Here is a 52,739-nt window from a genome sequence, read left to right on the forward strand (position 1 = left end):
GTAATTTATCATTTGGAATGGTAATCAATGAATCCACATGCTTGGACAGTTCAGTGATCCCTTGTTCCGCGAAGGCCATACGTTTTTTGCCTTCAAAATTAAATGGCTTAGTGACAACAGCAACAGTCAGAATGCCGAGTTCTTTAGCAATTTCGGCCACAACAGGGGCCGCCCCTGTTCCTGTACCACCACCCATGCCTGCGGCGATGAATACCATGTCAGCACCTTCCAGTGCGGTACGCAATGATTCGCGATCTTCTTCCGCAGCAGTACGGCCAACCTCAGGGTTTGCTCCAGCACCCAATCCTTTTGTAATGCCGTTGCCAATCTGGATAGTCTGACCAACAGCCGTCTTACGCAGCGCCTGAGCATCAGTGTTAATCGCAAAGAAGTCTACACCTTCAATACGCTCACGCACCATGTGCTCTACAGCATTACCGCCGCCGCCGCCGACGCCGATGACTTTAATCACCGCGTCGTTGGTTAATTCCAGTGGTTCAAACATAATTTCTCTCCGTTTTGTGCCTTTATATCAAGGCCGGCGACATTGTCGTAGCCTCTGTATAAAAAATCAAAATTCTTTTCTCAGCCAGTGACTGACTTTCTTAAACCAGCCGCTCACTGACGTTCTTTTATCGGCATCAGAATCTCCCCCAAGGTGAGACTCTTTGCCATAATGCAGAAGCCCAACTGCTGTTGAGTAGCAAGGCTCCTGCACATAATCTGTCAACCCGGTGATGTTCAGGGGACGACCAATGCGCACTTGGGTATGGAATACCCGCTGAGCACAATCGGCAAGACCATCAATCTGGGCTCCTCCGCCTGTCAGGACAATCCCCGCTGCCAGGTGGTGTTTTACGCCCTGCTGACGCAATTGATCCTGCAATCGCAAAATTTCATCGTTTACTAAATTCAGCAGTTCGGTATAACGAGGCTCTATCACCTCAGCCAATGTCTGACGCTGCAAACTGCGAGGAGGACGACCTCCCACGCTCGGGACTTCTACACTCTCATCCTTGCTGACTATTGAGCCCAATGCGCAGCCATGGCGAACCTTGATGGTTTCCGCATCACTTGGGGGAGTACCAAACGCATAGGCGATATCACTGGTCACCACATTGCCTGCGTAAGGAATAACCTTGGTATGACGCAACGCGCCGCCAGTGTATACAGCGATATCCATCGTGCCGCCGCCAATATCAACGACACACACTCCCAATTCACGCTCATCTTCCGTTAGCACAGCATAACTTGCTGCCAGTCCGGCAAAAATAAGTTGGTCAACTTTCAGACCACAACGTTCAACAGCTTTTACGATATTCTTCGCCATGTCGTTATGGCAGGTAATCAAGTGGACTTTTGCCTGCATACGCACACCGGACAGCCCGACTGGATTTTTGATCCCTTCCTGATAGTCAATCGCATATTCCTGTGGTATCACATGCAGAATACGGTGTTCATCACGAACACGAACCGATTTGGCCGTATGGACAACGCTGTCCACATCATCCTGTGTAACTTCTTCATCCGAAATCGGCACCATGCCAATTTCGTTCTGGCAACTGATATGTTTGCCGGAAAGCGCCAGATAGACTGAAGAGATTTGGCAATCTGCCATAAGTTCAGCCTGATCAATGGCTCGCTGTACGCATTTAACGACCGACTCAAGATCGTTGACACCGCCTTTATCCATGCCGCGAGATGGGCAACTTCCTACTCCGATAATATTAACCATACCATCGGGCAGAATTTCACCAACCAGGGCAGATACTTTTGCTGTCCCGATTTCAAGGCCAACTACCAATTTTCTGTCCGTTGATTTGATCATCGTTATTCTGCCTGTTTCTGTATTATTACCAGTCACTGTTTGTTTTCTTGCCCGTTCATTGAAACCGGCGTATCAGTTAATAAAGGAGCCCAACCTACCGCAGCACCGCTGTCATAACGTAAGTCAACATAGTCCACGCGCTTTTCCGTGTTTTTCAGCAATACAGGATAAAGTTCAACAAAACGTTTCATTCGCTCCATTTTATCTCGATTTCCTAACTCCAATCGGATACCGTTATCCAATATCAACTGCCAGGAGTTGCGCGCTGTCATGATCACCGTTTTCAATTTAATTTGGTGTCCTTCAAGCAAAGACGCCATTATACGGTACTCATCCAATACGTCTTTTTCTCTGCCTTCTGGCCCCTGTAGCATCGGGTATTGCCCGTTTGCACTGCGTTCCGTCGGCAAGCTGAATACCCGGCCTTCTGCATCCAGCATTTGGGTGTCATTCCAGCGCGCATAAGGAACGTATTCTACCAGATGTATTTTCAGTTCATCAGGCCATTGTTTACGTACAGTGACCTGCCGAATCCATGGCAGTTGCTCAATCTTTTCTTGAATGACGTTGACATCCTGAGTCATAAATGTTTTGGGTGCCCCCAAAGACAAAATAGCCTGTCTGACATCATCATTCGTGGTGTAATGGCGTTCACCAGTCAACACCAGTTTTGAGAGCGGTAATCTGTTCGAATCCTTCATCCAGTCCAAGGTCATCCAGCCTCCCCATGTGATGATACCAATCACCATCAGGAAGAAAATAATCCCTACCAGATAATAACCATTACTGGGACGAGCTCCCTGAGCTTCGCTCTCCCGCTCCCGGAAATTCCGGGCTGCCTGTGACATATCAATCAGCCAATTCCAAAATTCTCGCTACGAGTTGAGAAAAATTGAGCCCTGCCTGACGTGCAGCAATGGGCACCAGACTATGGCTGGTCATGCCCGGGGAAGTATTCACTTCCAACAGGTAAAAGTTACCATTGCCATCGTCCATAATATCGACTCGTCCCCAACCACTACATCCCAGCGCCTTGTAAGCCCTTGATGCGATCTCCATCATTTCCTGCTCTTTTTCTGCACTTAAACCGCTTGGGCAGAAGTATTGTGTTTCGTTGGAAATATATTTCGCATCGTAGTCATAAAACACATCCGGAGCTTGGATACGGATTGAAGGAAGCGCCTCATCCCCCAAAAAACCCACGGTATATTCAGGGCCAAACAACCATTTCTCAACCAACACATTAGTGTCGTACTGGAATGCCAATTCCAATGCGCCGCGCAATTCGGAATAGTCATTCACTTTAGTCATCCCTACACTGGAACCTTCCAGATTGGGTTTAACCATTAATGGCAAGCCTAATTCTTGAACATACTCTTTGAGTTGAAAATCATTAACTTGTTCAAATTTTTGAACATTAATTGCGACATAAGGAGAAACCGGCAGTTTTGCTCCTTGCCATAGATGTTTTGTGCGCAATTTGTCCATTGACAAGGCTGAGGCCATAACACCACTGCCGGTATAAGGAAGTTGTAAAAATTCCAACAAACCTTGCACAGTGCCATCTTCACCGCCACGGCCATGTAGCGCGATAAAAACTTTACTGAATCCTTCTTCCTTGAGTTTAGTCACATCAAAGTCTTTTGTATCAACTGAGTGGGCATCAATGCCGGCTTCTTTCAGCCCTGCCACAACAGCTTGTCCTGACAGCAGTGATACCTCACGTTCAGCGGATGTTCCACCTAACAGAACGGCGACTTTATCAACCATGATGTTCTCCCTCATTAAAAGATGGCTGTAATTTTGTTTCAGCCAGATTGCGCGCTATTTTACCGATATTACCGGCACCCTGTACCAATACTAAGTCATTGTTTTCTATTACTTGTGACAGTATGACTGAAATTTGCTCAGGCTCTGACACGAAAATCGGATCCAATTTTCCACGGCTACGGATAGTACGGCATAACGAACGGCTATCCGCTCCAGGAATAGGGGTTTCACCTGCTGCATATACATCCAGCATCAATAAAACATCTACCTGATTCAGAACATTGGCAAAATCATCATATAAATCACGCGTTCTTGAATAACGGTGCGGCTGGAATACCATCACTATACGTTTATCCGTCCAACCAGCCCGTGCAGCTTTAATCGTAGCGTCAACTTCAGTTGGATGATGACCATAATCATCTACCAACATCACACTGCCTTCTTTCTCATTGATATGCCTGAGGGAAAACTCACCCAGAAAATCAAATCGACGCCCGGTTCCCTGAAATTCTGCCAGTGACGCCAAAATAGCAGCATCATTGATGCCCTCTTCTGTCGCTACAGCCACAGCAGCCGTCGCATTCAACGCGTTGTGACGCCCCGGTGCATTTAACACCACATGCAGTTCTGGCAAATCATGCCGGCTAATAGTGAAGAATCCCTGTGCGCCCTTCTGCTCATAGTGAGTAATACGAACGTCCGCTTCCTCGCTAAAACCGTAGGTTGTGATATAACGCCCAATCCGGGGAATGAGTTCTTTCACAACAGGATCATCAATGCACATCACAGCCCGACCATAAAACGGCAGGTTATGCAGGAAATTAACGAACGTCTGTTTCAGATTTTCGAAGTCTCCCTGATAGGTATCCATATGGTCTGCTTCAATATTGGTAACCACTGCCATCATGGGTTGCAAATGTAAAAATGACGCATCACTTTCATCAGCTTCCGCAATCAGGTAACGACTGCTACCTAAACGGGCATGTGTGCCTGCGGCCTTCACTAGCCCACCATTAACAAAGGTTGGATCGAGACCCGCTTGCGCATAAATACCGGCAATCATGGCTGTTGTAGTCGTTTTTCCATGCGTTCCTGCAATGGCAATGCCATGACGGTAACGCATAAGCTCTGCCAGCATTTCTGCACGGCGAATCACTGGAATGCGCGCTTCACGAGCCGCAATAATTTCTGGGTTATCCGCAGGAATAGCTGTGGATGCAACCACTACACTGGCATCCCGCACATTTTCCGGGCGGTGATTAAAATAAATAGTTACGCCCAGTGCAATCAGTTGTTGTGTGACAGGATTGGGCGCCAGATCAGAACCACTTATCTGATAACCTTCATTAGCCAACACCTCGGCGATACCACCCATGCCAGCACCACCTATGCCGACAAAGTGGATATGCCTGACTTTTCTCATTTCAGGCACTGAAGCTCTTAATTTCGCCAATTGTTGTGTATTCACGTTTTAATCTTCACTCGTTATGTTTACTTCACCGTTCTATTTAGAACGGCCTGAATGATTTTCAACAGCATCGATCAGTGCTGCTGACACCCGCTCGGTTGCGTTAATGATAGCCACTGAGCGCGCTTTTTCTGCCATTTCCAGTAATTGAGGGCGTTGCCACTGAGTTAACAATTCTGCCACCGCTTCGACCGTAAACTCAGGCTGTTCGAGTATCTTTGCAGCCCCTACTTTCTCCAATGGCAAGGCATTCCAATATTGCTGGCGATCTTTATGCTGAAATGGAACAAAAATGGCAGGTAAGCCCGCAGCAGAGACTTCACTGACCGTCAACGCACCAGAACGACACACCACAACATCTGCCCACACATAAGCCTGTGCCATATCATCAATAAATTCAGTCACTTTGAATTCAGATTTGACCAAATTTTCATATTTTTTCTGTGTTTCTTCCTGAGCGCCCTTACCGGCCTGATGCCATAATGTGATTTTATCGCCCAAGCGAGCGGCGATTTCTGGCATAGTCTGGTTCAGAATTCTTGCTCCCTGGCTACCACCAACAATCAGCACCCGAACAGGGCCTTCACGCCCAACCAAACGCTGTGCAGGCAGGGGTAATGCCAATACATCTTCCCGTACAGGGTTACCAACAACCGGTGCTTTAGGAAATGCTCCCGGAAATGCCTGTAAAACCGTTTTGGCAATTTTAGCCAACCAACGGTTAGTCAGCCCTGCGATGCCGTTTTGTTCATGCAGAACAACGGGAATGCCACATAACCATGCAGCTATTCCACCAGGGCCAGAGACATAGCCTCCCATCCCCAGTACAACGTCCGGCTGGTAACGACGCATAATCGCTTTTGCCTGCCGAATCGCTTTAAAAATTCTAATGGGGGCCGCCAGTAGTGCTTTGATTCCCTTGCCCCGCAATCCTGAAATCTGAATAAACTCAATATCAATGCCATGTTTTGGAACCAAATCAGCTTCCATGCGATCAGCCGTTCCCAACCAGCGAATATCCCACCCTTGCTCTTTTAAATGGTGGGCAACAGCCAGTCCCGGAAACACATGACCGCCTGTACCACCTGCCATCACCATTAAACGCCGGTTTTTGCCACTCATTTAGGGCTCCTTACGAACGCCTGTGCTTTTGTCAGGCGCACTTCATAATCAATTCGCAATAACAAGACGATGGCTGTTGACATCACAATCAGGCTCGAACCACCGTAACTGACCAGAGGTAATGTTAATCCTTTCGTTGGCAACATACCTGCCGCTGCACCAACATTGATGAAGGCCTGAAAGCTGAACCATACGCCGATTGCACAAGCCAAAAAGCCCGAAAACCGTTGATTAAGCTGCAATGCCCTGCGACCAATCATCATTGCGCGGAAAGCGACGAAGAATACCATTGCCAACACTAAAACCACACCGAAATAACCTAATTCTTCGGCCAGAATGGAGAAAATAAAGTCAGTATGGGCTTCTGGCAGGTATTCTAATTTTTGGACTGAATTTCCCAGTCCTTGCCCGAAGAAACTACCACGACCAAATGCCATGAGTGACTGGGTTAACTGATAACCACTGCCGAACGGATCATCCCACGGGTTCAGAAAAGAGGTCACCCTGCGAATACGATAAGGTTCAGCAACAATCAGTACGCATACGGCAAATATTCCACAGCCAATAATGGCAAGAAACTGCCATAATTTTGCCCCTGCCAGAAACAGCAGTGCTAATGTTGTAACAAACAACACAACCACTGTGCCTAAGTCCGGCTGTGCCAACAGCAAAATCGCCAATGCAATCATGACGCCCATTGGCTTGCAGAACCCCCAGAAATTGTTTCTTACTTCCTCAACCTTTCTGACCAGATAACTGGAAAGGTAGCAAAAGAGCGATAATTTCGACAATTCGGCAGGTTGAATACGCAGCGGGCCAAACGCCACCCAACGTGACGCACCATTGACCGAGCTACCGACAAATAGCACCACAACCAACATCATAATTGTGCACAACAACATGACATTGCTGTAACGCAGCCAGAAATCCATCGGAATGCGCAGCGTGACCAGAGATAATACAAAGCACAGTAACAAATAAATCGCATCACGTTGCGCAAAGATAAAGGGATCTTTAGCGAGACGCTGACCAACTGGCATTGAGGCTGATGTCACCATGATAAAGCCGATAACAGCCAGCCCCAATACCATCCAGACCAGGGTACGATCATACATGACGATATCTGTGGTATCTGCTTCCACATTTCCCGCCAACCAATTTTTAAATTTACCAAGGCCTGGAATGGTCATCAGCCTAACTCCTCTGCCAAACGGGCAAATTCATGACCACGATGTTCAAAACCATTGAACTGATCGAAACTCGCGCAAGCGGGTGACAGTAAAACCATATCGCCAACAACTAGCTTAGATGCAATTTCTCTCATCGCCTGTTCCATCGTTTCTGTCAGTATTGAGATTTCAGGACGCAATTGCGCCAGTTGATCCCCATCACGACCAAAACAGTAAAGACGAATATTATTCCCTGCGATATAGGGTTTCAGCGGAGTAAAGTCTGCCGCTTTGCCATCGCCGCCCAATAAAAGATAAAGCGTACCTTCCAGATCCAGACCACTGAGTGCCGCTTGGGTGCTGCCAACATTGGTTGCTTTAGAGTCATTTACCCAACGAACACCATTTCTCATATGAATCACCTGAAAACGGTGGTCTAACCCAGAGTAAGTCCGCAATGCCTGAAGGCTGGCCGCACGAGGAATACCGACAGCATCCGCCAAAGCTAATGCCGCCAGCCCATTCGTGTAGTTATGTTGCCCAGCCAACTGCATTTCACGGGTTGACAACACAGGGGACTGATTGACCACCAATTGTTGATGTTCTCTATCAAGTTGATAATCCCCGCAGCCCACACCAAAGCTGGTACAACGGCTATCTTTGCCCGCCTCTGGCAACGTCAAAACATCCTGTTCATTCACTACACAGACTTTTGCCTGATCGTAAATCCGCAATTTCGCCGCCCGATACTGTGATAACCCTTTTGGATAGCGCACCATATGGTCTTCGGTGACATTCAGTACAGTCGCGGCGGCAGCTGTCAGGCTGTAAGTCGTTTCAAGCTGGAAGCTGGAAAGCTCCAATACATATGACTGACAAGGTTTTTTCAGTAATTCCAGAGCAGGGATACCAATGTTCCCCCCTATCCCAACCAGCCATCCGGCTTCTTTTGCCATCTCACCGACCAGAGTAGTCACCGTGCTTTTTCCGTTTGAGCCCGTAATGGCAACAATCGGTGCCATGGCTTCACGACAAAACAGCTCAATATCTCCAACAATTTCAACGCCAGCATCTGCCGCAGCCTGCAATTCAGGCGTTGCCAGCGCAATTCCCGGACTGGCAACGATCAAGTCAGCATCAAGCAGCCATTGTTTATTTAAACTGCCAGTGTGGCATTCAACATCATCAGGCAGCTTATCGCTGCCCGGTGGTACGATACGGGTATCCATTACACGCGGAGTCACACCCCGCGTGATAAAAAAGTCAACACAGGAAAGACCTGTCAGCCCTAACCCGACAATGACGACTTTTTTACCCCTGTATTCAGTCATGAATAACTTAGCCATGATTAACGTACCTTAAGGGTTGCCAGACCAATCAGCACTAACATCAGGGAAATAATCCAGAAGCGCACGATAACGCGCGGCTCTGGCCAGCCTTTCAATTCATAATGATGGTGAATCGGTGCCATGCGGAAAATGCGCTGTCCACGCAGCTTGAATGAGCCAACCTGCAAAATGACAGAGAGCGTTTCCACTACAAATACGCCCCCCATGATGACCAACAGGAACTCCTGACGCAGCAATACCGCAATAGTGCCCAATGCTCCCCCTAAAGCCAGTGAACCCACATCTCCCATGAATACTTGCGCCGGGTAGGTGTTGAACCACAAGAAGCCCAATCCGGCTCCCACTATCGCGGTACAAACAATCACCAGTTCACCCGCGTGACTTAAATAAGGTATATGCAGATAGTTGGCAAAGTTCACGTTACCCGTTGCCCATGCCACCAAAGCGAAACCGGCGGCAACCAGCACGGTTGGCATGATAGCCAGACCATCCAACCCATCAGTCAGGTTCACCGCATTACTGGTGCCTACTATCACAAAATAGCTCAACAAAATGTAAAGCAATCCCAGTTGTGGCATGACTTCTTTGAAGAATGGCACTACCAATTGTGTTGCTGGCGTATCTTTGCCGATACTGTACATGGCAAACGCCACACCCAAAGCTAAAACGGATTGCCAGAAATATTTCCAACGGGCAATTAACCCTTTGGTATCTTTGCGAACCACTTTGCGATAGTCGTCTACAAACCCAACAATGCCATAGCCCAGTAACACAAACAGTACACACCAGACATAAGGGTTATCCAAACGCGCCCACAACAAAACAGAGAGAGTGATGGAGAACAAAATCAGCAAACCGCCCATTGTTGGTGTTCCGCGTTTACTGAAGTGGGATTCCGGGCCGTCATTACGCACAACCTGACCAATCTGTAACTTTTGCAGATAAGCAATCAGGGTTGGTCCCATCCATAACGCAATGAATAATGCTGTCAGCAAGCCGACGATGGCTCTGAACGTCAGATAAGAAAAGACGTTAAAACCTGAGTGATATTTAACTAAATATTCGGCCAGCCAAACTAACATTGGAAGTTCTCCTTCAGTGAGTTCACTACCTCTTCCATTGCGGCACTGCGTGAACCTTTAATTAATATGGAAATCATTTTGTGTTGTTCCAGTAAAGAAAGCAGCGCTGCAACTAAATCAGCCTTGTTCGCGAAATGCTGCCCTCGACCACTCGCGTCACTAATATGGGTGCTAAGAACCCCTACACTGAATACTTTATTTATATCTGAAGATGCTATGGCTTCTCCCACTTCACGGTGGCACTGAACTGCCTGCTCTCCCAGTTCTCCCATGTCGCCGACAACCATGACCCGATAATCAGGCATTTGCGATAACACATTCGCGGCGGCAATCATTGAACCGGGATTAGCGTTATAGGTGTCATCCAGCACTACTTTCCCCTCTGTGAGATGAATGGGGAATAAACGACCTGAAACTGCTTTTAATCCTGATAGCCCGACACGAATATCCTCCAGAGATGCGCCAACAGAAATGGCGAGAGCACTGGCTGCCAGTGCATTGGCAATATTGTGTTTACCCGGCAATGGCAATGTCAGTTCAGTCTTGCCGATTGGGGTATGAAGGCAAAAATGTGTTGCCAGTAGCTGTTCAGAAATATCTGTTGCGTAAAAGTCAGCCCCTGCCATTGATGAAGCAGAGAAACGCCATACTGTCTGCTGATCACTAATGCAGTGTTGCCAGTTTTCCCAATCATGGCTATCCAGATTGATAATGGCCGTTCCGGTTGGAGCAAGACCTTCAAAGATTTCACCTTTTGCCTTTGCAACCCCTTCCAAAGAACCAAATCCTTCCAGATGAGCAGAAAACAGGTTATTCACCAGAGCACTTTCAGGGCGCGTCATCTCAGTGGTATAGGCTATTTCGCCGGTATGGTTGGCACCCAGTTCAATCACGGCAAATTGGTGTTCATCGGTGAGCCGGAATAAAGTCAATGGCACACCAATGTCATTATTGAAGTTACCCGCCGTATAAAGGGTATTTCCGCATTGTTGCAAAATCGCCGCTGTCATTTCCTTGACGGATGTCTTGCCCGACGAACCTGTCAGGGCTACGACCCGCGCTTTGCTTTGCTGACGAACCCAGCCCGCCAGTTTGCCCATCGCCAAACGCGTGTCTTCGACAATCACCTGAGGACAGTCAATATTAAAGCGACGATTGACCAGCAACGCTCCTACGCCGAGTGGAGCTACATCAGCAACGAAATCATGAGCGTCAAATTTTTCGCCTTTTAAGGCAATGAACAAACCACCGCGTACAACTTTGCGGCTATCAGTTTCCACAGCATGAATCTTGATATCGGCTGCCTGCTGTTCAGTAGCCTGATATAGCATTCCGCCTGTTATTTGTGCCAATTGCCGGAGTGTCAGCGGGATCATGCAATCACCCCCAACAAACGGGCAACGGTCAGGCGATCTGAATAATCCAAACGACGATTGCCGACCAATTGATAATCTTCGTGGCCTTTACCTGCCACGAGAACAACATCTTCTTCAGCCGCTTGCATAATGGCGCTGGTGACAGCTTCAACACGTCCATGAATCGCCATTGCCCGACCCGGATCGATAAACCCGTCCAGAATATCTGCCACAATGGCCTGTGGTTCTTCACTGCGAGGATTGTCATCCGTCACCACCACGCGATCAGCCCCTTGCTCGGCAACACCGCCCATCAGAGGACGTTTGCCTTTATCGCGATCACCACCACAGCCAAAGACGCACCAGAGTTGTCCCTTACAATGCAGGCGAGCTGCCGACAGCGCTTTTTCCAAAGCATCTGGTGTATGGGCATAATCGACAACAACAGTAGGACGACCCGGCGCGGAAAAGACTTCCATACGCCCACAAACAGGTTCCAGACAAGACGCTGCTGCCAGCAATTTTTCCAACGGATATTCCAATGACAGCAGAGTCGCGAGCGCCAGAAGTAAGTTACTGACATTGAATGCGCCCATCAGAGGGCTGTTGAGCGTTCCATTTCCCCAACTTGAAGTAAACGCAATAGAGGCGCCTTTGTCGTGATAATGGACGGCATTGGCCGATAACCAACGCCCCTGCCAATTTTCCGGCAAGCGGCTTTCCATAGTGACTGCAACCGCATCTGGTAAGCGAGACAACCATTTCTGTCCCACATCATCATCTGCATTGATGATTTTCTGTTTCACATTATGGCTGCCGAACAGCATCCATTTAGCATCTTCATAACTTTCCATATCACCATGGTAATCAAGGTGATCACGGCTTAAATTAGTAAAAACGGCTGCCTGGAATGGCAACGCTGCTACTCTTCCCTGAATCAACCCATGTGAAGAAACTTCCATTGCAGCAAACGTGGCGCCCTGATTAATAAGCTGCTGTAAATCAAGCTGAATATCAACGGCAGAACCCGTAGTATTTTCGCTGGGCACAACCATGCCCAACAAACCATTTCCTACCGTCCCCATCACCGCACTGGTTTCTCCGAGCCCTTGGCTCCATTGTGCCAGCAATTGTGTTGTTGTCGTTTTTCCATTGGTTCCGGTAACACCTACCAATGTCAGCTTATTACCGGGATGTTGATAAAACTCGCCGGCCAATTCTGATAATTTATTATTCAAATCATCCAAATAGATAACCGGTACACCGTGCACCGTCTGGATCGTGCCGTTATCCGCTTTTCCCTTCGCTTCTGCAATCACCGCAGCAACGCCTTGAGCGATGGCTTGAGGAATATACTTCCGACCATCTGTTTGATGCCCTTGAATTGCAACAAACAGATCTCCGGCAGCCACTTTACGGCTGTCCAATGTCATTTCACGCAGCGGAAGCTCCGGTGTATCAACACCCCAAGGAGCCAATAAATCGCGTAAATTACGATCTGCCACTTTAATCCTCTTTATTTATTAATCATAAATTCGTTTTTATCGCCTACAGGCAATGCATCTGGTTCAACATTCATGGTACGCAGAACACCACTCATGATGGCGCCGAAAATAGGCGCTGCAACCGCACCACCATAGTATTTACCTGCCTGTGGATCATTGATGATCACAACCAATGAAAACCGTGGATTATTCACAGGCGCAATCCCAGCGGTATAAGAAATATGCTTATCATTGAGGTACTTGCCATCCGGCCCGACTTTTCTTGCCGTACCCGTTTTAATCGCAATACGATAACCTTTTATTGCTGCCCGTACACCGCCGCCGCCTGGTAATGCAACGCTCTCCATCATGTGCACTACTGTTCGCATAATGTGCTCAGGAAATACCCGCGTGCCCGGTACAGGGGGATCAACTCTGGTAATTGACAGGGGGCGATAAATGCCCAAGCTGCCTATCGTTGCATAGACACGCGCTAACTGTAACGGCGTTACCATTAGCCCGTAGCCGAAAGAAAAGGTGGCCCTATCAAGATCTGACCACCGTTGTTTATTGGTTGGAAATAAGCCACTACTTTCTCCGACCAGCCCCAAATTGGTCGGTTTTCCCATCCCAAAGCGTGAGTAAACATTTACCACCTCTGAGGCAGGCATCGCTAACGCCAGCTTGGAAACACCAACGTTACTCGACTTCTGTAAGATCCCAGTGATAGTTAACTCAGGGCGTGGTGCCACATCTCTGATTTCATGACCACGCGAACCATACGTTAATCGGTATGGTCTGGTATCTAACACCGTATTTTCTTTGACAATGCCACTGTTCAGTGCACTCATCACCACCAGTGGTTTCACCGTAGAGCCGGGTTCGAAAATATCGGTGATGGCGCGGTTTCGCATCGCATCTTTCGGCGTTCCGGCCAAATTATTGGGGTTATAAGATGGGCTGTTTGCCATCGCCAAAACTTCGCCGGTATTGACATCAACCAATACGGCTGTACCTGATTCGGCTTTGTTCAGTGCAACCGCTTTCGTCAATTCGCGGTACACCAACGTCTGAAGACGCTCATCTATGCTGAGCGTCAAATCATGGGCTGCCCGGCTATCGGTAGAAGCGACATCTTCAATGACACGGCCTATACGATCTTTACGCACAGTCCTGCTTCCCGGCATGCCTATCAGCCAGTTATCAAAGCTTTTTTCAACGCCTTCAATTCCCGCACCATCAATGTTGGTCACGCCAATAATGTGTGCGGTCACCTGCCCCGCCGGATAATAACGACGGGATTCCTGACGCAAATAGATGCCCGGTAATTTCAATTTCTCAACATAATCACCGATGGAGGTATTTACTTGGCGGGCAAGATAAACAAAGCGCCCATTGGGATACTCACTGATTTTGCTGGTTAATTGTTCAATCGGAATGGATAGTGCATCAGCCAAAGCCTTCCAACGGGTATCATCTGTGATACCGCCTTTCTCAAATACTTCTTTGGGGTCAGCCCAAACAGCATCAACAGGCACACTAACGGCAAGAGGACGCCCATTGCGATCATTTATCATGCCACGGGCGGTCGGGACAGACTGGACGCGCAGGGAGCGCGAATCACCTTCTTTTACCAAACGGTCAGGATTGATTATCTGCAAATAGGCAACACGAATCAAAAGCCCGATTAAAGCGAACCCAATGCCCCCACACAGCAAGGCAAAACGCCAGCTTACAAAACTTGCTTTATCTTCTTGCTTTTTCAACTTTAAAGAGCGTGCAGCTTTCATCGCCTACCTTTTGGTTGTCAACTGGACTCATTGAGTTATCACAATATTTTCTTTACTTGGATCAACATGTTGCATCTGCAATTTTTCAGTCGCAATCCGTTCAACCCGACTGTGATCACCCAGAGCATTCTCTTCAAGGAGCAGGTTACGCCATTCAATATCCTGAGCATCAAGCTGGATCACTTGACGCTCTTTCTCCGCAGTCAATAAGCGGGTTTGATGGGTGACCGTCACAACACTGATGGCGGAAATCACAACCGCCACCAGCAAAATCAGTGGGATTTTGGCATTGCGGAGCATATCCCCGCCAATAACCCCGACTAATCCATGACGCTCACCTGCCATTATTCACTCACCTTTTCAGCAAATCGCAAAACCGAGCTTCGCGCTCTTGGGTTTGTGCCCACTTCATCCTCTGAAGGCTTCATTTTGCCAATGGATTTCAGACTCCGTCCTCCCAACGCTTTTAGTTGCACTTCTGTGAGAGGTAAACCTGCTGGAACCTGTGGCCCCTGGCTATGTTGCCGGATAAAGCTTTTCACTATGCGATCTTCCAGCGAGTGGAAACTGATGACAGATAATCGCCCCTGTGGTGCAAGAACGCGCAATGCACCATTCAATGCACGTTCTATCTCTTCCAGTTCACTGTTAATGTAAATCCTGATAGCCTGAAAGCTGCGTGTTGCCGGATGTTTATGCCGTTCCTTCACTGGGCTTGCCTGAGCAATGAGTTCTGCCAGCTCTCGGGTACGCGTCATCGGTTGTTCCTGATTGCGTGCCACAATGGCTTTTGCGATACGTCTGGCAAAGCGCTCTTCACCAAATGTTTTCAGTACCCATGCGATGTCATCTGCCTCTGCTTTCATCAACCATTGTGCAGCAGACTGCCCCCGCGTAGGGTCCATCCGCATATCCAGTGGCCCGTCACGCATAAATGAAAAACCGCGTTCAGGATCATCCAACTGTGGGGATGAAACCCCTAAGTCCAGCAATACGCCATCAATTTTCCCAACCAGACCCGCTTCTTCTACATAGGTTGCCAATTCAGAAAACGGCCCATGAATGATAGAAAAGCGCGTGTCAGTAATCGCCTTTGACGCTTCAATAGCTTGTGGATCACGATCAATCGCTATTAAACGCCCATTAGGCCCCAGATTTGACAAAATCAGGCGTGAATGCCCTCCACGCCCGAATGTTCCATCTATATAAATTCCATCTTCCTGAAGATTCAATCCATTGACAGCTTCATCCAGTAATACACTGGTATGTTTGAAATGACTGTTTGCCATGTTTATAGTGATAAATCCTGTAGCCTTGCTGATAAAGGTTCTTGTGGAGACTGCTCAGCCGCAATATCATTCTGTACTTGCTGATACCAAACTTGCTCGTCCCACAATTCAAATTTATTAAATTGCCCAACCAGCATGACTTCTTTTGTTAGCCCTGCATGCTGACGCAGTGTATTAGCTAATAAAAGACGCCCTGCACTGTCCATTTGACATTCACTGGCGTGTCCCAATAACAAACGTTGAACGCGACGTTCGGCTGGATTCATGCTGGATAAGCGAGATAACTTTTCTTCGATGATTTCCCATTCGGGTAATGTGTAAAGCAACAGGCACGGCTGATGGAGATCAATGGTACAAACCATTTGACCTGTCGATTCCTCATTCAGCGTTTCCCTATATCGGGCTGGTACAGTGAGCCGCCCTTTACTATCGAGATTAACCAGTGTTGCTCCACGAAACATACTCAGGTTACCCCTTGATGGCCCAAATCTCCACATTATCCCACAAATCACCACAATTAAGAGTTTACGGATGGTATGAAAACCTTGTCAAGCCAGAGCCCGTGCGCTTTAGCTAGATTTACAGAAAGATTTGGAAGAGAAAAAGAAGGATTTTTTAGATTTAGCTATATTAATAATAGATAACACTATGATAATTTTGAATAAATTAATAAAGCTGTAGAGAGTCTGTTTTGGCATGAAGTTTCGGGCAAATACTTACCACTTAAATTAATTTATGCAACTTATATCTCATTGTTGCCCAATTGTTAATCAATGAAAACCTATCAATAATAAAAATATATTTAAGTTATAGTAGCATAAAAAATAATAACTTTATGAAATTCAATATTTCCTAAAGGCGTAAAAACAATTAGATATCAAACAAATAAAAAAAACCATTACAGAACAACAGTAAACCATATAAACTACATGCCTTAAATGGCGAATTATTCACCCGACTATTTTAAATAACATATTATCGTTTTTAGTTGTTATAAAATTATGTTTAGAGGAATTTTAGTCAGAATAGTCTTAAAATTACGAAAAAAGTGTATTTCGATGTTTTTTGTGGGACAAACAGTACCCTCATCTTCAATGAGGGCACTCAATTAGGCTTTTCTGCTCAGCTTGCCGCGACGGCATAAATGACGACGCATTCGGGTTATTCCGGGAACAGGTCGCTGTTTTTCATCTAAACTCGCTAATACCAGCCCCAGAGCGCATTCAGCGACATCACGATGACGCTGTGCCACAGACAAAACAGGGCATTCAAGGAAATCGAGCAACTCATGATCACCAAATGTCGCAATCACTAACTGCTCCGGCAGACGACCGCTACGTTTGAGAATGGTATCCATAACCCCCTGAAGCAAAGCAAACGAAGTGGTATACAGCGCCTGAGGAACTGGATTTGTTTCTAACCATGAAGCAAATACTTCCGCCGCAGCTTCACGCTCATAGCTATTTGCATACAGATAGTTCACTTCCCTTGGGTCATTCTCCCACGCTTCACGAAACCCTTGTTCACGCAAGAAACTTACCGATAATTCAGGCAATGCCCCTAAATAAAGAACAGATTCTGCCGGGAACTGGCGTAACTCCTGCGCCAACATTTTGGCATCTTCAAGGTCATCACCAACAACACTGATAAAATGTTCACTATCCAGCGCACGGTCAAGTGCAATGATCGGCAGTGAGCGATTTGCCCAACGCTGGTAAAAAGGGTGTTCGGGAGGCAAGGCTGTGGAAACAATGATGGCATCAACTTGACGTTGCAAAAGATGCTCAACACAACGCATCTCATTATCAGGCTGATCTTCAGAACATGCGATCAATAGCTGGTATCCGCGCTGCCGAGCCTGACGTTCAAGATAATTGGCAATACGGGTGTAACTCGTATTTTCCAAATCGGGTATGACTAAACCGATTGAACGGGTACGCCCGGCTCTTAAGCCAGCAGCAACAGCATTAGGATGGTAATTGTGTTCCCTGACCACTGCCATCACTTTTTCTACTGTTTTATCACTAACCCGATACTGTTTGGCTTTACCATTGATAACATAACTGGCCGTAGTACGTGAAACACCTGCTAAGCGGGCAATCTCATCCAGTTTCACATTAACCCCTCAGTAATATGATGAAAAAGCCCTACTTTACAATAGGGCTCAATGAATATCTGTATTTTACCCCGCAGATTACGATTTTTCATCGCATAATTTTATCTCCGCGAGAGATGCCAATAATGCCTGAGCGAACCACTTCCACGATCTCAGCCATATCTCTTACTGCATTAAGGAAAGCATCCAGTTTTTCGCCCGTCCCTGCTAACTGGACGGTATAAAGTGTTGATGTAACATCAACGATCTGCCCACGAAAAATATCCGCGCTACGCTTGATCTCTTCCCGTCCATCCCCGCTGGCTTGTAATTTCACCAACATAATTTCACGCTCAACATGAGGCCCTGCTGTCAAATCATTGACCCGCAGCACATCCACCAATTTATGCAGCTGCTTCTCGATTTGTTCCAGTACCTTGGCATCACCTTTGGTCTGAATGGTCATGCGGGACAATGTTGGATCTTCAGTCGGCGCTACTGTCAGGCTTTCAATGTTATAACCCCGTTGAGAAAACAGACCCACCACACGGGATAATGCTCCCGATTCGTTTTCAAGTAATACAGACAAAATCCGGCGCATGATCAGGTCCTCTCTGTTTTGCTTAACCACATTTCATCCATTGCTCCGCCACGGATCTGCATTGGATAAACATGTTCAGTTTCATCAACGGTAACATCCACGAAAACCAGACGTTGATTTTCAGTGACTTCATGCAGAGCCTGAGCCAGTTTCGTTTCCAGTTCATCGTAAGTTTGGATGGAAATGCCAATATGACCATAAGCCTCTGCCAGTTTGACGAAATCAGGCAGGGATTCCATATAGGATTGAGAGTGACGACCTGCGTATATCATGTCCTGCCACTGTTTTACCATTCCCAGAAAACGGTTGTTCAAATTCAGAACCAGCACAGGCAAACCATATTGCAGGGCGGTGGACAATTCCTGAATATTCATCTGAATACTGCCATCCCCTGTCACACACACCACTGTTGCATCAGGTTTTGCCAGCTTCACGCCAAGGGCAGCAGGCAGGCCAAATCCCATTGTCCCTAAGCCCCCTGAATTGATCCAATGCCTCGGCTTATCAAATGGATAATGCAGGGCAGCAAACATCTGATGCTGACCAACATCGGATGCCAGATACGCTTTCCCTTCAGTGAGACGGTAAAGGGCTTCAATCACCGCCTGTGGTTTAATCTTCGCTGTGGTGCGATCGTAATTAAGGCATTTACGGCTACGCCACTGTTCTATAGAAAGCCACCAATCTTTCAGGGCGTCAGGGTCTTGGGTATCTTCAGTGGAATTTAACATCTCCAGCATCTGCCTGAGCACCTGTTTCGCATCCCCAACGATAGGGATATCTGCCGTCACCGTTTTCGAAATTGAAGTAGGATCGATATCAATATGCAGTATCGTTGCTTCCGGACAATATTTTTCCAGGTTATTGGTTGTACGATCATCAAAGCGCACCCCTATCGCAAAAATCACATCGGAATTGTGCATTGCTTTATTGGCTTCGAAAGTACCGTGCATTCCCAACATGCCCAGACTTTGCCTATGGGTAGCAGGAAACGCCCCCAACCCCATGAGCGAACTCACAACCGGAATGTGAAAACGTTCAGCAAGCGCCAATAACTCCGCAGAACATTCTGAATTGATGGCTCCCCCACCAACATAAATCACAGGCTTTTTCGCACTCAGCAGGGTTTTCAATACACGCTTGATCTGCCCCTTGTGTCCCTGAATGGTAGGGTTGTAAGAACGCATCCTGATTGTTTCAGGATACACATACTGAAATTTCAACGCAGGATTGACGGTATCTTTGGGGAAATCGATAACAACTGGCCCGGGCCGGCCACTTGCCGCCAAATAAAAAGCTTTTTTAATTGTACTTGGAATGTCTTCCGCTTTTTTCACCAGAAAGCTATGTTTCACTATGGGACGGGAAATTCCCACCATATCGCATTCCTGAAAAGCATCATTGCCTATCAGGGAACTGGCGACCTGACCTGACAGAATGACCATAGGAATTGAATCCATGTATGCCGTTGCAATTCCTGTGATGGCATTCGTTGCTCCCGGCCCGGAAGTCACCAAAACAACCCCGACTTTTCCCGTAGAACGGGTATATCCATCAGCCATATGAACAGCACCCTGTTCATGGCGAACCAGAATATGTTCAATGCCACCCACCGTATGCAGGGCATCGTAAATATCCAATACGGCCCCGCCCGGATAACCGAACACATGTTCAACACCCTGATCGATTAACGATCTCACGACCATTTCGGCTCCTGACAACATCTCCATCGAGTTTGCCTCCAGGCTCTGTTTGCAAGTTATTAATAATTGGAACTTCATAAGGCTACTGTGAAATAGCCTTATTTATCCCATTTGTTATTTATATAAAGTGAATCATTGTTTAGCGCTATTTTATAGCGTCAAGTTCACTAACATAACGTCAGACACAAGTGTTAGCAAACATCAATTCACATATTAAAAACATTTTTTTAATAAGAGCCTGTTTTTTGCCTGCCGTCAATTCTGGTACATGGATTCAATTTCACTCTGATAACGCTGTGAAATAACCTTGCGGCGCAATTTCAATGTCGGCGTTAATTCTCCTTTTTCCATGGAGAAGGCTTCAGGCAAAAGAATAAACCGTTTGACCTGATGAAATTTGACAATATTTTTCTGCATATCTTTCAAACGTTGTTCAAACAACTCAATAATTTGATGATTCCGCAGTAATTCAAGACGATCGCGATATTGAAGGTTGATAGATTTTGCGTATTCTTCAATTGCTTCATAACTGGGAACAATCAGGGCGGAAACAAACTGGCGGGCATCAGCAATAACCGCGATATGCTCAATAAAGCGATCCTGACCCAACATGCCTTCAATCATTTGTGGGGCGATATATTTTCCTGTTGATGTTTTCATCAAATCTTTCAGGCGTTCGGTGATAAACAAATTACCATTATCATCCAATCCACCCGCATCGCCGGTCTTCAGCCAGCCATCTTCAGTAAAGGCACGCACAGTTTCCTCTGGGCGGTTAAAATACCCCTTCATCACAATAGGCCCGCGCACTTGGATCTCGCTCTCCGTACTGATACGAACTTCAACACCGGGTAATGGCGTACCAATTGAGCCCAAAAGATAATTCTTTTCTTCCCAGCAAGACACCGTTGCACAGGTTTCTGTCATACCGTAGCCATATTTGATATTGAGGCCAATGGACAGAAAGAAACGGGTGATGGCATCATCAAGACGTGCCCCCGCCACCGGCAGGAAACGCACTCTCCCTCCCAACAGATTACGGAGCTTGCTCAACACCAGTTTGTCAGCCAATTGATAGCTGCAACGCGTAAATGGACAACCTTTTTTATTCTGTTGCTGACGCACCCAGTGGTTTTCGCCACGCTTTAATGCCCAATTAAAAATCATTCTGCGCAAAACAGCTGCCTGAGAAACTTTCCCCAAGATTGCGCCATGTACTTTTTCATAAAAACGGGGAACAGAACACATGACCGTTGGACGCACATCAACCATTGCCTCACGGGCAAGATTTGTATCAGTCAAATAGACATTCAGAGCTCCGGTGTGCATAACATAATAGCTCCATGCCCGTTCGAAGATATGGGACAACGGTAAAAAGCAGAGCGACACATCCTGTTTCGTCAGGGTCAGTCTTTGGTCATGCAGGTAAAGCTGAGAAGCAATATTGCGATAATCCAACATGACTCCCTTTGGCTCCCCCGTTGTCCCAGAGGTATAGATGAGGGTGAAAAGATCATCCAAGTCCTGATCAGCAATACGGCTATCGAGTTCTGGCTGATATTGTGCGTGGTCATTGTCAATGAAAGCGGATAAATATAGTGCTTGCGGGCATCCCTTTAAATCCACAGACTGATCCATAACAATAAGATGAGAAAGTTCGGGACACAATTCAATCAATGGCATTGCAATATCATATTGCTCCTGTCCACCCACAAACAGTATTTTCACGCCTGCATCATTGAGAATAAATGCCGCTTGCTCACAGGTACTGGTTGCATAAAGCGGTACTGTCACAGCCCTGAGCTGAAGAATAGCCAAGTCAGCCAATGACCACGCCATACAGTTTTGTGCAAAAATGCCGACTTTACCCTGCACTTCCACCCCCAATGACAGCAACGCCCTTGCCACGGATTTCGTTGTACACTCGACTTCACGCCAACTCATTTCGAGCTGCTCTGATGACGACCATTGTCGAAATGCAATTTTTTCCGGAGATTCATTGGCTTGTTGCTGTAATCGGTTAACCAAGTGATAGGAATGCAGAGAGTCTGTTATCACAATATATTCCTGTATAAATATTTTCATTCTGCGTACTCAGCAAGCGTGCTGCCTACTTTTCAGCTTACAGATGTTAGCTATTTCAACGCAGTCTACCTATTCCTAGTAAAAGGGGGAAGTGTATTTTAAATATCTTCTCCCTCTGAAGGAGAAAATACTTGCAGGATTTGTCGAATAACTACAGATAAACAGAGATAAATGTCGCAAGAAGAGTCAAAAGACTAAGAGCCCTATACCGGCATCATTACCAGAACAGGGCTCTTCATACCTTTTATTTTATTCCCGTTCGCCAAGATGGCTCAGCAATGATTTCATCCACTGGTGGCCTTTATCCCGATCGGTTGAACCATGCCATATCAAATAGCAGGGGCGAGAAATTTGACCATCAGGCAAAGGTACGGAACAGATATTTAGCTGTTCGGAGTAATGCTCTACCATCCATTTTGGTACGATTGCGACTAAATAAGTCTGGGATACAATATTAAGCACACTATTTAGATCCGTTCCCTGATAAGAAACAGAACGCAATAATTCTTTGCTCTCATAGTAAGGCTTGCTGAATGAGTCTGCATTCTCCAGTGCAACAATAGCATGTCTTTCTTCCTGTAATTGCTGCTGGGTAATTCGTTTTCCAATTCTGGGATGATGATTGGAAACTGCCAGCACCAATTCATCATTAAACAAAGGGTAATTATGAAAATCAGGAGATTCTAATTGGGTATAACTGATTACGAATTCTATTTCCTGATATTTCAACTGCTTTTCAATATCATCACTAATTTGTGTTTTAATGACAACTTCGATATTCGAAGAATGTTTTTTTATTTGCCCGACAATTTGAGCAGCCAGACGAATATCAAGCGGGCTACAAATAGAGAGGTTAAATACCCTTGTGCTGTTATCAGGATCAAACCCCACCCCGGGCAATTCATTATGAACGATTTGAAGCGCCTGTCTGAGCGGCCCGAAGAGCTGTTTTGCCCTGGCCGTTGGCTGAATACCCCGCCCATAACGAACAAATAATTCATCATCAAACATGGTTTTCAAACGCGCCACTGCATTGCTGACAGCCGGTTGTGACATTCCTAATGCCTGAGCTGCACGTGTAATATTCTGCATTTGCATTACAGCATCAAAAACAGTAAGCAAATTGAGATCTACACTGCGCAATTGGACATCGCATGATTCTTTTTTTCCTGTAGTTACTGAGTTGTATTCAGTCATTATTTCACTCCACTAAACTTATAGCAGTGATCTCATTAGATAATGGAATACTGACGGTTTCTGAATGCAACATTTTGACATTCAAACCGCCTTACCAATTAATAAGATCAATTACCCCAATTTGTTGGAAAGTAAATTGAGATTCGTCCTTGTACAAAAAAAGTAAATAAGCACAACCAATGCATTCTTATCTACGTAGCCGTAATATTTTTATAAGCATGAATATTAATGCGTTATATATGAATAGAAATAACCCAACTTACACTAACGACTTGCTTTCGAAACGAGAAGCCAATAATGACAGAATGAAGAGCAGAAACAATTCATAATAAAATGACTGTATTCCAACTAGTTATCAGAACTCTCTATTAATATTTTCTATCAGGAAAATAATCAAAAGTATTAACCAGAAATTAGTTCTTCTAATATATCGAGACACAATTTATTAATATTCTATATGGTTATGATTTATTAATCTAAAAACGCTATACCTAAAAACACTATACCTAAAAACACTATAGTTAAAATCCATCTTATCTTTGTTCCTTCAAATCCATCCGTGCATATCCGTTTTTATACCGTCATATTGAAATGATCGTATTAAAAATCACGTAAAAACGACGGGTTAAAATAACAGACTATACCCAATGGATTTCAAGTTGCATCGCGGCGGCAAGGGAACGAATCCCCGGGAGCATAGATAACTATGTGGCCGGGGTGAGTAAGCGCAGCCAACAAAGAGGCAACTTGAAAGACGAAGGGTACATACATTTATCATCCATCAGTGCCGGATTTTACTCCATATATAGATATGAAAAATAGATAAAAACATCGCTAAAAATGTAAAAAATAGTCACCAAATCCAAAGCGTGTTCAATAAACAACCAACAATGAGCATATTTAACTCTAAATTTACACTTGTCACGCTTGACATTGTTTTTCAGATAACGTATCTATAAATAAACTGACCGTTAAAACCCAATTAACAAATTTATAAAGGTTAACTTACATGATTCTCTCCATTCGCCTACTAAGCCTACTACTCATCGCCTTCAATGTGCGCGGTATGCTGGTAGGTGCAAGTAAAAGTTAAGTTAACCTCCAGAAACAAAAAACCCGCGCATGGCGCGGGTTTTTTTTACCTCGACGACGTACAAGAATAAAACATCATCGCCTATTTGACAGGAGCACAACATGAGCCAGCAAGTTATTATCTTCGATACCACACTGCGTGATGGAGAACAGGCATTACAAGCCAGCCTGAGTGTGAAAGAAAAACTGCAAATCGCTTACGCACTGGAAAGGCTGGGAGTCGATATCATTGAGGCCGGTTTTCCAGTTTCTTCCCCCGGGGATTTTGAATCAGTTCAAACCATCGCTCGTGAAATCAAAAACAGCCGTATCTGTGCTTTATCCCGCTGCGTTGATAATGATATTGATGTTGCTGCCGAAGCTCTGAAAGTTGCAGAAGCTTTCCGCTTGCACATGGTCTTGGCTACCTCCAATCTGCATGTCGAACACAAACTGAAAAGAACCTTTGATGATGTTGTCGAAATGGCTGTCCGCTCAATAAAACGAGCGCGCAGGTACACGGATGATATTGAATTCTCCTGTGAAGATGCCGGCCGTACAGATATCGACAATTTGTGCCGGATTGTCGAGCAGGCAATCAAAGCTGGCGCCACCACTGTCAACATCCCCGACACCGTTGGTTACACAACTCCGTACCAATTCGGCGGTATTATCAGCACGTTATTTGATCGTGTACCCAATATTGATAAGGCGATTATTTCTGTCCATTGCCATGACGATTTGGGCATGTCTGTGGCTAATTCAATTACCGCTGTTCAGGCCGGTGCGCGGCAGATAGAAGGCACCATTAACGGATTGGGAGAACGCGCCGGAAACTGTTCACTGGAAGAAGTGATCATGACAATCAAAACACGCCAGAAAATGTTGGGGGTTCACACTAATATCAACCATAAGGAAATCTACCGTACCAGCCAATTGGTTAGCCAAATCTGCAATACTCCGATCCCCGCGCATAAAGCCGTTGTTGGCAGTAACGCTTTTGCTCACTCATCCGGCATTCATCAAGACGGCATCCTGAAGAACCGCGAAACTTACGAAATCATGACGCCAGAGTCCATTGGCCTGAAAGATACCCAGTTAAACCTGACTTCACGCTCTGGTCGTGCCGCAGTGAAACACCGCATGAGCGAAATGGGTTATCAGGAACATGACTATGATCTGGATGCCTTGTATCAAGCGTTCTTGAAATTGGCAGACAAAAAAGGACAAGTGTTTGATTACGATTTGGAAGCATTGGTATTCATCAACCAGCAGCAGCAAGAACATGAACATTACCGTCTGGATTATTTCAGCATCCAGTCCGGCACCAACGTAGTTCCTACTGCAACCGTGCGCCTGGCCTGCGGGAATGAAATCAAATCTGAAGCCTCTACCGGTAACGGTACCGTTGATGCGGTTTATCAGGCCATCAGTCGAATTACAGGTTATCCACTTAAATTAATCTCCTATCAATTATCCGGTAAAGGACAGGGGGAAGATGCCCTCGGTCAGGTTGATATTATTGTGGAGTGCTTTGGCCGTCGCTTTCACGGGATGGGATTGGAAACCGATATCATTGAATCTTCCACCAGAGCCATGATCCACGTGCTGAATAGCATCTGGCAGGCAGCACAGGTAGAAAAGGAAAAACAACGTATATCCCAAGGCCATACGCAAGATTACAGCCAGAACAATTCTCAGGATAACAACACAAAGGAAACCGCATAATCATGTCTTCAAGCCAATCTATTTCAAGCCATGCCATTTCCGGCAAGCAAGGGGATACTCAGTACCACATTGCTGTTTTATCCGGTGACGGCATTGGCCCCGAAGTAATGAAACAAGCCTATAAAGTGTTGGATGCTCTCCGTAACCGCTTCAATATTCGTATCACAACCAGTGAATATGATGTAGGAGGGATAGCCATTGATCGCCATGGTTGCCCTTTGCCTAAGGAGACCATTGCTGGTTGCGAAAAAGCGGATGCGATCTTATTTGGTTCCGTCGGTGGCCCTAAATGGGAGCATTTGCCTCCCACCGAACAGCCAGAACGTGGCGCATTATTGCCGTTACGAAAACATTTCAAATTATTCAGCAATTTAAGGCCAGCCCATTTATATTCGGCGTTAACATCATTTTGTCCGCTTCGCCATGATATCGCTGCAAAAGGCTTTGATATGTTATGTGTCCGTGAACTGACTGGCGGCATCTATTTCGGGCTTCCGAAAGGGCGTGAAGGCGAAGGAAAATATGAACGTGCTTTTGATACCGAGATCTATCACCGTTTTGAAATAGAACGGATTGCCCGCATTGCTTTTGAATCTGCCCGTAAGCGCCGCCATAAAGTCACATCAATTGATAAAGCAAATGTTTTGCAAAGTTCCGTATTATGGCGTGAAGTTGTCAGTGAAATCGCCAAAGATTATCCTGACGTTGAAATCAGTCATATGTACATTGATAACGCCACCATGCAGTTGATCAAAGATCCTGCCCAGTTTGACGTCCTATTGTGTTCCAATATTTTTGGCGATATTTTATCCGATGAATGTGCCATGATCACCGGCTCAATGGGGATGCTGCCTTCTGCCAGCCTGAATGAAAAAGGTTTTGGTTTATATGAACCTGCGGGTGGCTCAGCTCCTGATATTGCAGGCAAAAACATTGCCAACCCGATAGCACAAATATTATCCGCCGCCCTGTTACTGCGTTATAGCCTTGGGCACAATGAAGCAGCAGATGCCATTGAACAAGCCATCAACCATGCTTTGGAACAAGGTTATCGTACCGCAGACTTAGCCGGTAATGGCAAAACAGTCAGTACCGATGAAATGGGTGATATCATTGCACGTTATATCGCCGAGGGAGTTTAATGAAAAGAGCCAGTAAGATAACTTACTGGCTGGTAAAAATACCATTACTCAAAAAAATCGGGAGTCAGTGAGAGAAAACCTCTCTCCTGAACTACTTTAATTCCTGTTCATTATCGGCTTAATATAAGGAAACAAAAATTGATGAAAAAATCAGTGGAGTTCCCCTTTTATGCCGACCCCTCGCTTACAACAACAATTCATCCGATTATGGCAACATTATCAAGGCAAAAAGACTGAAACCACCTTACAATCACTGGCGGATATTCTTCATTGCTCACGTCGTCACATCCGTTCCTTATTGAATAACATGCAGCAAGCAGGCTGGTTACAATGGCATGCAGAAGCGGGGCGGGGAAAACGCTCTCAGCTTCATTTCCTTCGTAGCGGACTGGAACTTCAGCAACAGCGTGCAGAACAGTTGTTCGAACAGGAAAACATTGAGCAACTCGTTCATATGATGGGAGATAAAGATGCTGTGCGCCAAATGGTATTATCACAGCTTGAGCGTAATTTCCGGCAAGGAAAAAGCACATTACGCATTATTTATTATCGTCCATTTCCCAATTTAATGCCGAGAACGCCACTTAGGCGTTCAGAAGTTCACCTTATTCGCCAGATATTCAATGGACTACTGCGTATAAATGAGGAAAAAGAGGAAGTCGAGGGTGATTTAGCCCATCACTGGCAAAAAATTACCGATAGTCATTGGCGTTTTTACCTCCGCCCTTCCATCTATTTTCACCATGGCCGCGAGCTGCAAATGAGCGATATCATCAGCTCATTGGAACATCTAAAAACACTGCCACTTTTTTCCCACATTAAAGAAGTGACTTCCAATATCCCGCATGTTGTGGATATCGTGCTTCACGAGGCTGACGCCCGGTTTGATTTTTTAATGGGAAGCCCCCATGCCATGATCTTGCCGCAGGAATGGCAAACCTTGCCTAATTTTGCTCGCCATCCTATCGGTACAGGCCCTTATCAAGTTGTTGCAAATGATTCGCGAAAACTCAAAATCAAGGCATTTGATCACTATTTTGGCTTCAGGGCACTGCTGGATGAAGTTAATATCTGGATACACCCTGAATTGACGGAAAAGCTGGTTTGCACCACGCTGCATCTGGAAAGCGATGGTAGCAGTAATAACTCACTGGATAGCAGAATGGAAGAAGGCTGCTATTTCTTACTCAGCGATCACCGCTCTGCCAAATCTTCACGGCAAGATGTACGAGACTGGTTATGTAGCTTACTCACTCCCATCAATTTGCTGGCTCATTGTGCTCCTTTTTATCAGCGTCATTGGTCACCCGCTTACGGGTTATTATTGCGCTGGCACCATAGTAAGCTGGTGCCGCCTCGTCCAAAGCCGGAAGATATCACGACACTGACTGCAACACTGTACCACCAACACCACGAATACCATACGATAAGCCAAATCCTGCGGGTTATTTTGGCTGAATATGGCGTGGAACTCGAAATCAGGATTGTTGATTACGATACATGGTTTAATGGCGATACCGAAAGCGATATCTGGCTGGCTACGGCCAACTTTTATAAACCGCTGGAGTTTTCGCTGTTTGCCACGCTCTATGAAATGCCATTGTTGAAAAAATGTCTTGGCAATGACTTAACAAAAGAAGCCGCTTTATGGAGAAAAAATGATTTATCTGTCGAAGAGTGGTGTGAAAACATGATTGATCAACATTGGCTGCATCCTCTATTCCATCATTGGCTCGAATTGCAAGGCCAACGCAGCATGAGAGGGGTAAAAATGAATACCTTTGGCTGGTTTGATTTTAAATCTGCATGGTTTACGCCTCCTGAAGGATAATGCACAGGAAAAGCTAAAGTTATAAACATTTATTGTCTGACAAGAACCATTTTATTCACTTTTTCTGTGGATATGTATGTGAAAAAGTGAGGGGTAAAGCGGGTATACTTTTATTGCCTGTTTTCTAACGCTCAATAAGCGCCAATAAATACCCATTATTTTTCATTATGTTAATAAATTTCATGCCTCTTTTTATAAGGTATGTCACACATTAAAGTTTTCATACTTGCTCACACTGAGCAAATATCAACCAATGGTGAATTTATCCACAGGATATGCCTTTTAGTTAAACAAAAATCGCCTATTTTTGTAGAAAACATCATTCATTAGCGCTGTAAATCAAACCAGTGATCTCACTTTTTATCACTTATCCCATAAATCTGTGGATAACATGGTGTAAGATCCTGTTTATTATCACTGGGAAGAGGTGAACAATCATAACAAGGCTATTTTTAATGCAGAGAACATAAATTAAAAGATCTTCTATATCATGCTATTATCAAAACAATCATCGTAATGATAAGTTATCAATGATTGCCAATAATCAACAAGAACATTTTTTAACCAGTCAAAAATATAGTTTATAACATGTACTTTACACCCCCAGCATCACCTGAAAACGAACAACAATTATTCGATCGCGCCCGTTCTCTGGCAGGTTTCTCTATGGGTGAACTTGCTGCACAGGCAAAACTCCCCATTCCTCCTGATTTAAAGCGCGATAAAGGTTGGGTCGGTATGTTGCTTGAATATTACTTAGGTGCAAGTGCAGGCAGTAAACCTGAACAGGATTTTGAACATATCGGCATCGAACTCAAAACGATCCCTGTGGATAGCAAAGGCTTCCCATTGGAAACAACCTTTGTCTGCGTTGCGCCTTTAACGGGTAACAGTGGTATCACATGGGAAAACAGCCACGTCAGACGTAAATTATCCCGTGTTCTGTGGATACCTGTTGAGGGGGAAAGAAGCATTCCACTTTCGGAACGCCGCGTGGGTTCTCCGTTACTTTGGAGTCCGAATGTCATTGAAGAAGAGCTACTGCGACACGATTGGGAGGAACTCATGGATCTCATTGTATTGGGTAAAGTTGAGAGCATTACAGCCCGTCATGGTGAAGTACTACAACTGCGTCCCAAAGCAGCTAATAGCCGGGCACAGACAGAAGCAATAGGAGAATATGGTCAGCCCATCATGACACTCCCCAGAGGTTTTTATTTAAAGAAAAATTTTACGGCACCATTATTGGCTCGCCATTTTTTCTTGTAATACCGAAGAAATTCACAATATTAAACTGTGAAACATTTATCTATACCATCATCAGGATCTTGCTCACTAATATATATCACCATATCCTCCGTCATAAGGTCTTTGATGGCGAAATCATCGCCGCTGAAGTGACGGCTGGGATATTGCCTAATGTTATCCGGAATGAAGTCATTTGGAGCACTAATCCGGGTAGGCATTGAGTTTTGTTAAAAAATTTAAACTAACTTATTTTACTTATGATTTAGATTATTTTTTAAAAATGTTACCGAATTCACATAATCATAAATATTGGAGTTTATTTCTATTGTTATTTTTAGCAAAAGTCATAGTCTTTTAATGCTCTTAAAATACTATAGTTGCATGTATTGCAAAGGAAAAACAAAATTATGAAAATTAAAACACTTGTTGCAGTAGCTGTTTCTGCTGTAATTCTGACAGGTTGTAAGAACATTGATCAGGGAATGCTGGCTCACTCCGGAATGCAATTATTCCAGGCGGCGACACTAAGTGATTCTGATGTCAAACGGTTATCTGACCAATCATGTAAGGATATGGATACACAGAATAAAGTTGCACCGACATCCAGCCAATACACTAAACGTCTGAACAAAATCGCCAAAGCATTAGGTAACGAAATTAACGGTACACCAGTTAACTATAAAGTTTATCTGACTAAAGATGTGAACGCATGGGCAATGGCTAACGGTTGTGTACGCGTATACAGCGGCCTGATGGACATGATGAACGACAATGAAGTCGAAGGCGTTCTGGGCCATGAAATGGGTCACGTTGCACTGGGTCACACCCGTAAAGCAATGCAGGTTGCTTATGCTACAGTTGCTGCACGTACCGCGGCTGCATCAGCCGGTGGTGTAGCCGCACAGCTGAGTGATTCTCAGCTTGCAGCACTGGGTGAAAAACTGATCAACTCACAGTTCTCACAGCATCAGGAAAGTCAGGCTGATGACTTGTCTTACGATCTGCTGAAAAAACGCAATCTAAAAACTGAAGGTTTAGCAACCAGCTTCGAAAAACTGGCTAAACTGGGCAGTGGTGAAACCAGCATGTTTGATTCACACCCGCCTTCAAAAGAGCGTGCTCAACACGTTCGTGATCGTATCGTAGCAGACAAGAAATAATAAGTTCCGTACAGATTATAGCGGTGTCAGTGGCACCGCTTTTAACCAAAACTCTGGCAAATATATATTCCCAAAATTAACACAAATAAAAATAAACAATTCACTTATATTTATATTGCCATATAAAGGCAACAAACTTTTACACTTAAACAAAATAACTTTACGAAAAATACTATTACTTTATGGCATATTAAAAAGCGAATTAAATCAATTACTATTTTACACATGAAGATTGCAACTAATTTATTCTTAATGAAACAAACATTGCTTTATCCCCACCTCTACACAGAATTTCCTTTTTTACCAAAAAAATGACTATATAACCAGCCTAAAAAATTATGCCTAATTGTGTAATGACAAAATTCATTAAGTATAAGTAGATTAATATGATGAAAAAATTTAATATTGCTTGTAGTAACAACGTAGAAGCTTTTTTTAATAGCGAAAGAGAAACCGTTCATATCAAAAATACTGATTTTATCGATGTCTCTGCCATAGTGATTTCATTGGAAGATGCGTTAAATGGCGAATTAGAACGTATTGAAGAAACACACTATCCAATCCCTATTTATCTTGTTTTGCCTAAAAACGAAACGCTGCCTGTACATCTCTTGTCACGTATCACGGGTATATTCCAATCAGAGAAAATTAATAAAGATGCCTATGGTCATCAACTGGATACCGCAGCTAAAAAATATGAAAAAGGCTTACTGCCCCCATTTTTTAACACCATGACAGAATACCTTGCGCAAGGTAACAGCGCTTTTGATTGCCCGGGACATCAAGGCGGTCGATTCTTTCATCGTCACCCAACAGGCATACAGTTTTTCAACTATTTTGGTGAAACACTATTTCGTTCCGATTTATGTAATGCAGATATTTTTATGGGAGACCTGCTCATTCACGAAGGCGCCCCCTGTGATGCACAGAAAAACGCGGCAAAAGTCTTTAATGCCGATAAAACCTATTTCGTTCTTAACGGTACTTCCTCCTCCAACAGGGTGGTATTGAATGCCTTGCTGACTCCCGGCGATCTCGTACTTTTTGACAGAAATAATCACAAATCCAATCACGTTGGCGCTCTTATCCAGTCAGGTGCGACACCCATTTATTTAGAAACTGCCCGTAATCCATTTGGCATTATTGGTGGTATTGATTCACACTGTTTTGAAGAAACGTATTTACGCGGTTTAATAAAAGAAGCTGCACCGGAACGTGCCACTGAAAAACGCCCTTTTCGTCTGGCCGTCATTCAGTTAGTCACTTATGATGGGGTTGTTTATAATGCCAAACAGATAGTAGATAAGATTGGACACCTCTGCGATTATATTCTGTTTGACTCAGCCTGGCTCGGTTATGAGCAATTCATTCCCATGATGGCCCAATATTCCCCGCTGTTACTTGACCTCAATGAGAATGATCCGGGAATCATCGTCACCCACTCTGTTCATAAGCAGCAAGCTGGTTTTTCCCAATCCTCTCAAATTCATAAAAAAGATAAACATATAAAAGGCCAACCGCGTTATGTGAATCATAAACGCTTCAATAATTCTTTTACGGCCCATGCTTCTACCAGCCCGTTTTACCCCCTTTTTGCTGCTCTTGATGTCAACGCTAAAATACACGAGGGACAAAGCGGTAAAAAAATGTGGATGGATTGCGTAAAAATGAGCATTGAGGCTCGAAAATTAATCTTACGGCAATGCCGATATATCAAGCCGTTTATACCCGATATAGTCAATGGATGCCATTGGGCCGATTATGATACCCACGAGATCGCCAATGACCTGCGTTTCTTCAATTTTATTCCAGATGAAAAATGGCATTCATTTGACGGCTATGCCGAACAGCAGTATTTCGTTGATCCCTGCAAGCTCCTGCTAACCACTCCCGGTATTGATGCCAATACGGGTGAATATGATAAATTTGGCGTTCCGGCGACTGTTTTAGCCTACTTCCTGCGTGAGAATGGCATCATTCCAGAAAAATATGATCTGAACTCCATTCTGTTTCTGCTCACACCAGCCGGAGATATGGCTAAAATAGGGCATCTTGTCTCCCGGCTTATTCATTTTGAGCAATTACTGGAACAAGATGCGCCTTTGGACGTCGTTTTGCCTTCTCTCTGTCACACCTATCCTGAACGTTATCAAGGGCAGACAATTAGACAACTATGTCAAGAAATGCACGATCTCGCTATACAACAAAATTTTAAGCAATTACAAAAAGAGGTATTCCGCAAGTCTCACTTTCCTAAAATTGCAATGAACCCGCAAGCAGCCAATATTGAATTGGTCAGGGGCAATGTGGAATTGGTGGCGCTGCGTGATATTGAGGGGTTGATTGCGGCAGATGCTGCCGTACCTTATCCTCCCGGAGTATGCTGCGTTGTTCCCGGTGAAATCTGGGGAGGTTCTGCATTGCGCTATTTTCTTGCACTGGAAGACAATATCAGCCAGTTTCCCGGTTTCGAACAAGAACTACAGGGCATTTACCCTCAAAAAGAGAGCGATGGGCGTACCCGCATTTACGGTTACATCATCAAATCAGAAGGTACCAACCAGAAAACAGACAGCCAAATCATTTCATCCCACGGTACATAACAAATAAATCATGCAGTTATTTGGTGGCCTTTTGACTGGCCACCGTTGGAAAGCTCCTGAATTCTCTATTTTGCTTTCAGTTTAAAATTAAACCGGGTGCGATCCATTCTATCCACATTTAATCCTAATTGAGATTCTGGAGAAATTTTTACTGTAGCAATATCAACAAGTTCTGATAGTGGATGATAGTTAAGATAAATAGTGCCAACCAGTGGGTAACTGCTATTACCCTTATCTTTGATATAAATGGCACATACAACCTTATTATTGCTGGCAGTTGATGGAATATTAACATATTCGATTTCACCACCAACTTTAACTGAGGACACTTGGGCATTTCTAATGCCTTCTGCATCCAATATCATCAAATAAGTCCCCTCTTTAGCATCCGTTGTATCTATCAGGCTCAGTTCAATGGAAAAATTAGGTTGTTGATAATATGCAATATCACCTGTTCCGGTCACAATTATTCCTCTGCCTATATCATTAACATCAATTCATTTAAATTCTATCCGATTTCCCTTCCATCATTTCAGTCCACACCTTTTAAATGACCTTTTTGTTATCTGCAATCTGGAATTTCTTGGATATAACATTGATCACAATTGGTTACGATGATAAGAGGTCTTAAAAGGTAAAAGTTATTTTTTAAAAGACAATATGCTAATTATTGTATCCGATAACTGAATTTTAAGATTTTTTATGTATATTTATCATTAGTTACTTGAATAACAATGATATGTACAATCCAAAAATAGGAAAAAATACGATGTCATTAAGCAATAATCACCTATTTTTTTATTCCCTATTTGTTAGCTTTTCCTGCTATTGAGATATTTTTTTACTTTTTTCAGTGCCATTTGTCTCTTCAAGGGGGATAAATAATCGGTGAAAAGAATGCCATGTAAGTGATCGATTTCATGCTGCATAGCAATCGATAGAAAATCTTCACTCTCTACTGTAACCGATTTACCATGCCGATCGAATGCTTCTACTTTCACTCTTTCAAACCGTTCAACATCCGCATAATACTCCGGTATCGACAGACAACCTTCCTGATTCAACACACGACGCTCTTTTTCAACAATCCTGGGGTTGATCAAAACCAATGGTTGATCACGGTCTTGCGAAAGATCGATGATCAAAACAGCTTCTTTCCGGCCAACCTGTGGCGCTGCCAAACCAATACCATTATCGGTGTTGTACATTGTCTCCAACATGTCATCAATTAACGTCTGAACTTTGTCAAAATCAGTAACATCGACACATTTTTGCCTTAGCCTTTCATCCGGAATTGTCAGTATATCTAGAATTGCCATAATTGATTACCCTCTTTTAATACCCTTAACCATATACCCTATTTCAAACTGAAGTTTTGCATTCCGCCTGCCAGCTATTGAGTATATATTCCTGATTGAGATTAAATATATCTTATTCTCAATGCGAGATCAGTAATTATCAAGATTGATATTTTTCCACACAAATGAAATGTTAATTTTAAGAATTTTATTTAAGAATCAATTTGATAAAACAAATCAACATAAATTAATCAGATAAAAAATGCCAAACGAAAAGATATCGTTTGGCATAATGTTTTTTATTATATTATTTTACCGTCTGTTAAAGACTTACATTTTCAAACGCCTGAGATAAATCCGCAATCAAATCATCAGCATTCTCAATGCCCACTGAAATGCGGATCAACTGTGGTGTGATACCTGCTGCCAGACGCTTTTCCAACGGAATAGATGCGTGAGTCATAGTGAATGGCTGGCCAATAAGGCTTTCCACGCCGCCCAGACTTTCCGCCAATGTGAATAGTTGCAATTCTTTAATGACCTGACGCGTATAATCTTCACCCCCTTTCAGTACAATGGAAATCATACCGCCAAAACCACGCATCTGACGTTTTGCCAGTTCATGCTGAGGATGGGAAATCAGGCCCGGATAGTACACTTTTTCAACTTGCGGCTGCTGTTCCAACCAATGGGCAATCTTCTCTGCACTGGCAATATGGCGTTCCATACGCAACGCCAATGTCCGAATACCACGCAGGACAAGGAAACTGCTGAATGGATCAAGAATGCCCCCAATGGAATTTTGCAGGAAAGCCACCTGCTCCGCCAATTCAGCGTTGTTCCCTACCACAGCAAGGCCAGCGACAACATCAGAATGGCCATTAAGGTATTTGGTTGCCGAATGAACAACGATATCAAACCCTAAATCAAGCGGACGGTGAATATAAGGGGAAGCGAAAGTATTATCCGCAACACTGATAATATTGTGGCGCTGGGCAATCTGTGCAATAGCGGCCAAATCCGCCAATTTCAGCAATGGATTGGTCGGTGTTTCCACCCAAATCATTTTAGTATCGGGCTGAATCGCAGCTTCCAGAGCTACGGTATCCCCTGCTTCAACGTAAGTGACCTGTAAACCCGCCGTCCGGCGACGCACTTTCTCCAGCAGCCGATAAGTTCCGCCATAAAGATCATCTACCGCAATGATATGGCTATCTTTATCCAGCAATTCCAGAATGGTCGAACTAGCGGCCAGACCAGAACCAAAAGCATAACCACGAGTGCCATTCTCCAACTCAGCAATTGCATTTTCCAACGCATGACGTGTCGGGTTCCCACTGCGGGAATACTCATATCCCGTATGCTCGCCGGGTGCAGGTTGAGCATAAGTCGAGGTGGCATAAATTGCTGGCATTACTGCTCCTGTATGATCAGGTACATAGCCTGCATGAACGCTTTTTGTATCAAATTTGATCTTATCAAACTTAGTCATTAATTTATTCCTGAAAGAATTCAATTGAGTTGTTGACGCCACGCATTCAGCACATCAGTACGAGTGACAAGACCGAGGAATTGATTGCTATCATCAACAATCAAAGCCACATGACCGGCATCAAAAGTAGCTATTAACTGCTCCAATGATGCTTTTTTATGAAGTGTCTGAATCTGGCTGGTCATTGCTTGAGTCACAGGCAGAGAGAAATTGTGGAAATTGGCCTGAATCGTATGCATGAGATCCCATTCATCAATAATACCAACGACCTGTTCATTTTCGATTACGGGTAACTGTGAGATGTCATAAAGGCGCATACGGCCATAAGCAATTTGCAATGTATCTTGCGGTGAAACTGAGACCGTCGCACCATCCCGATAACGATAGGTGATGTAATCACTTAAGTTATTTTCTTTTGGCTGTGATCGTAGGCCCTGCTCCAATAACCAGTAATCATTAAACATTTTAGACAAATATTTATTACCGCTGTCACAAGCAAGCGTGACCACGCGTTTCGGCGTTGTCTGAGCACGGCAATAGCGCAGTGCCGCAGCCAGCAGTGTCCCCGAAGAGGAGCCGGCCAAAATGCCTTCTGTCAGTAATAAATCCCGCGCACTGGAAAATGCCTCTGCATCAGTAATGCTATAGGCATGATTAACTTTAGAAAAATCGCCAAGAGGTGGGACAAAATCCTCCCCAATACCTTCCACAAACCAACTGCCGGCTTCGTCATAATGACCATGTTCAACATAATCGACAAGAATAGAACCTTTAGGATCGGCAAGGACAAACTCAGTCTGAGGAGAGACTTCCCTAAAGTACTGACTCAGGCCACCCAGCGTACCGCCAGAGCCGACTCCGACGACTACAGCATCTACATTTTGTTCCATCTGCTGCCAGATTTCAGGGCCGGTTGTTGCAACATGAGCGGATGAATTCGCAGGATTATTGAATTGATCGATATAATAAGCTCCGCTGATTTCTTTCGATAGGCGCAGCGCGTAATCCTGATAATACTCAGGATGCCCTTTACCCACATCAGAGCGAGTCAGGCGCACATCCGTTCCCAGAGCACGCAGGTGATAAATTTTCTCCCTGCTCATCTTATCAGGCACGACTAAAATCAATTTATAACCTTTCATCGCAGCGACTAATGCCAGACCGATACCCGTATTCCCCGCCGTAGCCTCAATGATAGTGCCTCCCGGCTTCAATAATCCCTGCTTTTCAGCCTGTTCAATCATTGAAAGCGCAACACGATCTTTAATCGAACCACCTGGATTTTGGTTTTCCAGCTTAATAAACAACTGGCATGGGCCTGTATCCAGATGTGTAAGTTCGAGCAACGGTGTATTCCCTATAAGTTCAAGGACCGAACGTGGTGCTGCCATATTAGCCTCTTGATAATCGGTAAAATTTGCGAATAAAAACTGTTAGAGTGGGGAAGAATAACGCCGCATAGCAATTAATTTGAAAGAATAAATACAAACTACATATAACAAAAGGTAATTAACTAATTCTATATTGATAGGTAAAAACCTTAAGAGGTGTAGACCAAGCACCTTTATATTCAAAAATGGGATTTACGCTAACGAAATTGGTCTGCATGATATTAGATCCCCGCACAAGTAATAAATGGCATTTTAGCAATGGCCGTTATCAATGTGCAGGGTTATTGAATGCTTGATTTTTTTGCCAGCCACTGCAATACCTATTTCATGTCAGGAAATGTGAGAACCTTATAAATTAGGAGCATGAAGATGAAATGGCGTAGTTATACGTACAGTGCAATGTTACTAGCGGGCAGTCTGTTCACCCCTGCATTATGGGCAAAAGGAGAAGCGCACCTGTTGTTTCATATGGGCTTGGGCGCAAATGGTAAATTTTTTGTAGGCGGTACACTGCAAAATAAAGGCGATCAACCTGTGGCAGGTGGCTATCTGGCGGTTTTGCCTCTTAATGCTAAATGTGAACCGGGTGCACTGGCCGTACATTCATTTCAATCATTGGCACCGGGAGAGAAAAAAGAGTTTCGTGTTCCAATGGACACCCCACTAAGCGGTTATCGTTTAATTGGTTTTGGTGCTTATGATGATATGGGCTTTTCCCTTCCTGCCGTAGATGAAACAGCAAAAATCATTCAAGAGCGTGAACCCGGTGAGCGTAAAGCGTGTCAGTCAGCCCGGAAATCCACACCGGTAAATAACGCAGAAACTCAAAAGCCATAATATTAAATCAAGGATGGTTTAGTTTTAATAAACCATCCTTTTTGTAACCTATTATTGCCGTAATTTAAAAATTCATTGGATAAGCTCTTGGTCCGTATTTACCCGTTAATTTACCCGCAATAATGCAAATCCATCCCAACCTTTGTCCCCTACAGTCTGTAAGGCGGTTACGGTGACATCGGATCGGTTAATCATACTATCCAGTGCCTGACGTACTCCCTCCACAGGCTCACTACGCTGCTCATGTAAAATCGCACCTTCACGGATCACGTTATCCATGATGATAACGCTTCCCGGATGGCTTAGTTTGATTGCCCAATCGAGATATAACAAACTGCTCTGCTTATCAGCATCAATAAAAATCAAATCAAAAGAGGCTTCTGTACCCAGTTTCTGCAAAGTGTCAGCGGCATCTCCCACAATAATGTTGATTTTATGGTCAAGCTGCGCACGTTCGATATTGTGCTGAGCCACTGCGGCTACTCCGGGATCTTTTTCCAGTGTGATCAGCAGGCCGTCATCGGGTAATGCCTTTGCCATACATTGAGTACTATATCCCCCTAACGTACCAATTTCGAGAATACGTTTTGCGCCACTTATTTGCACCATCATCATCAAAAATTGCCCTTGTAGCGCAGAAACATCAATAGCTGGCAACCCTTGACTGGCATTGTATTCAAGTGTCTGTTCAAGATGTGGAGATGGGGGTAACAGCGTTTGCTTAAGATAATTATCAACGTCTGTCCATTGTTGCTGTAGCATTTGTTGATATAGCATTGCTTGTTGCAGATCAGAACTCATAGTCATACTCCTTTTTTGTAGTTAAAACTAATATTCCACCTGTTTTCAAACATTCAATTTTGCCTGGATAAGCTGGCAAGCCCCTTTTACCGCCTGACAAATATAGATAGTCGCTTTTAAACCTGCTTTAGCTTCGTATTGCTGTTCGATCGCTTTTTTTACACTTTCTACTAAATCAGGAGCGATCAATGCCACGACACAACCGCCAAAACCGCCCCCTGTCATGCGAATACCGCCGCGATCACCAATCGCATTTTTCACAATCTCAACCAGCATATCAATTTCGCTGACAGTAATTTCAAAATCATCACGCATGGAAATATGGGATTCCGCCATAAGCTGGCCCAGACGAAATAAATCGCCAGACCTCAAAGCATCTGCTGCTACCTCAGTTCGTGCATTTTCAGTAATCACATGACGGGCACGTTTGATGAGCAACGCATTAAGCCGCGCCTGCCTGATACGAAAATCACTAAGGGATATATCGCGCAATGCCTTTACGCCTAAAAGACGGGCGGCTTCTTCACATTGCTGTCGGCGAGTGTTGTATTCACTATCTACCAAGCCACGCTGCTTATTGGAATGAATGATCATCACAACCATATTATCCGGCATGCGCACAGCTTGAGTTTCCAACGTGCGACAATCAATCAGCAAAGCATGGTTTTTTTCTCCGCAAGCAGAAATTAACTGATCCATAATGCCGGAATTGCAACCAACAAATTGGTTTTCTGCCTGCTGCCCGTTCAATGCAATCTCTTTAGGCGTAATATCAAGCTGATAAAGCGATTTGATCGTCTGCCCAATAACCACTTCCAAGGACGCTGACGAACTCAAGCCAGCTCCTTGTGGAATATTGCCACTGACGACAATATCCATGCCATTAAATAAATAGCCTCGTTCCATCAGATATTTCACTACGCCACGAATATAATTCGCCCATCTTTTTTCTTGCTGAAATAAAATCGGTTGGGAGAGATCAAACTCATCACGCTCATTGTGATAATCAACGGCAATAACCCGAATCCGCGAATCCTCGCGCTTAGCCGCTGCAACGATTGTCTGAAAATTAATTGTGCAAGGTAAAACGAATCCCTCGTTATAATCCGTATGTTCACCAATTAGATTTACCCGCCCGGGAGCCTGAAAAAAGTGCGTTGGAGAGTAATAAAAACACGTATTAAAAGATTCAGTAACGTTTTGGATTAAAGCCCTCATCACGATGTTTCCTCCAAAAACGTGCTTTATCAAGCACTAGCGCGCCTTAAAATGGACATCACTGACATTACGCAAGCGCCGGGCGGCTTGTTCCGGTGTCAGATCACGCTGAGACTCCGCCAACATTTCATAACCCACCATAAACTTACGGACAGTGGCTGAACGCAGTAACGGCGGGTAGAACAACGCATGTAACTGCCAATGTTCAATATCGCGTTCTTTAATTTCAAGGCTGGTGTCACACTGATGGTTGAAGAAAGGGGCAAAATGCCAGCCCATTGAATAGGGAAAATTGCATTGAAACAGATTGTCATACCGGCTGGTCAGTTTTTTAATCGCCACCGCTAAATCATCACGTTGAACCTCTGTTAATTCATTCATGCGACGAACATGACTTTTCGGCAATAACATGGTTTCAAACGGCCACATCGCCCAATAAGGCACAACCGCCAGCCAGTGCTCTGTCTCCACAACAGAACGCAAGCCCTCTTTCATCTCCGCTTCAATATAATCCAGCAATAAGTTAGTACCTTGCTGGCGATAATATTGTTGCAACAATTCATCCTTACGTACTAATTCATCAGGCAAAAAATCACTGGCCCAAATCTGCCCGTGGGGGTGTGGCTGAGAACATCCCATCATTTCCCCTTTATTCTCAAAAACCTGAACCCAAATATAACGTTGGCTCAGTTCTTCAATTTGTGAATTCCACGCGTCAATGACATGACGGATCTGTTCCAATGGCAGTTCCGGCAATGTTTTGCTGTGATCCGGAGAAAAACAGAGTACCCGGCAAACACCACTCACTGGTTCAATTTTAAATAGCGGGTTATCAGCAGAAGTGATATCAAAAGATTCCGGTAATAAGGCGGCATAATCATTCTGAAAGACATAGACACCTTGATAATTTGGATTGCTATCACCGGAAGCCCGGATGTTATTCGGGCATAAAAAACAGTGTTCATCGTAATTCGGCAATTCAACGTGGAGTGGCTTTTCATCAATGCCACTCCACGGCCGCCCGGCCCTGTGTGGTGAGACAATAATCCATTGACCCGTCAAAGGGTTATATCGCCTATGTGGACAATCAACGGGATTGAACTGTATCTTTGGCATCATTGGATTCTCTTTCTCTTCACCACGCCACCGAGAGCCGGCGTTTTCTGTTATTTCACACTTTTTGTTATTTCACACTATAACCACTGGGATTTTGGGACTGCCAGCGCCACGCATCCGCGGTCATTTCCACGATGGTGCGATTTGCTTTCCAGCCCAACTCACGCTCGGCTTTTTCTGGGCTTGACCAACACTCGGCAATATCCCCCGGACGACGGGGACAGATTTCATAAGGAACTGCTTTGCCACACGCATTGCTGAAAGCGTCTACCATTTCCAGCACGCTCGTGCCTTTTCCTGTTCCCAGATTGTAGATATGCAAGCCTGATTTCTTGCCAACAGCATTGAGTGCAGCAATATGTCCATCAGCCAAATCCATCACATGAATATAATCACGCACTCCTGTACCGTCAGAAGTCAGATAATCATTTCCATAAACAGACAATTTTTCCCGACGGCCTACCGCAACCTGAGCAATATAAGGCATTAAGTTGTTCGGAATACCTTGGGGATCTTCGCCCATCATACCTGACGGATGAGCACCAACCGGATTGAAATAACGTAATAACACCACAGACCAATCATTTTCTGCATGATGAAGGTCAGACAAGCAGCGCTCCACCATATACTTGCTGGTGCCATAAGGATTCGTCGTATTTCCTACAGCGGATTGTTCAGTGATCGGTACGATATCAGGATCGCCATATACCGTTGCGGATGAACTGAAAATGATGCTTTTTACGCCCGCTTTGTGCATGCTGCGCACCAGTACCAACGTTCCATTGACATTGTTGTCATAATATTCGATAGGTTTAGCGACAGATTCACCAACCGCTTTCAAACCGGCAAAGTGAATAACCGACTGAATTTGATGGCGGGCGAAAATGGCATCAAGGAATGATTCATCACGAATATCCCCCTCATAAAACAGGGGCTTAACGCCAGTCAATACCTCAATTCGCGCCAATACTTCACGATTGGCATTGCACAGATTATCAATGATGATCGGCGTCATTCCTGCTTCAAGCATTTGAACACAAGTATGGCTACCGATATATCCCATTCCACCTGTCACTAATATTTCCACATTAACCTCTTTTTTAAAAATGATAACAAGGCAGAGTATAAAAAGAGTCAGCGCATTAGTGAACTAAAACTAAAATATGGCAAAATCAGGCAATTACCATTTTCGAATAATCCACTATCTGATAATTACAGTTAACAATAAAAAAACCATGATGAAAAAAATCACTTTTACCCCAGCCCAAACCACTACCATAAATAATAATTTTTTCAAGGAAATACAAACGGGAATACTATCAGAACATCCTGACATTCAAGTCATGCAGACCTATTTTGATCAGGCTTGCTATCAGGATACATTATTTGATGAATATGGAATTACCTATCCGACCAGATTACAGAATGCCGTTAATAAGCGGCGGGCGGAATATCTGGCAGCCCGCTATTGTACCCGACAAGTTTTAAATAACTTGGGTCACCCTGATTTTCAGGTAACCAATGCCCAAGACCGCTCCCCAATCTGGCCTGACAATATTTGTGGTTCCATCTCTCACTCAACCAACTGTGCTATTGCGTTTGCCGCTTATTGTGATCAATACCGGATAATCGGCGTGGATATCGAACAAGAGATTAAATCAGACATCGTCGAAAGCGTTTCATCCAGCATCATCAATAACAACGAAGTGGCTCTATTGAAGGAATGCGCATTATCTTTTGAACAGGCATTCACCCTTACGTTCTCCATCAAAGAGAGCCTTTTTAAGGCACTTCATCCCCATGTAAAACGCTTTTTTGATTTCCATGCGGCTGAAATTACATCCATTAATTGCAATGACCACTCTGTGGGCATCAAACTGCTGCAAACCTTATCTGATGAGTACCAGGCTGGCTCGCAATTTAATGGAAATTTTGCTCTCATGCCCCGACAGCAAGTGCTGACATATATTGTGAATTAAATTTAGTCACAAAATTAAATAATAAAGGCCCACATGAAAAGTGAGCCTTCAAAAACAGTTTACAATAGATACAAATAACCTATTGGTTCAATACACTAAACATCTTTCTTAGAAGCCTGTAAATACAACAGCTCCAAACCAATGGTAGCAGCAGCCAGCGCCGTAATTTCAGATTGATCATAAGCCGGAGCTACTTCCACCACATCCATGCCAACGATATTCAGCGGCTGCAAGCCACGCACTATTTTCAGTGCACGATCTGATGTCAACCCACCAATAACCGGCGTTCCTGTTCCCGGAGCAAAGGCCGGATCAAGGCAATCAATATCGAATGTCAGATAAATTGGCAGATCACCAACCACTGCTTTGATCTGTTCAACAACATCATCAACACTGCGATCATTGACCTGACCGGCATCCAGCACCGTGAAACCGTTATCGGTATCATGCTCAGTACGAATACCGATTTGTACTGAATGATGAGGATCTATCAGCCCTTCATTTGGGGCATGGTAAAACATCGTACCATGATCAAATTTACTGCCATTTGGGTAAGTGTCCGTATGAGCATCAAAATGGATCAGCGCCATTTTGCCGAAGTGTTTTGCATGGGCACGCAACAGTGGCAAAGTGACAAAATGATCACCACCGAAAGACAACATCCGTTTACCCGATGCCAGCACCTTTTCAGCATGTGCCTGCAACTTATCGCTCATATCCTGAGCATCACCGAAGTTAAATACCAGATCCCCGCAATCCACCACATTCAGGCGCTTGCGTAAGCTAAAGTTCCACGGCCAACGGCTGCTTTCCCATGCCAGATTAGTCGATACCTGACGAATGGCAGCCGGCCCGTGGCGGCTACCCGCGCGTCCCGATGTTGCCATATCAAAAGGAACGCCGGTAATCACCCATTCCGCATCACTGGAATAGGGTTGAAAGTTCAACGGAAAACGCAGGAAGCCAAAGGCATTTGAAACCAAAGAATTATCAATTTGGTTTCCTAAGGAGCTAATACTCATGATATATCCTCAAAAGTCCCATACCAGCCTATTATCAGTACCCAATATTGACAATATTCAATGGTGAGCAATAACGAGCGGCACGGAGGCTTATTTACGCCAGAAGATTAATCTTCCGAATACGCTAACATTTTAAATTCAAATAAAACAAAATGTTAGCAATCAATCCAAAACGAAAGAAACAAATGCGCACTTTTCACGTACAAACAAGAAAAATCCCCAGAACATCTTCCGTTTAACGACTAATCATATAGTATTAAACATGTTTTCTGCTTGCCACAACTTTGAGAAATTCATCCCCACAAAATATCAAACAGGCACTTAAGGTACTTGCGAAGATATACGCAATTAACTTGAAGATGCAGGTTTTAAAGTTTGGAAGTTATCCGTCAGTCGGGGAATGAGTTCTTTTACCTTTTTGTTTCGCGAGGGATGAGAGATGCACGGCAAAATAATAGATCCATTTCTAACCAGCAGCATTAAAATATGCAACAAGCTTCACTATCAGCATGGTGAATAAAAAAATAGCCATTCAAAATCAAGTTATTATATAAAATACCTGACTAAGAATGACTATTCATAAAGCTCAATGACTAATTAAAATTACTCATCTTCCAAATAAGTGTAACCATACAGGCCGCTTTCAAACTCTTGCAGGAATTGCTCCTGCAAATTTTCATCCAAATCGGCCGATTTCACCTGATTACGGAAGTGGGCCAACAGTACCTGCGGGTCCAATTTGACATATTGGAGCATATTGGCGACAGAATCACCTTCTTCGCTCTGCCGATAAGTCACCGTACCATTCTCTGCAACATAAACATCAATGGCTGCCGTATCGCCAAACAGATTATGCATATTACCCAGAATTTCCTGGTATGCCCCAACCATAAAGAAACCAATCAATGGCGGATTTTCTGGATCATAAGCAGGCATTGGCATCGTTGTTGCCACGCCATCGCCGTCAACATAATGATCAATCGTACCGTCAGAATCACAGGTAATATCCAGCAGAACAGCACGGCGATCCAAAGGCTTATCCAATCCTTCAATTGGCAGGACAGGGAATAACTGATCAATTCCCCATGCGTCCGGCATCGACTGGAATAACGAGAAATTCACATAGAATTTATCTGCCATGCGTTCCTGCAATTCATCAATGATCGGACGATGAGCACGGTTGCTTGGATCAAGATCCTGCTGAATGTGGCGGCAAATATTTAAATACAGTTCTTCTGCCCATGCCCGCTCCGACAAACTCAACATACCGTGGGCATATTGGGTATGAACTTCGTGCAGGTCAAACTGGCTGTCATGCAGCCACTCACGCAGGGAACGACGATTGCCGTCAGACTGCATTTCCAACCATGTCTCCCACAGGCTGGTCAGAGGACGTGTGGCATCTTCGGCTGGCGGCGTTGTTTCGGTAAACTCATTATGTTCTACCCCAATGACATTGGAGACCAGGACCGTATGGTGGGCAGTCAATGCGCGACCGGATTCCGTAATAACGGTTGGATGAGGCAAACCATGCTCTTCACATGCGTCACCAATTCCCCAGATAACGTTATTCGCGTATTCATTCAGGCCGTAGTTAACGGAACATTCTGACTGAGAGCGCGTGCCTTCATAATCAACACCCAAACCACCGCCAACGTCAAAGCACTGAATATCAACACCCAGTTTAGACAGCTCAACGTAAAAACGGGCAGATTCACGCACACCGGTTGCCACATCACGAATATTTGCCAATTGAGAACCCAAATGGAAATGCAGCAGTTGTAAACTGTCCAACCGACCTGCTGAACGCAGGGTTTCAACCAATTGCAATACCTGTGACGCCGCCAGACCAAACTTGGATTTTTCACCGCCGCTGGCCTGCCATTTACCTGAGCCTTGAGACGCCAAACGCGCCCGAACGCCCAAACGGGGGATCACATTGAGACGTTTTGCTTCTTCCAGCACCATCTCAATTTCAGACATCTTCTCGATAACCAGATACACTTTGTGTCCCAGCTTTTCACCGATCAACGCCAAACGAATATATTCGCGATCCTTATAACCATTACAGACAATTACAGTACCTGTCATGCCAGCATGAGCTAATACTGCCATTAATTCCGCTTTAGAGCCTGCCTCCAATCCAACAGGTTCATCAGCGTTTGCCAGTGTTTCAATAACACGGCGATGCTGATTGACCTTGATCGGATACACCAGAAAATAATCTCCTTTATAACCGTAAGATTCACGCGCACGTCTGAACGCTGCATTAATGGAACGCAGACGATGTTGCAAGATCTGGGGAAAACAAAACAACGCCGGTAAGCGCAGCTGTTTTTTTTCTTCCTGGACTTTTTTCACCAAATCGGCAAGCTCAATCTGAGCTTCCGGCAAATCAGGGTTTGGACAAACACTAACATTGCCCAGATCATTGACATAGTAATAGCTGCCGCCCCAGTATGCGATGTTATAGGTCTGGCGCATTTTGCGAGCGATATTATCATTCATGGCAGTCTCCTTACATGGAGTCGAGATTTGCCTTCACCTGTAAAGTCAATCACCCAAGGCACTATTTTATCGTGCGTATCTTGTGCATTAAAAAATGTCAGGGAACAGCATGCTCTAAAATTATAGGAACGTTTAGAAGAAACTAAACAATGTACTTACTGTGTGACTATATGATGCCAACTCGATATTGCCTGCTTGCTTATATACTGCGGGTAACATCGAAATGAATTCATATCGGAAAGGAAGGAATAAGATGTGGATACATCAATGGCACAATGTGGCTGTTGGCCGTTAATAATCAGCAGATAATGGTTCATAACCCCATTCACCCCACATGGCTCACCTATCGCAAGCCGTTTCTCAATTGAGAAGCAGGACACACGTACATCTCCTGCAAGCGCCTGTAACTTCAAGTGCAAAAATGACTTATGCTACGCGCGCAAGTTTATACCTTCAAACCAATAAAATTGCAAAATGAAATTTATTTAAATGGCTCTCAACAAACCCATAGTTTGTAGTAATGAAAACTAAAATGTCACACCCTTAAAGATATTTAAAATTAAAAAGACTGGCAACCTTAGCAAGAGTAACTTAAAATAGCCATCTAGATGGTAAAACATCCGCCCTTAAACCAAGATTATATTTAAGGTAATAAAATATAATGACAACACATCTTTTTACTTCTGAATCTGTTTCAGAAGGACATCCAGACAAAATTGCCGATCAAATTTCCGACGCCGTCCTTGATGCAATCTTAGAACAAGATCCTAAAGCACGTGTTGCCTGCGAAACTTATGTTAAAACTGGCATGGTCATGGTGGGTGGCGAAATCACTACCAGTGCTTGGGTTGATATTGAAGAAATTACTCGCCGTACAGTACGTGAAATCGGCTATACCAGCTCAGATATGGGTTTTGATGCCAGCTCATGCGCCGTTATCAGTGCAATTGGTAAACAATCTCCTGATATCAATCAGGGTGTTGATCGCGCAGATCCTCTGGAGCAAGGTGCAGGTGATCAGGGCTTGATGTTTGGCTATGCGACCAATGAAACCGATGTTTTCATGCCAGCACCTATCACTTATGCACACCGTTTGGTTGAGCGTCAGGCTGAAGTTCGTAAAAATGGCACCCTGCCATGGTTACGCCCTGATGCGAAAAGTCAGGTCACATTCCAGTACGATAACGGCAAAATCGTTGGTATTGATGCCGTTGTGCTTTCTACCCAGCATGCCGAAAATATCGATCAAAAAGTGCTGCAAGAAGCCGTGATGGATGAAATTATCAAGCCTGTGCTGCCAACTGAATGGCTGACTCCAATGACCAAATATTTCATCAATCCAACGGGTCGTTTTGTTATTGGCGGGCCAATGGGTGACTGTGGTCTGACCGGCCGTAAGATCATCGTAGATACCTACGGTGGTATGGCTCGTCATGGTGGCGGAGCATTCTCAGGTAAAGATCCATCCAAAGTTGACCGTTCTGCTGCCTATGCAGCACGTTATGTTGCCAAAAATATTGTTGCAGCCGGTCTGGCTGATCGCTGTGAGATCCAGGTGTCCTATGCCATCGGTGTTGCAGAACCAACATCCATCATGGTAGAAACATTCGGAACAGAGAAAGTGCCAACTGCAACACTGACTCAATTAGTGCGTGAATTCTTTGATTTGCGCCCTTACGGTTTGATTAAGATGCTGGATCTTCTGCACCCAATCTATCGTGATACTGCGGCATACGGTCATTTTGGTCGTGAACAATTCCCGTGGGAAGCAACAGATAAAGCAGAAACTCTGCGTTCAGCAGCAGGATTGAAATAATTCTTTGCTAATCTACAAAACCCGCAAATACCCTGCGGGTTTTTTTATAATTAGTCAGCCAGTTACAATCAATTTCATAACAAAAATACAGTATGTAACCGTGATGAAATCCGTCAGAGTTCCCCTTTCCTTACAGCAAGCTGTTATGCGTACCATGAGACAAAAGCTGGCATTGGCAAGTGATTTTCTGCAAAACTCTTTTCCTGAGCCTAACGTAACCTATCGGCAGAGAGGAACAATCGCAGGCAGCGCCCGCTTGCAAGATTGGGAAATCCGCCTGAACCCAGTTTTGTTGATAGAAAATCAGCAAGCATTTATTGATCAGGTGATCCCTCACGAACTGGCCCATTTATTGGTTTATCATCAGTTTGGCAAAGTCGCTCCACACGGAAAAGAGTGGCGTTTCTTTATGGAAACCGTGCTTAAAGTTCCGGCCAACCGGACACATCAATTTTCAGTCAATTCTGTCCGCAGTAAAATGTTCACTTACATTTGTCACTGCCAGCAACATGAGCTAACAATAAGACAACACAACAAAGTTCTTAAAGGAAAGAGTTGCTACGTTTGCCGGCAATGTGGAGAAAAATTAATATTATTAGGGCTAACATAAACAACAAGATGCCCCACAATCAGAGCACCTTATTAAGCAATCTTGCGCAATATCACCATAACATAAGTGGGCTACGAATATCTTTATCTGCTGTTCACACCATGCGCTTTAATTTTTTCTGCTTCTTCAATAACCTGATCTGCCGTTTTCCCATTAAGGGATTGATAAAACCGCTGTTCTAACTTTTGAATATCGCCATATTTGATATTCCCGTTCTTGTTATCCTTGAACAAATCATCAAAGTCGATACTATTTATCATGGTAATATTTAATGAATCATCAAATTGTAATTTTTTATCTTCTGGTAAAGTATCTCTGATTTTCTCAATGGATGTTTTTGCCGCTATTTCATTTGTTCCATCAATTTTGAGTTGACTATCACACCCCACCAATGCAACACCCAATAAACAAATTGCCAACAATTTTTTCATGATCAACCCCGCCTATTACCGATAGGGTAATAATAGCAGATGGTGAACAAGTAAGTCGTTCTAATAAAAATTTTTATTATTAAATCAGGGATATTCATAATTTCCTTATTGATTACCTTCTGAATTAACGATAAATAAATGCCAATCAATTAGTATCCGGACACTGTTTTTATGTTATATCAGTGGGCCGTCTTTATTAATTCTTCATCATTGGCATCAAAAATTGGCACCAGAATGAAGATGAATTATGACAAAAGGAGAAAAAATGCCTTCTATTCATAACGCTATAAAATATTTTCTATCTGTATTATTCATATCGTTACCGTTATATGCTCAGGCAGAAAAAATTACAGTTAAAGATGTTGCCGGTCGCACGGTCACAGTCAATGCACCTGTTGAACGAGCCATGCTGGCGGATAGCCGGGTACTTATTGCCCTAAATATTTTACATCCCTCAGAGCCACTTAAAGGCATTGTTGCGTGGGATAATGCACTGGAGAAAAAAGCGCCTGATCTTGCCACCGCCTACGAAAAGAAATTCCCTCAATTAAGGAACATTCCGGTCTTTCCTAACCCTTACACCAGTGATTTCAGTGTCGAAAAAGCCATGACTTACTCGCCAGATCTGGTTATTTTTGATATCGGACTGAAACCCAAACTGGATAGCAGCAATACCATTAACTTATTAGAAAAGATGGGCATCCCTGTTATTTTCATCGATTTTCGCCAATATCCCCTGTCTAATACGGTTCCCAGTATGAAACTACTAGGAAAAGTTTTTAAGCAGGAAGAGAATGCCAATAAATTCATTCAGTTTTACGAAAATCGCTTATCTATGATTAATGAGCGCATTACTGCATTACCTCCGGAACAGCTCCCCAGCATTTTTATTGAGCGTCATGCAGGTATGTTAGGTGCTGAAGATTGTTGCAATACCTTTGCCACCAATAATTTCGGGGAGTTTGTTGCTGCTGCGGGTGGCGATAATATGGGCAGAAAATGGTTTTCAGGCATGGGTGGAAAGATTAACGAGGAGCAATTGCTGACCAGCAATCCCGATTATTACCTGATGACCGTAGCAGATTGGGACACAGTGCACTCAAACAGCCAATCAGTTCCGCTGGGCTATACAGGAGATCTGACAACATCAGAGAAACGTTTTCAAAAATTGCTCTCGCGCCCCAAGCTTAAGATTTTGAAATCGTATCGTGAAAAACGCGTCATGGCGATTTACCATCAATATTATGATACTCCATTTAATATTATCGCCGTAGAAGCCATTGCAAAATGGTTACACCCTAACCTCTTCAAGGACATCGATCCTCACGCTGATAATATTTATGTTCACAAAACGTTCACAGCACTTGATGGCAGCGGCGTTTTCTGGATAACAGCAAAATAATTTTCTTCCAAATTGGGCCCACTTCTTTTCAAGTGGGCTATCACCTCATAGATGACACAACTATCTTAAAAATGCCTTCTATTTCACAAAATAAAATTTTTTAGCATATATTTATCCATTATTTTAAGCCGAACATTCAAATTCAGATTTGGACTATAAAGTGGAAGATAACCTCATTTTATACTGAGTATCCATACAACATCTTCCATTTATTAAAAACGTACCATCCAACAAGACACCTAAAATAGGAATTTATTCCCAATAAAAAACAATACAAATGAAAAAATATGAAAAAACTCACCCATAAATTGATAACTAATTGCAAATAATAAAAAAATAAATGATAAAATCTATAACCTATAGGTTTTAAGTTGCCGCACGGTGAAGAGTGAATGAATTTTCAGAAAATAAATATAAACACCCCTCAATAATCCATGCCAAAAGCAATCTGATTATTTGATGTTTTCTCTCTGTTATCCAAGAAGAACAAACTATCATTTCATTAGTAAATTAATTAAGAAAGACAATTTAATTATATAAGTCCTCAAGAGAAATTAATTGCAAATTGGTGACCATAACCTGCTAATAATGTATTGATCTCATATTCCATTGTTTCCTGAGTCCAAGTGATAAAACGTCGCCAGTGGT

42 protein-coding genes (1 of these 42 only partly in view) are annotated in these 52,739 nt (G+C 44.1%); 11 read left to right on the top strand and 31 right to left on the bottom strand.

The window, feature by feature from the left end:
* From ftsZ to leuO, 20 genes are all read right to left on the bottom strand, one after another.
* Positions 1 to 505, bottom strand: the start of a protein-coding gene (gene ftsZ, locus AAC854_RS00685) for a cell division protein FtsZ (RefSeq protein ID WP_340615443.1). 659 nt of this gene lie to the left of the window's left edge; the window shows 505 of its 1,164 coding nt (coding positions 1–505); the start codon lies at positions 503 to 505; its stop codon lies off the left edge, out of view.
* A 66-nt stretch (positions 506 to 571) separates the two neighbouring features.
* Positions 572 to 1,828 carry a cell division protein FtsA gene (gene ftsA / locus AAC854_RS00690; RefSeq protein WP_047963082.1) on the bottom strand — a complete coding sequence of 419 codons (1,257 nt, stop codon included), beginning with the start codon at positions 1,826 to 1,828 and terminating at the stop codon, positions 572 to 574.
* Positions 1,829 to 1,860: 32 nt separating this feature from the next.
* Complete coding sequence (gene ftsQ, locus AAC854_RS00695) at positions 1,861 to 2,676, bottom strand: cell division protein FtsQ (RefSeq protein WP_340615444.1); 816 nt, start codon at positions 2,674 to 2,676, stop codon at positions 1,861 to 1,863.
* 1 nt (position 2,677) lies between these two features.
* Complete coding sequence (locus AAC854_RS00700; RefSeq protein ID WP_340615445.1) at positions 2,678 to 3,598, bottom strand: D-alanine--D-alanine ligase; 921 nt, start codon at positions 3,596 to 3,598, stop codon at positions 2,678 to 2,680.
* Entirely contained in the window at positions 3,591 to 5,066 is a 1,476-nt protein-coding gene (gene murC, locus AAC854_RS00705; protein ID WP_340615446.1) for a UDP-N-acetylmuramate--L-alanine ligase, read from the bottom strand. Before murC ends, AAC854_RS00700 begins: the two co-directional genes overlap by 8 nt.
* Positions 5,067 to 5,102: 36 nt before the next feature.
* Positions 5,103 to 6,188, bottom strand: coding sequence for an undecaprenyldiphospho-muramoylpentapeptide beta-N-acetylglucosaminyltransferase (gene murG / locus AAC854_RS00710; RefSeq protein ID WP_340615447.1), 1,086 nt, complete (start codon positions 6,186 to 6,188; stop codon positions 5,103 to 5,105).
* Positions 6,185 to 7,378: a cell division protein FtsW gene (gene ftsW / locus AAC854_RS00715; RefSeq protein WP_340615448.1), complete on the bottom strand. Its 1,194-nt coding sequence runs from the start codon at positions 7,376 to 7,378 to the stop codon at positions 6,185 to 6,187. The genes murG and ftsW overlap by 4 nt, the downstream gene beginning before the upstream one ends.
* Entirely contained in the window at positions 7,378 to 8,688 is a 1,311-nt protein-coding gene (gene murD, locus AAC854_RS00720) for a UDP-N-acetylmuramoyl-L-alanine--D-glutamate ligase (protein WP_340615480.1), read from the bottom strand. Before murD ends, ftsW begins: the two co-directional genes overlap by 1 nt.
* A gap of 17 nt (positions 8,689 to 8,705) precedes the next feature.
* On the bottom strand, positions 8,706 to 9,788 hold the full coding sequence (gene mraY, locus AAC854_RS00725; RefSeq protein WP_340615449.1) for a phospho-N-acetylmuramoyl-pentapeptide-transferase: 1,083 nt from the start codon (positions 9,786 to 9,788) through the stop codon (positions 8,706 to 8,708).
* Positions 9,782 to 11,164 (bottom strand): UDP-N-acetylmuramoyl-tripeptide--D-alanyl-D-alanine ligase, encoded by a 1,383-nt coding sequence (murF, locus tag AAC854_RS00730; protein ID WP_340615450.1) that lies wholly within the window; start codon positions 11,162 to 11,164, stop codon positions 9,782 to 9,784. Before murF ends, mraY begins: the two co-directional genes overlap by 7 nt.
* A complete protein-coding gene (gene murE / locus AAC854_RS00735; protein WP_340615451.1) occupies positions 11,161 to 12,648 on the bottom strand; it encodes a UDP-N-acetylmuramoyl-L-alanyl-D-glutamate--2,6-diaminopimelate ligase in 1,488 nt (495 codons plus the stop codon). Before murE ends, murF begins: the two co-directional genes overlap by 4 nt.
* A gap of 11 nt (positions 12,649 to 12,659) precedes the next feature.
* Positions 12,660 to 14,417 carry a peptidoglycan glycosyltransferase FtsI gene (locus AAC854_RS00740; RefSeq protein WP_340615452.1) on the bottom strand — a complete coding sequence of 586 codons (1,758 nt, stop codon included), beginning with the start codon at positions 14,415 to 14,417 and terminating at the stop codon, positions 12,660 to 12,662.
* 27 nt (positions 14,418 to 14,444) lie between these two features.
* On the bottom strand, positions 14,445 to 14,765 hold the full coding sequence (ftsL, locus tag AAC854_RS00745; protein ID WP_340615481.1) for a cell division protein FtsL: 321 nt from the start codon (positions 14,763 to 14,765) through the stop codon (positions 14,445 to 14,447).
* A complete protein-coding gene (gene rsmH / locus AAC854_RS00750) occupies positions 14,762 to 15,706 on the bottom strand; it encodes a 16S rRNA (cytosine(1402)-N(4))-methyltransferase RsmH (RefSeq protein ID WP_340615453.1) in 945 nt (314 codons plus the stop codon). Before rsmH ends, ftsL begins: the two co-directional genes overlap by 4 nt.
* 2 nt (positions 15,707 to 15,708) lie before the next feature.
* Positions 15,709 to 16,167, bottom strand: a complete 459-nt coding sequence (gene mraZ / locus AAC854_RS00755; protein ID WP_099113452.1) for a division/cell wall cluster transcriptional repressor MraZ — start codon at positions 16,165 to 16,167, stop codon at positions 15,709 to 15,711.
* A 647-nt stretch (positions 16,168 to 16,814) separates the two neighbouring features.
* A complete protein-coding gene (gene cra, locus AAC854_RS00760; protein WP_340615454.1) occupies positions 16,815 to 17,822 on the bottom strand; it encodes a catabolite repressor/activator in 1,008 nt (335 codons plus the stop codon).
* Positions 17,823 to 17,910: 88 nt separating this feature from the next.
* Positions 17,911 to 18,402, bottom strand: a complete 492-nt coding sequence (gene ilvN, locus AAC854_RS00765; RefSeq protein WP_340615455.1) for an acetolactate synthase small subunit — start codon at positions 18,400 to 18,402, stop codon at positions 17,911 to 17,913.
* Positions 18,403 to 18,404: 2 nt separating this feature from the next.
* Positions 18,405 to 20,132 carry an acetolactate synthase 3 large subunit gene (gene ilvI / locus AAC854_RS00770; RefSeq protein WP_340615456.1) on the bottom strand — a complete coding sequence of 576 codons (1,728 nt, stop codon included), beginning with the start codon at positions 20,130 to 20,132 and terminating at the stop codon, positions 18,405 to 18,407.
* Positions 20,133 to 20,360: 228 nt separating this feature from the next.
* A complete protein-coding gene (locus AAC854_RS00775; protein ID WP_340615457.1) occupies positions 20,361 to 22,190 on the bottom strand; it encodes an AMP-dependent synthetase/ligase in 1,830 nt (609 codons plus the stop codon).
* 249 nt (positions 22,191 to 22,439) lie between these two features.
* Positions 22,440 to 23,387: a transcriptional regulator LeuO gene (gene leuO, locus AAC854_RS00780; RefSeq protein WP_340615458.1), complete on the bottom strand. Its 948-nt coding sequence runs from the start codon at positions 23,385 to 23,387 to the stop codon at positions 22,440 to 22,442.
* Positions 23,388 to 24,581: 1,194 nt separating this feature from the next.
* Between leuO and leuA the strand changes: the two genes are divergently transcribed.
* From leuA to AAC854_RS00810, 6 genes are all read left to right on the top strand, one after another.
* A complete protein-coding gene (gene leuA, locus AAC854_RS00785) occupies positions 24,582 to 26,186 on the top strand; it encodes a 2-isopropylmalate synthase (RefSeq protein WP_340615459.1) in 1,605 nt (534 codons plus the stop codon).
* A gap of 2 nt (positions 26,187 to 26,188) precedes the next feature.
* A complete protein-coding gene (gene leuB / locus AAC854_RS00790) occupies positions 26,189 to 27,328 on the top strand; it encodes a 3-isopropylmalate dehydrogenase (protein ID WP_340615460.1) in 1,140 nt (379 codons plus the stop codon).
* 169 nt (positions 27,329 to 27,497) lie between these two features.
* Positions 27,498 to 29,159: an HTH-type transcriptional regulator SgrR gene (sgrR, locus tag AAC854_RS00795; RefSeq protein WP_340615461.1), complete on the top strand. Its 1,662-nt coding sequence runs from the start codon at positions 27,498 to 27,500 to the stop codon at positions 29,157 to 29,159.
* A 588-nt stretch (positions 29,160 to 29,747) separates the two neighbouring features.
* Positions 29,748 to 30,428 (top strand): DNA mismatch repair endonuclease MutH, encoded by a 681-nt coding sequence (gene mutH / locus AAC854_RS00800; protein WP_340615462.1) that lies wholly within the window; start codon positions 29,748 to 29,750, stop codon positions 30,426 to 30,428.
* A gap of 386 nt (positions 30,429 to 30,814) precedes the next feature.
* Positions 30,815 to 31,567: a metalloprotease LoiP gene (gene loiP / locus AAC854_RS00805; protein WP_340615463.1), complete on the top strand. Its 753-nt coding sequence runs from the start codon at positions 30,815 to 30,817 to the stop codon at positions 31,565 to 31,567.
* Between the two features lie 389 nt (positions 31,568 to 31,956).
* On the top strand, positions 31,957 to 34,170 hold the full coding sequence (locus tag AAC854_RS00810; protein ID WP_340615482.1) for an ornithine decarboxylase: 2,214 nt from the start codon (positions 31,957 to 31,959) through the stop codon (positions 34,168 to 34,170).
* Between the two features lie 65 nt (positions 34,171 to 34,235).
* Here the strand turns inward: AAC854_RS00810 and AAC854_RS00815 are convergent, their stop codons facing one another.
* The 4 genes from AAC854_RS00815 to AAC854_RS00830 form a co-directional block, all read right to left on the bottom strand.
* On the bottom strand, positions 34,236 to 34,634 hold the full coding sequence (locus tag AAC854_RS00815; protein WP_340615464.1) for a hypothetical protein: 399 nt from the start codon (positions 34,632 to 34,634) through the stop codon (positions 34,236 to 34,238).
* 348 nt (positions 34,635 to 34,982) lie between these two features.
* The gene (gene def, locus AAC854_RS00820; protein WP_340615465.1) at positions 34,983 to 35,489 is read right to left on the bottom strand and encodes a peptide deformylase; all 507 of its coding nucleotides are present in this window, start codon (positions 35,487 to 35,489) and stop codon (positions 34,983 to 34,985) included.
* Positions 35,490 to 35,790: 301 nt separating this feature from the next.
* A complete protein-coding gene (locus AAC854_RS00825; protein WP_340615466.1) occupies positions 35,791 to 36,960 on the bottom strand; it encodes a trans-sulfuration enzyme family protein in 1,170 nt (389 codons plus the stop codon).
* A gap of 20 nt (positions 36,961 to 36,980) precedes the next feature.
* A complete protein-coding gene (locus tag AAC854_RS00830; RefSeq protein ID WP_340615467.1) occupies positions 36,981 to 38,351 on the bottom strand; it encodes a pyridoxal-phosphate dependent enzyme in 1,371 nt (456 codons plus the stop codon).
* A gap of 369 nt (positions 38,352 to 38,720) precedes the next feature.
* On the opposite strand from AAC854_RS00830, the gene AAC854_RS00835 reads away from it, so the two are divergent.
* The gene (locus AAC854_RS00835) at positions 38,721 to 39,188 is read left to right on the top strand and encodes a membrane-associated Zn-dependent protease 1 (RefSeq protein WP_340615468.1); all 468 of its coding nucleotides are present in this window, start codon (positions 38,721 to 38,723) and stop codon (positions 39,186 to 39,188) included.
* 105 nt (positions 39,189 to 39,293) lie between these two features.
* On the opposite strand, the gene AAC854_RS00840 is transcribed toward AAC854_RS00835, so the two are convergent.
* From AAC854_RS00840 to galE, 4 genes are all read right to left on the bottom strand, one after another.
* A complete protein-coding gene (locus AAC854_RS00840) occupies positions 39,294 to 39,989 on the bottom strand; it encodes an O-methyltransferase (protein WP_340615469.1) in 696 nt (231 codons plus the stop codon).
* Between the two features lie 45 nt (positions 39,990 to 40,034).
* Positions 40,035 to 41,207, bottom strand: coding sequence for a galactokinase (gene galK, locus AAC854_RS00845; protein WP_340615470.1), 1,173 nt, complete (start codon positions 41,205 to 41,207; stop codon positions 40,035 to 40,037).
* Between the two features lie 36 nt (positions 41,208 to 41,243).
* Entirely contained in the window at positions 41,244 to 42,323 is a 1,080-nt protein-coding gene (locus AAC854_RS00850; RefSeq protein ID WP_340615483.1) for a UDP-glucose--hexose-1-phosphate uridylyltransferase, read from the bottom strand.
* 67 nt (positions 42,324 to 42,390) lie between these two features.
* Positions 42,391 to 43,410 (bottom strand): UDP-glucose 4-epimerase GalE, encoded by a 1,020-nt coding sequence (gene galE / locus AAC854_RS00855; protein WP_340615471.1) that lies wholly within the window; start codon positions 43,408 to 43,410, stop codon positions 42,391 to 42,393.
* 148 nt (positions 43,411 to 43,558) lie between these two features.
* On the opposite strand from galE, the gene AAC854_RS00860 reads away from it, so the two are divergent.
* Positions 43,559 to 44,302: a 4'-phosphopantetheinyl transferase family protein gene (locus AAC854_RS00860; RefSeq protein WP_340615472.1), complete on the top strand. Its 744-nt coding sequence runs from the start codon at positions 43,559 to 43,561 to the stop codon at positions 44,300 to 44,302.
* Between the two features lie 95 nt (positions 44,303 to 44,397).
* Here AAC854_RS00860 and speB read toward each other — a convergent pair whose 3' ends face one another.
* Both speB and speA read right to left on the bottom strand, forming a co-directional pair.
* Positions 44,398 to 45,324, bottom strand: a complete 927-nt coding sequence (gene speB / locus AAC854_RS00865; protein WP_340615473.1) for an agmatinase — start codon at positions 45,322 to 45,324, stop codon at positions 44,398 to 44,400.
* A gap of 603 nt (positions 45,325 to 45,927) precedes the next feature.
* A complete protein-coding gene (gene speA, locus AAC854_RS00870) occupies positions 45,928 to 47,832 on the bottom strand; it encodes a biosynthetic arginine decarboxylase (RefSeq protein ID WP_340615474.1) in 1,905 nt (634 codons plus the stop codon).
* A gap of 661 nt (positions 47,833 to 48,493) precedes the next feature.
* Between speA and metK the strand changes: the two genes are divergently transcribed.
* Together metK and AAC854_RS00880 are read left to right on the top strand one after the other, a co-directional pair.
* Positions 48,494 to 49,648 (top strand): methionine adenosyltransferase, encoded by a 1,155-nt coding sequence (gene metK / locus AAC854_RS00875; protein ID WP_340615475.1) that lies wholly within the window; start codon positions 48,494 to 48,496, stop codon positions 49,646 to 49,648.
* Between the two features lie 103 nt (positions 49,649 to 49,751).
* Positions 49,752 to 50,258, top strand: a complete 507-nt coding sequence (locus tag AAC854_RS00880; RefSeq protein WP_340615476.1) for a SprT family zinc-dependent metalloprotease — start codon at positions 49,752 to 49,754, stop codon at positions 50,256 to 50,258.
* 83 nt (positions 50,259 to 50,341) lie between these two features.
* Here AAC854_RS00880 and AAC854_RS00885 read toward each other — a convergent pair whose 3' ends face one another.
* Complete coding sequence (locus AAC854_RS00885) at positions 50,342 to 50,689, bottom strand: DUF6694 family lipoprotein (RefSeq protein ID WP_340615477.1); 348 nt, start codon at positions 50,687 to 50,689, stop codon at positions 50,342 to 50,344.
* A gap of 265 nt (positions 50,690 to 50,954) precedes the next feature.
* Here AAC854_RS00885 and AAC854_RS00890 point away from each other — a divergent pair, with 265 nt between their 5' ends.
* The gene (locus AAC854_RS00890; RefSeq protein WP_340615478.1) at positions 50,955 to 52,091 is read left to right on the top strand and encodes an ABC transporter substrate-binding protein; all 1,137 of its coding nucleotides are present in this window, start codon (positions 50,955 to 50,957) and stop codon (positions 52,089 to 52,091) included.
* Positions 52,092 to 52,739: the final 648 nt, after the last annotated feature.

It is taken from the genome of Xenorhabdus entomophaga, assembly GCF_037996725.1.
GTDB classification, from domain to species: Bacteria; Pseudomonadota; Gammaproteobacteria; order Enterobacterales; family Enterobacteriaceae; genus Xenorhabdus; species Xenorhabdus khoisanae.

Bases quoted from the DNA above. Each gene is read 5' to 3' on its own strand.
- AAC854_RS00885 (WP_340615477.1), bottom strand. From the start codon at position 50,689: ATGAAAAAATTGTTGGCAATTTGTTTATTGGGTGTTGCATTGGTGGGG.
- murD (WP_340615480.1), bottom strand. From the start codon at position 8,688: ATGACTGAATACAGGGGTAAAAAAGTCGTCATTGTCGGGTTAGGGCTG.
- AAC854_RS00825 (WP_340615466.1), bottom strand. From the start codon at position 36,960: ATGACTAAGTTTGATAAGATCAAATTTGATACAAAAAGCGTTCATGCA.
- murF (WP_340615450.1), bottom strand. From the start codon at position 11,164: ATGATCCCGCTGACACTCCGGCAATTGGCACAAATAACAGGCGGAATG.
- leuB (WP_340615460.1), top strand. From the start codon at position 26,189: ATGTCTTCAAGCCAATCTATTTCAAGCCATGCCATTTCCGGCAAGCAA.
- AAC854_RS00835 (WP_340615468.1), top strand. From the start codon at position 38,721: ATGAAATGGCGTAGTTATACGTACAGTGCAATGTTACTAGCGGGCAGT.
- ftsA (WP_047963082.1), bottom strand. From the start codon at position 1,828: ATGATCAAATCAACGGACAGAAAATTGGTAGTTGGCCTTGAAATCGGG.
- AAC854_RS00740 (WP_340615452.1), bottom strand. From the start codon at position 14,417: ATGAAAGCTGCACGCTCTTTAAAGTTGAAAAAGCAAGAAGATAAAGCA.
- loiP (WP_340615463.1), top strand. From the start codon at position 30,815: ATGAAAATTAAAACACTTGTTGCAGTAGCTGTTTCTGCTGTAATTCTG.
- AAC854_RS00850 (WP_340615483.1), bottom strand. From the start codon at position 42,323: ATGCCAAAGATACAGTTCAATCCCGTTGATTGTCCACATAGGCGATAT.
- metK (WP_340615475.1), top strand. From the start codon at position 48,494: ATGACAACACATCTTTTTACTTCTGAATCTGTTTCAGAAGGACATCCA.
- AAC854_RS00860 (WP_340615472.1), top strand. From the start codon at position 43,559: ATGATGAAAAAAATCACTTTTACCCCAGCCCAAACCACTACCATAAAT.
- AAC854_RS00830 (WP_340615467.1), bottom strand. From the start codon at position 38,351: ATGGCAGCACCACGTTCGGTCCTTGAACTTATAGGGAATACACCGTTG.
- leuA (WP_340615459.1), top strand. From the start codon at position 24,582: ATGAGCCAGCAAGTTATTATCTTCGATACCACACTGCGTGATGGAGAA.
- mutH (WP_340615462.1), top strand. From the start codon at position 29,748: ATGTACTTTACACCCCCAGCATCACCTGAAAACGAACAACAATTATTC.
- AAC854_RS00840 (WP_340615469.1), bottom strand. From the start codon at position 39,989: ATGAGTTCTGATCTGCAACAAGCAATGCTATATCAACAAATGCTACAG.
- ilvI (WP_340615456.1), bottom strand. From the start codon at position 20,132: ATGGAGATGTTGTCAGGAGCCGAAATGGTCGTGAGATCGTTAATCGAT.
- ilvN (WP_340615455.1), bottom strand. From the start codon at position 18,402: ATGCGCCGGATTTTGTCTGTATTACTTGAAAACGAATCGGGAGCATTA.
- AAC854_RS00880 (WP_340615476.1), top strand. From the start codon at position 49,752: ATGAAATCCGTCAGAGTTCCCCTTTCCTTACAGCAAGCTGTTATGCGT.
- speA (WP_340615474.1), bottom strand. From the start codon at position 47,832: ATGAATGATAATATCGCTCGCAAAATGCGCCAGACCTATAACATCGCA.
- leuO (WP_340615458.1), bottom strand. From the start codon at position 23,387: ATGACTGAATACAACTCAGTAACTACAGGAAAAAAAGAATCATGCGAT.
- galK (WP_340615470.1), bottom strand. From the start codon at position 41,207: ATGAGGGCTTTAATCCAAAACGTTACTGAATCTTTTAATACGTGTTTT.
- mraY (WP_340615449.1), bottom strand. From the start codon at position 9,788: ATGTTAGTTTGGCTGGCCGAATATTTAGTTAAATATCACTCAGGTTTT.
- murG (WP_340615447.1), bottom strand. From the start codon at position 6,188: ATGAGTGGCAAAAACCGGCGTTTAATGGTGATGGCAGGTGGTACAGGC.
- ftsW (WP_340615448.1), bottom strand. From the start codon at position 7,378: ATGACCATTCCAGGCCTTGGTAAATTTAAAAATTGGTTGGCGGGAAAT.
- mraZ (WP_099113452.1), bottom strand. From the start codon at position 16,167: ATGTTTCGTGGAGCAACACTGGTTAATCTCGATAGTAAAGGGCGGCTC.
- AAC854_RS00700 (WP_340615445.1), bottom strand. From the start codon at position 3,598: ATGGTTGATAAAGTCGCCGTTCTGTTAGGTGGAACATCCGCTGAACGT.
- def (WP_340615465.1), bottom strand. From the start codon at position 35,489: ATGGCAATTCTAGATATACTGACAATTCCGGATGAAAGGCTAAGGCAA.
- AAC854_RS00810 (WP_340615482.1), top strand. From the start codon at position 31,957: ATGAAAAAATTTAATATTGCTTGTAGTAACAACGTAGAAGCTTTTTTT.
- speB (WP_340615473.1), bottom strand. From the start codon at position 45,324: ATGAGTATTAGCTCCTTAGGAAACCAAATTGATAATTCTTTGGTTTCA.
- AAC854_RS00890 (WP_340615478.1), top strand. From the start codon at position 50,955: ATGCCTTCTATTCATAACGCTATAAAATATTTTCTATCTGTATTATTC.
- AAC854_RS00775 (WP_340615457.1), bottom strand. From the start codon at position 22,190: ATGAAAATATTTATACAGGAATATATTGTGATAACAGACTCTCTGCAT.
- ftsQ (WP_340615444.1), bottom strand. From the start codon at position 2,676: ATGTCACAGGCAGCCCGGAATTTCCGGGAGCGGGAGAGCGAAGCTCAG.
- sgrR (WP_340615461.1), top strand. From the start codon at position 27,498: ATGCCGACCCCTCGCTTACAACAACAATTCATCCGATTATGGCAACAT.
- rsmH (WP_340615453.1), bottom strand. From the start codon at position 15,706: ATGGCAAACAGTCATTTCAAACATACCAGTGTATTACTGGATGAAGCT.